At 65.3% G+C, this 54,570-nt stretch carries 57 protein-coding genes (1 of these 57 only partly in view); 31 read left to right on the top strand and 26 right to left on the bottom strand.

From position 1 onward, the window contains the following. Positions 1-365, top strand: partial view of a GNAT family N-acetyltransferase gene (locus GR167_RS15270; protein ID WP_160974586.1) — the 3' portion only. It extends 349 nt beyond the left edge of the window; only the last 365 of its 714 coding nucleotides appear in the window; its start codon lies off the left edge, out of view; the stop codon is at positions 363-365. Here GR167_RS15270 and GR167_RS15265 read toward each other — a convergent pair. After that, positions 348-1,076, bottom strand: a complete 729-nt coding sequence (locus GR167_RS15265) for a response regulator (protein WP_160974585.1) — start codon at positions 1,074-1,076, stop codon at positions 348-350. The two genes, GR167_RS15270 and GR167_RS15265, sit on opposite strands and share 18 nt — an antisense overlap. 155 nt (positions 1,077-1,231) lie before the next feature. Here GR167_RS15265 and mce point away from each other — a divergent pair, with 155 nt between their 5' ends. Together mce and GR167_RS15255 are read left to right on the top strand one after the other, a co-directional pair. After that, complete coding sequence (gene mce / locus GR167_RS15260) at positions 1,232-1,636, top strand: methylmalonyl-CoA epimerase (RefSeq protein ID WP_160974584.1); 405 nt, start codon at positions 1,232-1,234, stop codon at positions 1,634-1,636. Then, positions 1,636-1,914, top strand: a complete 279-nt coding sequence (locus GR167_RS15255) for a DUF1467 family protein (protein WP_160974583.1) — start codon at positions 1,636-1,638, stop codon at positions 1,912-1,914. The genes mce and GR167_RS15255 overlap by 1 nt, the downstream gene beginning before the upstream one ends. On the opposite strand, the gene GR167_RS15250 is transcribed toward GR167_RS15255, so the two are convergent. The 3 genes from GR167_RS15250 to GR167_RS15240 all read right to left on the bottom strand — a co-directional run bounded on the left by GR167_RS15250 (position 1,898) and on the right by GR167_RS15240 (position 4,169). Continuing rightward, positions 1,898-2,602 (bottom strand): EI24 domain-containing protein, encoded by a 705-nt coding sequence (locus GR167_RS15250; protein ID WP_212769997.1) that lies wholly within the window; start codon positions 2,600-2,602, stop codon positions 1,898-1,900. The genes GR167_RS15255 and GR167_RS15250 overlap by 17 nt on opposite strands. Then, complete coding sequence (locus GR167_RS15245; protein WP_160974582.1) at positions 2,587-3,165, bottom strand: nitroreductase family protein; 579 nt, start codon at positions 3,163-3,165, stop codon at positions 2,587-2,589. Before GR167_RS15245 ends, GR167_RS15250 begins: the two co-directional genes overlap by 16 nt. 92 nt (positions 3,166-3,257) lie before the next feature. Continuing rightward, positions 3,258-4,169 carry a PLP-dependent cysteine synthase family protein gene (locus GR167_RS15240; protein ID WP_160974581.1) on the bottom strand — a complete coding sequence of 304 codons (912 nt, stop codon included), beginning with the start codon at positions 4,167-4,169 and terminating at the stop codon, positions 3,258-3,260. Between the two features lie 123 nt (positions 4,170-4,292). Between GR167_RS15240 and GR167_RS15235 the strand changes: the two genes are divergently transcribed. Further along, entirely contained in the window at positions 4,293-4,670 is a 378-nt protein-coding gene (locus GR167_RS15235) for a winged helix-turn-helix transcriptional regulator (RefSeq protein WP_160974580.1), read from the top strand. A gap of 35 nt (positions 4,671-4,705) precedes the next feature. Here the strand turns inward: GR167_RS15235 and GR167_RS15230 are convergent, their stop codons facing one another. Next, the gene (locus GR167_RS15230; protein ID WP_160974579.1) at positions 4,706-5,812 is read right to left on the bottom strand and encodes a histone deacetylase-like amidohydrolase; all 1,107 of its coding nucleotides are present in this window, start codon (positions 5,810-5,812) and stop codon (positions 4,706-4,708) included. Between the two features lie 105 nt (positions 5,813-5,917). Here GR167_RS15230 and GR167_RS15225 point away from each other — a divergent pair, with 105 nt between their 5' ends. Continuing rightward, on the top strand, positions 5,918-6,172 hold the full coding sequence (locus GR167_RS15225) for a DUF167 domain-containing protein (protein ID WP_160974578.1): 255 nt from the start codon (positions 5,918-5,920) through the stop codon (positions 6,170-6,172). A gap of 27 nt (positions 6,173-6,199) precedes the next feature. Here the strand turns inward: GR167_RS15225 and GR167_RS15220 are convergent, their stop codons facing one another. Then, the gene (locus GR167_RS15220; protein ID WP_160974577.1) at positions 6,200-6,442 is read right to left on the bottom strand and encodes a DUF8831 family protein; all 243 of its coding nucleotides are present in this window, start codon (positions 6,440-6,442) and stop codon (positions 6,200-6,202) included. A 109-nt stretch (positions 6,443-6,551) separates the two neighbouring features. Between GR167_RS15220 and GR167_RS15215 the strand changes: the two genes are divergently transcribed. From GR167_RS15215 to GR167_RS15195, 5 genes are all read left to right on the top strand, one after another. After that, on the top strand, positions 6,552-7,289 hold the full coding sequence (locus GR167_RS15215) for a M48 family metallopeptidase (protein ID WP_160974576.1): 738 nt from the start codon (positions 6,552-6,554) through the stop codon (positions 7,287-7,289). Between the two features lies 1 nt (position 7,290). Then, a complete protein-coding gene (locus tag GR167_RS15210; protein ID WP_160974575.1) occupies positions 7,291-7,641 on the top strand; it encodes a YigZ family protein in 351 nt (116 codons plus the stop codon). Positions 7,642-7,743: 102 nt separating this feature from the next. Then, the gene (locus tag GR167_RS15205) at positions 7,744-8,013 is read left to right on the top strand and encodes a DUF6455 family protein (RefSeq protein WP_160974574.1); all 270 of its coding nucleotides are present in this window, start codon (positions 7,744-7,746) and stop codon (positions 8,011-8,013) included. A gap of 1 nt (position 8,014) precedes the next feature. Next, entirely contained in the window at positions 8,015-8,308 is a 294-nt protein-coding gene (locus GR167_RS15200) for a DUF6455 family protein (protein WP_160974573.1), read from the top strand. Between the two features lie 43 nt (positions 8,309-8,351). Further along, complete coding sequence (locus GR167_RS15195; RefSeq protein WP_160974572.1) at positions 8,352-8,702, top strand: diacylglycerol kinase; 351 nt, start codon at positions 8,352-8,354, stop codon at positions 8,700-8,702. 150 nt (positions 8,703-8,852) lie between these two features. On the opposite strand, the gene rimO is transcribed toward GR167_RS15195, so the two are convergent. Then, positions 8,853-10,226: a 30S ribosomal protein S12 methylthiotransferase RimO gene (rimO, locus tag GR167_RS15190; RefSeq protein WP_160974571.1), complete on the bottom strand. Its 1,374-nt coding sequence runs from the start codon at positions 10,224-10,226 to the stop codon at positions 8,853-8,855. A gap of 137 nt (positions 10,227-10,363) precedes the next feature. Here rimO and GR167_RS15185 point away from each other — a divergent pair, with 137 nt between their 5' ends. Then, entirely contained in the window at positions 10,364-12,277 is a 1,914-nt protein-coding gene (locus GR167_RS15185) for an AsmA family protein (RefSeq protein WP_160974570.1), read from the top strand. Here GR167_RS15185 and GR167_RS15180 read toward each other — a convergent pair whose 3' ends face one another. The 4 genes from GR167_RS15180 to GR167_RS15165 all read right to left on the bottom strand — a co-directional run bounded on the left by GR167_RS15180 (position 12,278) and on the right by GR167_RS15165 (position 16,373). Next, positions 12,278-12,757 (bottom strand): transglycosylase SLT domain-containing protein, encoded by a 480-nt coding sequence (locus GR167_RS15180; RefSeq protein ID WP_160974569.1) that lies wholly within the window; start codon positions 12,755-12,757, stop codon positions 12,278-12,280. Between the two features lie 366 nt (positions 12,758-13,123). After that, positions 13,124-14,050 (bottom strand): ornithine carbamoyltransferase, encoded by a 927-nt coding sequence (gene argF / locus GR167_RS15175; protein ID WP_160974568.1) that lies wholly within the window; start codon positions 14,048-14,050, stop codon positions 13,124-13,126. Positions 14,051-14,151: 101 nt separating this feature from the next. Then, positions 14,152-15,321 carry an aspartate aminotransferase family protein gene (locus tag GR167_RS15170; RefSeq protein WP_160974567.1) on the bottom strand — a complete coding sequence of 390 codons (1,170 nt, stop codon included), beginning with the start codon at positions 15,319-15,321 and terminating at the stop codon, positions 14,152-14,154. A 266-nt stretch (positions 15,322-15,587) separates the two neighbouring features. Then, positions 15,588-16,373 (bottom strand): ABC transporter permease, encoded by a 786-nt coding sequence (locus GR167_RS15165; RefSeq protein WP_160974728.1) that lies wholly within the window; start codon positions 16,371-16,373, stop codon positions 15,588-15,590. A gap of 148 nt (positions 16,374-16,521) precedes the next feature. Between GR167_RS15165 and GR167_RS15160 the strand changes: the two genes are divergently transcribed. Then, a complete protein-coding gene (locus GR167_RS15160; RefSeq protein ID WP_160974566.1) occupies positions 16,522-17,103 on the top strand; it encodes a GcrA family cell cycle regulator in 582 nt (193 codons plus the stop codon). 78 nt (positions 17,104-17,181) lie between these two features. Here GR167_RS15160 and GR167_RS15155 read toward each other — a convergent pair whose 3' ends face one another. The 3 genes from GR167_RS15155 to hrpB all read right to left on the bottom strand — a co-directional run bounded on the left by GR167_RS15155 (position 17,182) and on the right by hrpB (position 21,769). Next, positions 17,182-18,663 carry an inorganic phosphate transporter gene (locus tag GR167_RS15155; protein ID WP_160974565.1) on the bottom strand — a complete coding sequence of 494 codons (1,482 nt, stop codon included), beginning with the start codon at positions 18,661-18,663 and terminating at the stop codon, positions 17,182-17,184. A gap of 87 nt (positions 18,664-18,750) precedes the next feature. Beyond that, positions 18,751-19,209: an NUDIX hydrolase gene (locus tag GR167_RS15150; protein ID WP_160974564.1), complete on the bottom strand. Its 459-nt coding sequence runs from the start codon at positions 19,207-19,209 to the stop codon at positions 18,751-18,753. 112 nt (positions 19,210-19,321) lie between these two features. Next, on the bottom strand, positions 19,322-21,769 hold the full coding sequence (gene hrpB, locus GR167_RS15145; RefSeq protein WP_160974563.1) for an ATP-dependent helicase HrpB: 2,448 nt from the start codon (positions 21,767-21,769) through the stop codon (positions 19,322-19,324). A gap of 191 nt (positions 21,770-21,960) precedes the next feature. Between hrpB and meaB the strand changes: the two genes are divergently transcribed. The 5 genes from meaB to GR167_RS15120 all read left to right on the top strand — a co-directional run bounded on the left by meaB (position 21,961) and on the right by GR167_RS15120 (position 26,394). After that, on the top strand, positions 21,961-22,947 hold the full coding sequence (gene meaB / locus GR167_RS15140; RefSeq protein ID WP_160974562.1) for a methylmalonyl Co-A mutase-associated GTPase MeaB: 987 nt from the start codon (positions 21,961-21,963) through the stop codon (positions 22,945-22,947). A 175-nt stretch (positions 22,948-23,122) separates the two neighbouring features. After that, positions 23,123-25,006 carry an ABC transporter ATP-binding protein gene (locus GR167_RS15135; RefSeq protein WP_160974561.1) on the top strand — a complete coding sequence of 628 codons (1,884 nt, stop codon included), beginning with the start codon at positions 23,123-23,125 and terminating at the stop codon, positions 25,004-25,006. Positions 25,007-25,100: 94 nt separating this feature from the next. Beyond that, on the top strand, positions 25,101-25,388 hold the full coding sequence (gene rpmB, locus GR167_RS15130) for a 50S ribosomal protein L28 (protein WP_160974560.1): 288 nt from the start codon (positions 25,101-25,103) through the stop codon (positions 25,386-25,388). A gap of 105 nt (positions 25,389-25,493) precedes the next feature. Next, the gene (locus GR167_RS15125; protein WP_160974559.1) at positions 25,494-25,844 is read left to right on the top strand and encodes a hypothetical protein; all 351 of its coding nucleotides are present in this window, start codon (positions 25,494-25,496) and stop codon (positions 25,842-25,844) included. Between the two features lie 49 nt (positions 25,845-25,893). Continuing rightward, positions 25,894-26,394, top strand: a complete 501-nt coding sequence (locus GR167_RS15120; protein WP_160974558.1) for a copper chaperone PCu(A)C — start codon at positions 25,894-25,896, stop codon at positions 26,392-26,394. Between the two features lie 67 nt (positions 26,395-26,461). On the opposite strand, the gene GR167_RS15115 is transcribed toward GR167_RS15120, so the two are convergent. Continuing rightward, on the bottom strand, positions 26,462-27,154 hold the full coding sequence (locus GR167_RS15115) for an NAD-dependent deacylase (protein WP_160974557.1): 693 nt from the start codon (positions 27,152-27,154) through the stop codon (positions 26,462-26,464). Between the two features lie 43 nt (positions 27,155-27,197). On the opposite strand from GR167_RS15115, the gene GR167_RS15110 reads away from it, so the two are divergent. After that, positions 27,198-27,632, top strand: coding sequence for a low molecular weight protein-tyrosine-phosphatase (locus GR167_RS15110; protein WP_160974556.1), 435 nt, complete (start codon positions 27,198-27,200; stop codon positions 27,630-27,632). Positions 27,633-27,686: 54 nt separating this feature from the next. Here the strand turns inward: GR167_RS15110 and GR167_RS15105 are convergent, their stop codons facing one another. Next, positions 27,687-28,550, bottom strand: a complete 864-nt coding sequence (locus GR167_RS15105; protein WP_160974555.1) for a branched-chain amino acid aminotransferase — start codon at positions 28,548-28,550, stop codon at positions 27,687-27,689. Between the two features lie 183 nt (positions 28,551-28,733). Here GR167_RS15105 and GR167_RS15100 point away from each other — a divergent pair, with 183 nt between their 5' ends. Beyond that, positions 28,734-29,309 (top strand): L,D-transpeptidase, encoded by a 576-nt coding sequence (locus tag GR167_RS15100; protein WP_160974554.1) that lies wholly within the window; start codon positions 28,734-28,736, stop codon positions 29,307-29,309. A 123-nt stretch (positions 29,310-29,432) separates the two neighbouring features. On the opposite strand, the gene trpS is transcribed toward GR167_RS15100, so the two are convergent. Further along, complete coding sequence (trpS, locus tag GR167_RS15095) at positions 29,433-30,479, bottom strand: tryptophan--tRNA ligase (protein WP_160974553.1); 1,047 nt, start codon at positions 30,477-30,479, stop codon at positions 29,433-29,435. Positions 30,480-30,553: 74 nt separating this feature from the next. Here trpS and GR167_RS15090 point away from each other — a divergent pair, with 74 nt between their 5' ends. Beyond that, positions 30,554-31,237, top strand: coding sequence for a rhomboid family intramembrane serine protease (locus GR167_RS15090; protein WP_160974552.1), 684 nt, complete (start codon positions 30,554-30,556; stop codon positions 31,235-31,237). Positions 31,238-31,240: 3 nt separating this feature from the next. Here the strand turns inward: GR167_RS15090 and murJ are convergent, their stop codons facing one another. The 3 genes from murJ to GR167_RS15075 are packed head-to-tail and all read right to left on the bottom strand — an operon-like array spanning position 31,241 to position 36,747. After that, positions 31,241-32,797, bottom strand: a complete 1,557-nt coding sequence (gene murJ / locus GR167_RS15085) for a murein biosynthesis integral membrane protein MurJ (protein ID WP_160974551.1) — start codon at positions 32,795-32,797, stop codon at positions 31,241-31,243. After that, a complete protein-coding gene (locus tag GR167_RS15080; protein ID WP_160974550.1) occupies positions 32,794-35,559 on the bottom strand; it encodes a [protein-PII] uridylyltransferase in 2,766 nt (921 codons plus the stop codon). The genes murJ and GR167_RS15080 overlap by 4 nt, the downstream gene beginning before the upstream one ends. Positions 35,560-35,577: 18 nt before the next feature. Then, positions 35,578-36,747, bottom strand: coding sequence for a penicillin-binding protein activator (locus tag GR167_RS15075; RefSeq protein WP_160974549.1), 1,170 nt, complete (start codon positions 36,745-36,747; stop codon positions 35,578-35,580). Between the two features lie 87 nt (positions 36,748-36,834). On the opposite strand from GR167_RS15075, the gene rsmI reads away from it, so the two are divergent. The 4 genes from rsmI to GR167_RS15055 are packed head-to-tail and all read left to right on the top strand — an operon-like array spanning position 36,835 to position 40,027. Beyond that, a complete protein-coding gene (gene rsmI, locus GR167_RS15070) occupies positions 36,835-37,692 on the top strand; it encodes a 16S rRNA (cytidine(1402)-2'-O)-methyltransferase (protein WP_160974727.1) in 858 nt (285 codons plus the stop codon). A 16-nt stretch (positions 37,693-37,708) separates the two neighbouring features. After that, positions 37,709-38,116 (top strand): YraN family protein, encoded by a 408-nt coding sequence (locus GR167_RS15065; RefSeq protein ID WP_160974548.1) that lies wholly within the window; start codon positions 37,709-37,711, stop codon positions 38,114-38,116. 58 nt (positions 38,117-38,174) lie between these two features. Then, complete coding sequence (gene gshB, locus GR167_RS15060; RefSeq protein WP_160974547.1) at positions 38,175-39,110, top strand: glutathione synthase; 936 nt, start codon at positions 38,175-38,177, stop codon at positions 39,108-39,110. After that, entirely contained in the window at positions 39,107-40,027 is a 921-nt protein-coding gene (locus GR167_RS15055) for an alpha/beta hydrolase (RefSeq protein ID WP_160974546.1), read from the top strand. Before gshB ends, GR167_RS15055 begins: the two co-directional genes overlap by 4 nt. Here GR167_RS15055 and GR167_RS15050 read toward each other — a convergent pair. The 4 genes from GR167_RS15050 to cobU all read right to left on the bottom strand — a co-directional run bounded on the left by GR167_RS15050 (position 39,993) and on the right by cobU (position 43,440). After that, positions 39,993-41,507 carry a YifB family Mg chelatase-like AAA ATPase gene (locus tag GR167_RS15050; protein ID WP_160974545.1) on the bottom strand — a complete coding sequence of 505 codons (1,515 nt, stop codon included), beginning with the start codon at positions 41,505-41,507 and terminating at the stop codon, positions 39,993-39,995. The two genes, GR167_RS15055 and GR167_RS15050, sit on opposite strands and share 35 nt — an antisense overlap. A 79-nt stretch (positions 41,508-41,586) precedes the next feature. Next, complete coding sequence (locus GR167_RS15045; protein WP_160974544.1) at positions 41,587-42,267, bottom strand: glutathione S-transferase; 681 nt, start codon at positions 42,265-42,267, stop codon at positions 41,587-41,589. Between the two features lie 82 nt (positions 42,268-42,349). Then, positions 42,350-42,922, bottom strand: a complete 573-nt coding sequence (locus GR167_RS15040) for a histidine phosphatase family protein (protein WP_160974543.1) — start codon at positions 42,920-42,922, stop codon at positions 42,350-42,352. Continuing rightward, positions 42,919-43,440 (bottom strand): bifunctional adenosylcobinamide kinase/adenosylcobinamide-phosphate guanylyltransferase, encoded by a 522-nt coding sequence (cobU, locus tag GR167_RS15035; protein ID WP_160974542.1) that lies wholly within the window; start codon positions 43,438-43,440, stop codon positions 42,919-42,921. Before cobU ends, GR167_RS15040 begins: the two co-directional genes overlap by 4 nt. A 112-nt stretch (positions 43,441-43,552) precedes the next feature. Between cobU and GR167_RS15030 the strand changes: the two genes are divergently transcribed. The 7 genes from GR167_RS15030 (at position 43,553) to GR167_RS15000 (ending at position 51,161) form a co-directional block, all read left to right on the top strand. Continuing rightward, positions 43,553-44,431 (top strand): RNA polymerase factor sigma-32, encoded by an 879-nt coding sequence (locus tag GR167_RS15030; protein ID WP_160974541.1) that lies wholly within the window; start codon positions 43,553-43,555, stop codon positions 44,429-44,431. Next, positions 44,428-45,225 (top strand): ChaN family lipoprotein, encoded by a 798-nt coding sequence (locus GR167_RS15025; RefSeq protein ID WP_160974540.1) that lies wholly within the window; start codon positions 44,428-44,430, stop codon positions 45,223-45,225. Before GR167_RS15030 ends, GR167_RS15025 begins: the two co-directional genes overlap by 4 nt. A 67-nt stretch (positions 45,226-45,292) precedes the next feature. Beyond that, complete coding sequence (coaBC, locus tag GR167_RS15020; protein ID WP_160974539.1) at positions 45,293-46,489, top strand: bifunctional phosphopantothenoylcysteine decarboxylase/phosphopantothenate--cysteine ligase CoaBC; 1,197 nt, start codon at positions 45,293-45,295, stop codon at positions 46,487-46,489. A gap of 1 nt (position 46,490) precedes the next feature. Beyond that, positions 46,491-46,955, top strand: a complete 465-nt coding sequence (dut, locus tag GR167_RS15015) for a dUTP diphosphatase (RefSeq protein WP_160974538.1) — start codon at positions 46,491-46,493, stop codon at positions 46,953-46,955. Further along, the gene (locus tag GR167_RS15010; RefSeq protein WP_160974537.1) at positions 46,955-47,992 is read left to right on the top strand and encodes a HesA/MoeB/ThiF family protein; all 1,038 of its coding nucleotides are present in this window, start codon (positions 46,955-46,957) and stop codon (positions 47,990-47,992) included. Before dut ends, GR167_RS15010 begins: the two co-directional genes overlap by 1 nt. 56 nt (positions 47,993-48,048) lie before the next feature. Then, positions 48,049-50,061, top strand: coding sequence for a M3 family metallopeptidase (locus tag GR167_RS15005; protein ID WP_160974536.1), 2,013 nt, complete (start codon positions 48,049-48,051; stop codon positions 50,059-50,061). After that, the gene (locus tag GR167_RS15000) at positions 50,058-51,161 is read left to right on the top strand and encodes an NAD(P)/FAD-dependent oxidoreductase (protein WP_160974535.1); all 1,104 of its coding nucleotides are present in this window, start codon (positions 50,058-50,060) and stop codon (positions 51,159-51,161) included. The genes GR167_RS15005 and GR167_RS15000 overlap by 4 nt, the downstream gene beginning before the upstream one ends. Positions 51,162-51,262: 101 nt before the next feature. Here the strand turns inward: GR167_RS15000 and GR167_RS14995 are convergent, their stop codons facing one another. Together GR167_RS14995 and GR167_RS14990 are read right to left on the bottom strand one after the other, a co-directional pair. Beyond that, positions 51,263-52,759, bottom strand: a complete 1,497-nt coding sequence (locus GR167_RS14995; protein WP_160974534.1) for a phosphomannomutase/phosphoglucomutase — start codon at positions 52,757-52,759, stop codon at positions 51,263-51,265. Positions 52,760-52,905: 146 nt separating this feature from the next. After that, positions 52,906-54,537 carry a KpsE/RkpR family capsule polysaccharide export protein gene (locus GR167_RS14990; protein ID WP_370741331.1) on the bottom strand — a complete coding sequence of 544 codons (1,632 nt, stop codon included), beginning with the start codon at positions 54,535-54,537 and terminating at the stop codon, positions 52,906-52,908. Positions 54,538-54,570: the final 33 nt, after the last annotated feature.

Below are 54,570 nucleotides of genomic sequence, written 5' to 3'. Positions count from 1 at the left end.
ACCTGTCGCCGTCGCTGCAGAAAACCCGCGCCGCGACCGAGGCGTTTTTCCTGATGATGCAATGGGCGTTCGAAAACGGCTATCGCCGGTTCGAATGGAAATGCGATGCCAACAACATGGGATCGCGCCGCGCCGCACAGCGGTTGGGGCTGAGTTACGAGGGCGTGTTCCGCCAGCACATGATCGTCAAGGGCCGCAACCGCGACACCGCCTGGTTCGCCGCCACCGACAAGGACTGGCCCGCGCTGGCCGAGGCGTTCCGCGTCTGGCTGTCGCCGGGCAATTTCGACGCGGGCGGGCGGCAGGTGGAAAGCCTGAGCGACCTGACCGCGCTGGTCCGGGTCGCGTCAGACCCGGCGCTCTGATCCCGGCGCGGCGTTCAGCCGGTCCTGCACCAGCGCCGCGATCCTTGCCGCCGGGCCGCGGCAGGCGCGGTGCTGCATCCGCGCGATGGTCAGCGCCTCGCCCGCCGATTGCAGCGCCAGATCACCGGCGCTGCGGGCGATGCCGGTGAGGAACTGGGCGATGTAATCCAGCACCTTGCCCTCGGGTGCGCCGTTCAGCAGTTCGGCCACATGGATCAGGTCTTCGCGATAGCTTTGAGCGCCGGGGCGGATCACGTCATCGTTGACGATGCGCGGGCCCATCGGGCGGCAGGCCTCGGGCAGCTGCGACAGGATCAGTTCCTGGAAATTCGCCAGGCTCGCCACCGGTTTCGGCAGGAACCCGTCGGCCCCGGCCTTGATCACCGCATCGCCCGCATCCTCATCCCCGCTGGTGCCCAGGATGATGCCGATGCGCGGGCTGGCCCGGTGCAGCCGCGCGATCAGCCGGGTGCCGTCGCCGTCGGGCAGGCCCAGATCGACGATGATGACCGAGGGGCGGTAGAGGCCCAGATGCCGATCCGCCTCGGCCAGGGTGCCCACCTGGCGCAGACGCGCGCCGCTGCGCAGCGCCATCAGCCGCAAGGCGTCGCTGGCGTAGCGGCTGTCCTCGACCGCCAGAAGCGTCAGGCCCAGCAAGGGCCGCGCCGGGTTGGGAAAGCTGGCCGATTGGAAAAAATCGCGGTCGTCCATTCTGCTGTCCTCCATGCGGAAAGGCGGATCAGAATGACGCTGCGTCGGCTAAGGCTGCGTTAACGGGCGGGTCCCTCTGCGGCCGCCTGACGCTTGCGTCGTGGCGCGGCAGCCCGCATAAGGGCTGCAAGCATTGACCGAGAGGAGACCCCGAAATGATTGGCCGCCTGAACCATGTCGCCATCGCCGTTCCGGACCTGGAAGCGGCGTCGGAACAATACCGCACCGCGCTTGGCGCCAAGGTCGGGGAACCGCAGGACGAACCCGATCACGGCGTCACCGTGGTGTTCATCGAACTGCCCAACACCAAGATCGAACTTCTCTACCCGCTGGGCGACGACAGCCCGATCAAGGGGTTCCTGGAAAAGAACCCGTCGGGCGGCATCCACCACGTCTGCTACGAGGTCGACGACATCATCGCCGCGCGCGATCACCTGAAGGAAACCGGCGCCCGCGTTCTGGGCACCGGCGAACCCAAGATCGGCGCCCATGGCAAGCCGGTGCTGTTCCTGCACCCGAAGGATTTCAACGGCTGCCTGGTCGAGCTGGAGCAGGTCTGATGGGTCCGACTTCTGCAATCGTCCTGTTCGCGGTGATCTGGTTCATGACCTTTTTCATCGTGCTGCCCATTCGCCTGAAAACTCAGGGCGACGTGGGCGAAATCGTGCCCGGCACCCAGGCCGGCGCGCCGCATGAACATAACCTGAAGAAAAAGGCGCTGATCACCACGGCCATCGCCATCGTGCTGTGGTGCGTCATCGCGGGGATCATCCTCAGCGGGCTGATCACCGTGCGCGATATCGACTGGTTCCACCGGATGTCTACGCCCGAGCTGTGAGCTTGTGATAGATATGGGTGAAGGTCGCGGCGCCCAGGATCGGGATCAGCAGGTTCACCAGCGGCACTGACAGCGGCACTGCCATCAGCGCCCCCGCGGCCCAGATCGTGCCCCGGTGGCGCTTGCGCAGCTTCACCGCCTCGGCCCGCCCGACCCGGCGGATCGCGGCGAGGGTGAAATATTCCATCCCCAGAAGATAGCCGTTCAGCCCCCAGAAGATGATCATGATCCCCACCGGCAGCACCGCGTAAAGCAGCAGCGCCAGGATGTTGGCGGCCACGATCACGCCGAGGAAATTGACGGTATCCTTCACCGCCTCGAAGAAACCGACATGATGCGGTTCGGGCAGCTGCGGGTAATGCCGGTCCTCGACCGCCTGCGCGACTTCGTCGAGGAACATCGAGGTGATCGCCGAGGCCACAGGCACCATCAGGAACACCGACAGCACCATCATCACCAAAAAGCTCGACCAGCTCAGCAGATCGTCGAGCCAGGTCACTTCGCCGATCAGCGGGATCACCGCCGTGTCGCCGACCATGACCTGCAGGATCCACAGCAGGGCGGCGAAGACCGCCACCAGCAGCGCGAAGGTCAGACCCACGCCCAGCATCAGCACCTTGCGGAACCGGCGGTCGCCGATCTGGCCGAGCGCGGCGAAGAAGGACGAAAAGATTATTCCGATAGCCATTGGGTGATCTTCTCCAGATCGGGGCGGGGGCGTTCGGGCGGCACGGAGGTTTCGGTGCCGATATGGATGAAGCCGGCGATGCGTTCGTCTTCCGACAGGCTCAGCGCCTCGATCATGAAGCCGCGGTCGTGGCTGGGCCAGCCCGACAGCCAGTTGGCGCCCCAGCCGGTGACCAGCGCCGCGTTCAGCATCGCCAGGCAGGCGGCCCCGGCGGAATAGGTCAGTTCCAGCGCCGGGACCTTATCGTTGGGCTTGATGATTTCGATCACCGCCACGGCCAGGTTGCCGTTGGCGAACTGGTTCACGCCTTTGGCGATCCGGTCCTCTTCCAGGCCCAGGGCCTCGCCCCGGGTCTGCGCGATGCCCGCCAGCCGGGTCAGCGCGGGTTTTTCCAGCACGATGAAGCGCCAGGGTTCCAGCTTGCCGTGATCGGGCGTGCGCGCGGCAGCGGTCAGGATCGGCGTCAGTTCCTCGCGCGTCGGCACCGGCGCGGTCAGCGTCTTGGCCGGGCGAGACCGGCGGGTCAGCAGGAATTCGAGAACTTCGGGATTGTGGTCTGGCATGGCTTCGCTTCGCGTTTGGGGTCCGTGCCTTATGTCGGCGCTGCGCGAGGATGGGTCAAGCCATGCGGGGAAACAATTTGGCGCTGTGGGCTTTATCGGTGAAGGCCGCCGCTGAGATAGCGCAGCCCGCTGTCGACGATCACCGTGACGATCCGCTTGCCCGGTCCCAGCTGCCGCGCGCGCTCTAGCGCCGCCCAGACATTGGCGCCCGATGTGACGCCGCCCAGGATGCCTTCCTGCCGGGCCAGCGCGCGGGCGGCGGCAAAGGCATCTTCGTCCTTCACCGCGATCACATCGTCGATCAGATCGCGCCGCAGGATGGTCGGCACGAAGGACAGCCCGATGCCTTCCAGCTTGTGCGTGCCGCCGGTATCGCCGCCCGAGATATTGCGCACGTGATAGGGTTCGACACCGATCACCCTTGTGGTCGGATCATGCGCCTTCAGCATCTCGGCATTGCCCGAAATGCAGCCGCCGCCGCCCACCGCCATGACGAATTCGTCGACCGGCCCGTCGATCTGGGTCAGGATTTCGCAGCCCATGCCATGATAGCCGCGCTTGTTGTCCATGTTGTTGACCTGATCGGGCCAGAAGGTGCCGGGATCGCCCGCCAGTTCCTTTGCTCGCGCGATCATCCGGTCGATCACCCCGGCGGTCAGCACGCCGCCCTCGGCATGGATAATTTCCACCTCGGCGCCATAGGCGCGCATGGTTTGCAACTTTTCCTCGGAAAACCCGTTCGACGACACGAAATGCGCCGGGTAGCCGCGCATCGCGCAGACCATCGCCAGCGACGAACCGGTGCTGCCGCCGGTATATTCCACCACCCGGCCGCCCGGTTTCAGATCGCCGCGCCTCTCGGCGGCTTCGATCATCGACAGCGCCATCCGGTCCTTCATGCTGCCGGTGGGATTGGCGCCTTCCCATTTGACATAGACATCGGCGCAATCCGGGCCGGTCAGGTGGCGCAGCTTGATCAGGGGGGTGTTGCCGATGGCGGTCATGGCGGGGCCTTTCGGGTGGGTGGCGGATAGTGACTTGCATATTTAAAGTCACTATTCCGGTCAAGCTTCCATTTTTAAAGTCACTCGTATAGATTGGTGCAAACCGCCCGCGACGGAGCCCTCATGTCACAGCCGCAACACGATTTTCGATCCGCCTGCTCGATCGCCCGCACGCTGGAACTGCTGGGCGACAAATGGACCTTGCTGGTGGTGCGCGACCTGATGTGGCACGGCAAGCATACGTTCCAGCAGCTGCAGGGCAGCGCCGAACGCATGCCCGCCAACCTGCTGTCGCAGCGGCTGAAACGGCTGATGGATTGGGGGCTGGTGCGGCGCGAGGCCTATCAGGACCGGCCGGTGCGTTACCAATACCACCTGACCGAGGAAGGCCGCAGCCTGGAACCGGTGCTGCTGCAGATCATGGCCTGGGGCCATGATCATCTGGGCGGCGGGCTCTACGATCCGCAGCAGGGCAGGACCGTCGCCGACGCACGGGATTAGCGGGCCGGATCACATCTGGTTCCCGGCCCGGGGACTTACAGCCCGAATTCCGCCGCCATGTCGCCGATCAACCCGCTGATGAACGCATCGAAACGCGCGTTGGGTTGCCGCGTCTTGACGGTTTCGGCCATCGGGTCAACCGCGCGGATGGCGCTGCCCGACAGCTGTTCCAGCGTGGCGTGGCCGCAGAACGGGACATAGACCTCGGAATAGCCGCCCTCGTGCACCATCACCAGCTTGCCGCCGCACAGATCGTCGGCGGCCTGCATCACCTGCCGGGTCATGTCGCGGTAGGTTTCGGGGGTGCACAGCATCCGCCCCAGTTCGTCGTAGATGCTGGCGTCGAAACCGCAGGCGACGATGATCACGTCGGGTTTGAAGCGCGCCAGCGCGGGCAGCACGATCCGTTCCATCGTTTCCAGGTAACCGACATGGCCGACGCCCGGCGGCAGCGGGATGTTCATGTTGAACCCTTCGCCCTTGCCGGTGCCGCGCTGATCGATATCGCCGGTATCGAGCGGGTAATTGTGTTCCTGGTGGATGGAAATCGTCAGCACGTCGTCACGGTCGAGGAACACCGCCTCGGTGCCGTTGCCGTGATGCACGTCCCAGTCGACCACCGCAAAACGCTGCGCCAGCCCGGCGGCCTTGGCCGCCTCGATCGCGATACCGATATTGTTCAGCAGGCAGAACCCGTTCGGCCAGTCCGGCAGGCAGTGATGCCCCGGCGGGCGCGACAGCGCATAGGCCCGGTCCAGATCGCCGCGCAACACGTCGAACAGCGCCGCCTTGGCCAGCCCCGCCGACAGCGCGGCGGTTTCGAACCCGCCGCGCAGGAACGGGGTGCGCAAGCCCAGCTCGCCGCCGCCCTGATCGGACACCTCTTTGAATTCGCGCAGGAAGCTTTCGGGATGCACCCGCGCCAGGTCTTCCCACTCGGCGGCGGGGGCGTGGCGCATCGAAAGATCATTCGACAGGCCGGTCACGTCCATCAGGTTTTTCAGCCGCCGCTTGGTTTCGGGATTTTCGGCCAGCCCGCCGGCCGCCAGCGGCTGCACATGCCCGCCCAGCGGAAAGGTCACAGCGTAATCGCCGCCGGCATGCCAGAAACAGCGTTCATCCCAATAAAAGCCAGTGCGCATCGTCATCCCCTGTTTGTTCGTTGCGGTCACTATCGGGGCCGAGAACGGGGATGTCCATGCCGTCCAAACCCGCTATGGTCGCCCCGGAACGGAAGGAAAGACGCAATGGCGAAGGACGATCTCAGCCACCTGGCGGTGGAGGGCAGCGAAATCGCGGTGCGGGTGACGCCGAAAGCGTCGCGCAACAAGATCGTGACCGAAGAGGGGCAGATTCGCGTCTATGTCACCACCGTCCCCGAGGACGGCAAGGCCACGGCAGCGGTTCAGAAGCTGCTGGCCAAGGCGATGGGGATCGCCAAGTCGCGGCTGGTTCTGGTGCGCGGGCAGACGTCGCGCGACAAGGTGTTCCGGGTCGAATAGGCCGGGGCCGGTGCTTGCCGGAAGGAATTATTCCTTGTCGGTCGGGCGCAGCTTGTACACCCCTTCCGGCAGGTCCAGCGCCGCGGCCAGTTCTTCCAGCTGCGACAGCGAGAAGGTGATCTTCTGCACCGTGTCGAGCCGGGCGTCATATTGTTCGAGCGTCACGCAATCCTCAAAGGCGTTGATGGTGACGTCCTCCTGCAGGGGCGTATTGCCCTCGTCGATCAGGGTGACGACCGTGGCGTCGAAATCGTGTTCGATGGTAAACATGGGCAAAGGATACGCGATCGCGTGGCCCAGGCAAGCGCGATCTGGCCGCGCCGGGCTGGTCAACCGTCCGCGGCATGCTAAAACGGTCGGGCAGACAGAAGGAAACCCGATGCGTCTATTCCTCATCCTTGCCGTTGCCTTCGGGCTTGCGGGCTGCATGGAGGTCCCGGCAGGGGCGGAACGGCCGGCACCGGAGGCCGCGGCGGAAAAGGCGCCGGTGAAACCGTCGGCGCAGGCGGCGCGGATGTTCGTCGAGGTGGCGCAGGCGGTCGAACCGGTGGCCGAGGCGCAATGCCGCGAACTGGCGCCCGGCATCAATTGCGACTTCAAGATCGTGGTCGACAACAAGGATGGCGGCGAGGCCAATGCGCATCAGTTCCTGACCCGCGGCGGCCGTCCCATTCTGATGTTCAACTTCGGCCTGATCAACATGGTGCGCAATTCCGACGAACTGGCCTTCGTCATGTGCCACGAAGCGGCGCATCACATCGCCGGGCATCTGGCGATGCAGGAAATCAATGCCCGCCAGGGGGCGGCGGTATTGGCCGAATTGGCCTCGGCCAATGGCGCCAGCACGAAGGAGATCCGCGAGGCGCGCGAACTCGGCGCGACCCTGGGCGCGTTGCAATATTCCAAGGAATTCGAGCTCGAGGCGGATGAGCTGGGCACGATCATCACGCTGCGGGCGGGATATAATCCGATGATCGGGGCGCGGTTTTTCAACCGCCTTCCCAATCCTGGCGACAAGATGCTGGGCACCCATCCGCCGAATTCCGCCCGGGTCGAGGCGGTCAGACGCACGGCGAAGAATTACCTCGCCTCCGAGTTCGTGGCGGATTTTCAGTAACATGCTGCAGTTGGAAAACGTCGTCAGCGACCGCGGGTCGCGCTATGCCGTGTCGGGCGGGCCGGTCAAAGGCCCCGACGATATCGCCGCCTTCCTGAAAGAGCTCAAGCGGCATAAGAAATACGCCAAGGCCACCCATAACAGCTGGGCGGTGTTGCAATCGGACGGCACGCAGCGCAAGGGCGATGATGGCGAAAGCGGCGCCGGCAACGTGATCCTGCGGATGCTGGAACGCGACGGCGTCACCGATCATATCGTCGTGGTCACCCGCTGGTATGGCGGCAAGCATCTGGGCGGCGACCGGTTTCGCCATGTGCAGACCTGCGTGAAGGCCTATCTCGACGCGCTGTGACCGGCGCCGCCTGCCTCGGCGCTGCCCATGTATTGATCCGTATCAAGGACGCTCCCGCCGATTCTGACTAGTGTTTTAAGCGTCAAAGGGAGGTTTGATACAATGAAACGGCTCGGCGATCGCACGCAACATTACTGGCTGGCCCAACGCATGGCCAAGACCACCGGGACCGATCTGGTGGGCGCCTATGATGCGGGTGATCTGAGCCAGGACCAATGGGCCGAGATTATCGAGGCCTGCCGCGGCTGCGATTGGACCGAGGGCTGCGAACGCTGGCTGGCCAGGACCGAAAGCGCCGGTGACGCGCCCGCCGGGTGCCCCAATTGCGGTGCCTATCTGGAGATCAGGCAATCCGCGGCCAAAGGAGGCTGACATGGGTATAGTGACGCCGCTTGGCGATCCAGTTCTGCATTTCTGGCTGACGCGCTCGGTGGCGCGCAGCATCGGGCTGAGCCTGACCGACGCGATGAGCGAAGGCCGGCTGACGCCGCAGGAATATTCCGAAATGGTGACCCGCTGCCGCCAATGCCCCTTCGTGTCGCAATGCGAGGGCTGGCTGGCCGAAAACGGCGCCGGTGCCGAGGCGATCCCGGACAGGTGCGTCAATGCCACCCGGCTGAACGGTCTCAGGCAGCAACGCCGGGGGCGATCCGCGGATAGCGCTTGATCGATCCGCGCCGCCGGTCCATCATCGCAGGCCGGAGGGGTGAATGCTGTATTTCTTCAAACGCTTGCGGCTCAGGATCATCTGGAGCTGGGCCGGTTGCCGCGACACCTGGCGCAACGAATATTCGTTCCGCAGCTGGGTCTGGGCCAATCTGGTCTCGGCCGCGCTGGCCTTCATCCTGCCGCTGACCGGGGCGGAACGGGCGCTGATCCTGGCGCTTGGCATTCTGGTTATGGCGGCGGAGCTGTTCAACACCGCGATCGAAAACGCGGTGGATGACATTTCGACCGAGGAACGCGACCTGGCGCGGCGCGCCAAGGATGCCGGATCGGCAGGCGTCGCCGTGGCGGCGACCGCCGCCGGGGTGGCATGGCTGGCGGTGCTGATCTGGTGAGGGGCTGAGCTATCAGGGTGATAGCTGGAATATCAAAACGAAGGGCAGCCCCCGCCCATGGGGGCGGTCGGGTGCTGCTCGGCCTGCAGCCGGGCGGGTGATCTGATTTTGGCGTGAGGCTTGAAGTCCAGGTTTCTCAGGGTGTGAAAATCAACCCTTCAACCGGCCCCACAAATCGTATTCCCCGGCCTCGTCCACCTCGACCGTCACGATATCGCCGACCGACAGGTTCTCGAACCCTTCGTCGATGAACAGGTTGCCGTCGATTTCCGGCGCGTCGGCCTTGGTGCGGCAGGTGGCGCCCTCCGCGTCGATCTCGTCGATGATCACGTCCATCACCTGGCCCACCTTGGCTTCCAGCTTGGCCTCGGAAATCTCCTGCGCCTTGGCCATGAAGCGTTCCCAACGCTCCTGCTTGACCTCGTCGGGCACGTGATCCTCAAGCGCGTTCGACCGCGCCCCCTCGACGTTTTCGTATTGGAAGCAGCCGACGCGATCGAGCTGCGCCTCGTCCATCCAGTCCAGCAGGGTCTGGAATTCCTCTTCCGTCTCACCCGGGTAACCCACGATGAAGGTGGACCGCAGGGTGATCTCGGGACAGATCGAACGCCATTCGGCGATCCGGTCCAGCGTGCGTTCCGCCGCCGCCGGGCGCGCCATCCGTTTCAGCGTCGCCGGGTGGGCGTGCTGGAACGGGATGTCGAGATAAGGCAGCACCAGCCCGTCCGCCATCAGCGGGATCAACTCGCGCACGAACGGGTAGGGATAGACGTAATGCAGCCGCACCCAGGCGCCAAGCGATCCCAGGTCACGCGCCAGATCGACGATATGCGACCGGTGCCCGCGTTCCGACCCGTGCTGCCGGTCCAACCCATAGGCCGAGGTGTCCTGCGAAATCACCAGCAGTTCCTTGACGCCGCTTTCCACCAGCTTTTCCGCCTCGCGCACCACCGCGAAGGCCGGGCGGCTGGCCAGCTTGCCGCGCATGTCGGGGATGATGCAGAATTTGCACTTGTGATTGCAGCCCTCGGAAATCTTCAGATAGCTGTAATGGCGCGGGGTCAGCTTGACGCCGCTGGCGGGCAGCAGATCGACGAACGGGTCGGGATCGGGCGGCACCGCGCCATGCACCGCGTCGAGCACTTGTTCGTATTGATGCGGGCCGGTGACGGCCAGAACCTTGGGATGCACGCCGGTGATGTATTCCGGCTCCGCGCCCAGACAGCCGGTGACGATCACCTTGCCGTTTTCGTTCAGCGCCTCGCCGATCGCTTCCAGGCTTTCGGCCTTGGCGGAATCCAGGAACCCGCAGGTGTTCACGATCACCGCGTCGGCACCGGCGTAATCGGCGCTGATGCCATAGCCTTCGGCGCGCAGCCTGGTCAGGATGCGTTCGCTGTCGACCAATGCCTTGGGACAGCCCAGCGACACCATGCCGATGGTCGGCTGGCCGTGGCGGGGCGTGTCGCTGATGCGGGCGCGCGGGGCGAGGTCGGGGCGGAGTTCTGGCGGATTGCTGGTCATGACGCGCATATAGGGGGTCGATGGGGCCCATGCAAAGGGATTTGCGGCAACCGGTCGCGCAGTCGCAGCATTCCCGTTGTTGCCGCCTGCGCGCTGTTCTAACCTGATTCACGAAACATTTTCGCAAGGGGGCTGCGATGCGTTGGGTTTTCCGTTTGATCGGTTTCGTCTTTGTCCTGATCGGCGTGGCGCTGATCGGGGTGATTTTCCTGCCCGGCGATAGGATCGCGCAGGTGGCGGCGGATCAGATCCGGGCGCAGACCGGGCGCGAGGTGGTGCTGAAGGGCGACAGCAAGGCCAGCTTCTACCCCGTCTTGGGGATTTCCACCGGGGCGCTTGAGATCGCCAATGCCGATTGGTCCAAGGCAGGCCCGCTGATCAAGGCGGACAGCCTGAAGGTGGGCGTCGATCCGATGGCGCTGATCGGCGGCGAAGTGAAGATCATCGGGCTGGAAGCGGTCAATCCCGAAATCCTACTGGAAAAAGCCGCCGACGGGCGGGTGAACTGGCAGCTGGGGGTCGAGGGCGTGGCGCCTTCGGGCCAGCCCTCGGGCAGCAGCAACGCGCTGGCGCTGTCGCTCGACCGGGCGCTGATTTCCGGCGGCGTGCTGCGCTATGTCGATCACGGCACGGGGCAGGAAACCCGGGTGAATGATATCGCGCTCGACCTGCGCTGGCCGGAATACCACGGCGCGGCGAGCCTTGAGGCCTCGGCCCGGCCCGAAGGGGCGGGGGCGCTGTCGGTGAGCGGGACGATTGCCGACCTGGCGGCGCTGATCGAGGGCGAGGTGACCGGGGTCACGCTCAAGGCGAGCGCCAAGGGCGGCACGGTCGATTTCGACGGGCGCGCCGGGTTGCCGGCGCAGGCGCAGGGCCGGGTGGCGGCGGATCTGTCCGATACCGGGGCCTTCCTGGCCTCGCTGGGCGTTGCCGGGGTGGAGTTGCCGCAGGGGCTGGGCCGGCGGGCGAAGGCGCAGGCCGATTTGACGCTGACCGCTGAACAACGGCTGAGCCTGCGCGACCTGGCCCTGACGCTGGACCAGAACGGGTTTGCGGGCGAGGTGGATGTCGATCTGGCCGCTGCCGTGCCCAACGTGACGGCGAAACTGTCGGCCGGGGTTCTGGACCTGTCCGGTCTTGGCGGGTCGGGGGGATCGGGCGGCGCGTCGGGCTGGTCGAAAGCGCCGATCGACGCCAGCGCGCTGGGCGCGTTCAACGGGCAGGCCACGCTTGGGCTGGCGGGGCTGCGCGTCGCGGGCCTCAGCTTCGGTGAAACCGGGCTGGGCATCACCGTGGACCGGTCGCGGGCCGAACTGGCGCTGAACCGGATGGCGGGCTATTCCGGCGCGCTGTCGGGGACGCTGGCGGTCAATAACCGCAAGGGGCTGAGCGTCGGCGGCAACCTGAAGGCCAGCGGCGTGGAGATGCAGCAATTGCTGGACGACCTGGCCGGGATCGACCGTTTTACCGGTCAGGCCGATGCCAATGTCAACTTCCTCGGTGCCGGCAGCTCGGTTCATGCGATCATGAATTCGCTGTCGGGCAAGGGTGGCATCGCGATGGGGCGGGGCACGATCAAGGGGATCGATCTGGACAGTCTGATGCGCAAGGGGCTGGCCACCGGCGGCACCACCGTGTTCGATCAGCTTTCGGCCAGTTTCACGATGGACAAGGGCAACCTTTACAACAAGGACCTGGTGCTGAAACTGCCGGTGATTTCGGCCACGGGCGAGGGCCGCGTGGGTCTGGGCGCGCAGGATATCGATTACCTGTTCACCCCCAAGGCGGCCAGCGCCGACAGCGAAGGCGGAGTGGTCATCCCGGTGCGGATCAGGGGGCCGTGGTCGGGGCCGAAAATCTGGCCCGATCTGGAAAAGGCGATCGACCTGAACCTGCAGGACGAAAAGAAGGCGCTGAAGGACAAGGCCGAAACCAAGCTGAAGGAAAAGCTGGGCGTCGAGACCCAGGAGGGCGAAAGCCTTGAGGACGCGGTAAAGAAGAAGCTCGAGGACGAGGCGGTGAAGGGGATCTTCAACCTGCTGAACAAGTGATCAGCTGCGCAGCCCGGTCTCATACAGCAAGCCGCGCCGCTTGGCCTCGTAATAATATCCCTTGGCGTACCACATGACCGCCCGGTCTTCGCTGCCATCCGACACCATCCAGGCGCCGCGCAGGTATTTGACCGCGTATTTCAGGTTGGTTTCGGCGTCCAGCAGGTCGCTGGGGGTGCCGCGGAACCCCATGCCGCGCGCGGTCTGCGGCAGGATCTGCATCAGCCCGTAATAGGGGCCGTTGCGGGCGCCGGGGCGATACATGCTTTCGCGCTGGACCACCTTGTGCACCAGGCTACGCGGCACCTCGTAATGATCGGCGTATTTATTGATCAGGCCGCGCAATTCGGGGGTCTCATTAGGATAGAGCCGCGGGGCGGAGTTCTGCGTCGAGCGGGTTTCGCGCGGATGGCCGCCGCAGGCGGTCAGCGCGGTGGCGGAAAGAAGCAACAAAGCGGCGCGGCGCGAATAGATCGTCATGGCGGATTCTCCTGCGGTCAGACGGGAGGGTACAGCGCGGCGGGATGGCAGGACAGGGGCGCGTGTCGGGCAAGGCGGCTTTCCGCCGGTGAGGCTGCGCTGGAGTTGTGGCTCCCAGCCCGAAACAGCGGCGCTTGCGCTGCCCTCTATTGCACTTGAGAATGCTTGCCGATGACTAGGCCCGGCCCGGAACGAGGCCGAAGGCCGCCGGGCCAGCGCCAGTCCGCCCGGACGGGCTGGCGCTTTGGTGAGGTTGGCTCTGACGCCGATGGGGCAAGCGGTTGTGGCAGGCATAAACTGCCATGCTCAAGCGGTGCGCAGCGCCATCCCGCGGACTGGCGCTGGCCCGGCTTCGCGTTTCGTCCCTCAGACCCCGAGGCACCAGCGCATGACGGCCTTTTGCGCGTGCAGCCGGTTTTCCGCCTCGTCGAAGATCACCGAATGTGGCCCGTCCATCACCGCGCTGGTCGCTTCGTCGTCGCGATGCGCGGGCAGGCAGTGCATGAACAAGGCGTCGGGCTTGGCGTGGCTCATCAGCTCTTCGTTGACCTGATAGGGCCGCAGCTGGTTGTGGCGACGTTCGCGGGCCGATTGCGGATCGTGCATGCTGACCCAGGTATCGGTCACCACCAGATCGGCGCCTTTTACGGCGGCGACGGGATCGCGCACGATATCGACCTTCGATCCCTTGGCGCGGGCTTCCTCGACGAACACCATTTCGGGATCGAGCGGCGGCGGGCCCGAGAAGGTCAGGTCGAAGCCGAACTGGCCTGCGGCATGGGCGAAGGAGGCGAAGACGTTGTTGCCGTCGCCGCACCACACCACCTTCTTGCCCGCGATCGGCCCGCGATGTTCCTCGAAGGTCTGGATATCGGCCATGATCTGGCACGGATGGGTGCGGTCGGTCAGACCGTTGATCACCGGCACGGAGGCGTATTCGGCCATTTCCTGCAGGGTCTGTTCCTCGAAGGTGCGGATCATGATCAGGTCGACATAGCGCGACAGCACCCGCGCGGTATCGGCGATGGTTTCACCGTGCCCCAGCTGCATGTCGGCGCCCGACAGCACCATGGTCTGGCCGCCCATCTGGCGCACGCCCACGTCGAAGCTGACCCGGGTCCGGGTCGAGGGTTTTTCGAAGATCAAGGCGACCATCCGGCCATCGAGCGGCTGTTCATCGTCGGGGGCGCCTTTCGGGCGGCCGTTGCGGGCGGTTTTCATCGCCTTGGCGCTGTCGATCATCGACCGCAGGTCTTCGGGGCTGGTGGTGTTGATATCGAGAAAATGGGTCATCGTTTTGTCTTTCGTCGGAGTGGGGGAGGGGGCGCTGCCCCCGCCGTTGAAAATCGGAGATTTTCAACGACTCCCCCGGGATATTTTTGAACAGAAGAAGATCAGGCCAAGCTTTGCGCCGCCTTGTCGAGACGGGCGAGCGCCTCGTCGATTTCTTCGTCGCTAAGGTTGAGCGGCGGCAGCAGGCGGATCACGTTATCGGCGGCCGGAACGGTGATCACCAGGTTGTCGTAACCGGCATTGACCACGTCCATGTTGGTGACCTTGCATTTCAGCCCCAGCATCAGCCCAGATCCGCGCACGCATTCGAAGACGGACGGATGCGCGGCGACCAGCCCTTCGAGCTTCTGCCGGAACAACCCGGCGCGGGCGCGCACGGAATCGAGGAAATCGGCGTCGGAGACGATATCCATCACCGCGGCCCCCACGGCGCAGGCCAGCGGGTTGCCGCCATAGGTCGACCCGTGGGTGCCCGCGGTCATGCCGCTGGCGGCGTCCTCGGTGGCCAGCACGGCGCCGAGCGGGAAGCCGCCGCCGATGCCCTTGGCGACCATCATGATGTCCGGCGTGATGCCGGCCCATTCATGGGCGAACAGCTTGCCGGTCCGGCCCATGCCGCATTGCACCTCGTCGAGGATCAGCAGGATGTCGTTGGCGTCGCAGAGTGCGCGGATCGCCTTCAGGTCGGCATCGGGCAGCGGGCGGATGCCGCCTTCGCCCTGCACCGGTTCGATCAGGATCGCGCCCACCGTGTCGGTGATCGCGGCCTCGAGCGCGTCGCGGTCGTTCCAGGGCAGGTGGACGAAGCCGGGCAGGATCGGGCCGAAGCCCTTGATCATCTTTTCCGATCCGGCGGCGGCGATCCCGGCCGAGGAACGGCCGTGGAACGAGCCCTCGAAGGTGATGATGTCGGTCTTGTCCGGCTGGCCTTTGTCGTACCAGTATTTGCGCGCCATCTTGACCGCCAATTCGCAGGCCTCGGTGCCCGAATTGGTGAAGAAGACGGTGTCGGCGAAGGTGGCGTCGACCAGCTTGTCGGCCAGGGCCTGCTGCTGCGGGATGTTGTAGAGGTTCGACACGTGCCACAGCTTGCCCGCCTGTTCGGTCAGCGCCTGCACCAGCGCGGGATGGGCGTGCCCCAGGGCGTTCACCGCGATCCCGGCGCCGAGGTCGAGAAAACGTCGGCCATCCGCCTCGATCAGCCAGGAGCCTTCGCCCTTCACGAAGGAAAGCGGCGCGCGGGAATAGGTCGGCAGGACAGACGGGATCATGGTATCATCCTTGTTCCATAGGAGGCCCCGAGGTTGCATCACGGGGACCGGGTGTCAACAATTTTGGGGTGGGTCGCCGCGATTGCGGCGGTTCAAAAGCGTGCGGGACGTCAGGCGCGGCTGCGTCGGCGTCGAATCTCGGCGATATGGGCACGTTTGAACATGTTTGTGGCAATAGCCGCTTGCGCCGCGCGAGGAAAGTGAAAAACGCGCGGGGCGGGTATGGTTGTGTCGAAAACGCCACTAGGGGGCGTCGGGCGCGGAGATCAGTTCTTCAGCCGGTATCCGGTGCGGAACATGTTCCAGGCCAGGGCGCTGACCGCCAGGGTGGTGCAGATGGACACCGACAGCGCCAGCCAGGGCGAGCTGTCCGACACGCCCAGCACGCCGAAACGCACCCCGTCGATCAGGTAGAAGACCGGGTTGAAATGGGTCAGTTCGCGGATCACCGGCGGCAGGGCGCTGACCGAATAGAAGGTGCCCGACAGGAAGGCCAAGGGCGTGACGATGAAATTGGTGATCGCCGCCATCTGATCGAACTTGTTGGCATAGATGCCCGCCGCCATGCCGATGGCCCCCATCAGCGCCGATCCCAGCACCACGAAGGTCAGTGCCCAGGCCGGGTGCTGCGGCACGATGCCGAGGAACAGGACCAACCCGATGCTGATCGCGATGGCCACCAGCACGCCGCGCGCCACGCCCCCCGACAGGTAGCCGAGCACCAGTTCCAGCGGCGACAGCGGCGGCATCAGCGTGTCGACGATATTGCCCTGCACCTTGGAAATCACCAGCGACGACGAGGTGTTGGCGAAGGCGTTCTGGATCACCGTCATGGTCAGGATGCCCGGCGCGATGAAGGTGGCGAAGGGCACGCCCATCACCTCGCCCCGGGCCTTGCCGATGGCGATCGAGAAGATCATCAGGAACAGAGCCGCCGTCATCAGCGGCGCCAGCAACGTCTGGGTCCAGACCGCCAGGAAGCGCTGAATTTCGCGGCCCGACAGCGTGTAGAGACCCAGCCAGTTGACGCGCCCGAAACGCCGTGTGCCCATTTCCATGCCCGAATTCCCCCCGGCGGTGCCGTGTCAGATCTGATTCGATGCCTTGTAACTCAGGCGTTGATGATTAGAATAGGGGCTGATCTCGAATTTTGAGGGCGGTCCGCGTTTGGGGGGCCGCTTTTTAGCTAAGGAAACCGGCATGTCCTGGACCGACGAACGCGTCGAACTGTTGAAGAAAATGTGGGGCGAAGGGCAATCGGCCAGCCAGATCGCCAAGGAGCTGGGCGGGGTGACCCGCAACGCGGTGATCGGCAAGGTGCATCGTCTGGGCCTGTCGAACCGGTCCAGCGGCGCTGCGGCGCCGGATGCGGCCAAGACCGAGGCCAAGGCGAAACCCGCCGCCAAGCCCAAGGCCGAAGCCAAGGCGAAACCCGCCAAGCCCGCGGTCGAACCCGCCGCCGCCCCGGCCGCTGCCGCGCGCCCGGCGCCGACGCCCGCGCGCAAGGCGATCATTCCCGCCGGTCAGCCGCTGCCGCCGCAGCCCTCGGCCAATGAAATCAGCCCCGAGGCCTTGGCCAAGGTGAACGAGGTCGAGAAGAAGGCGAAGAAGCTGACCCTGCTGGAACTGACCGAGCGCACCTGCAAATGGCCGGTGGGCGATCCCGCGACCGACGATTTCTGGTTCTGCGGCCTGCCGGTGCAGCCGGGCAAACCCTATTGCGAAGCGCATGTCGGCGTGGCGTTCCAGCCGATGTCGTCGCGCCGCGACCGCCGCCGCTGAGCGCCGGTCCTTTCGGACAAACGAAAACCCCGCAGTTTCCTGCGGGGTTTTTCTTTGTCTTGCGATGTCCTGCCCGGGTCAGCTGGTGACCGATTGCAGCAGGAAATAGATCAGCCCCGACATCAGCGCGGCGGCGGGCACGGTGATGACCCAGGCGGCGACGATGGTCATGAAATGCGATCTGCGCACCAGCTTGCGGCGGCGGCGTTCCTCGGGCGCCAGAATCTTGCCCGAGCGCGCCTTGGCGTTGTTTTCCCGGTAGCGCCGCTCGGTGTGCCATTCGCGGAAGAAGCCGACGCCGAACACGCCGCCGACGGCGATATGGGTGGAACTGACCGGCAGGCCCAGCCAGCTGGCCACGATCACGGTGATCGCGGCGGCCAGCGACACGCAATAGGCGCGCATCGGGTTCAGCTTGGTGATCTGGCTGCCGACCATGCGGATCAGCTTGGGGCCGAACAGGAACAGGCCGAAGGAAATCCCGAAGGCGCCGATGATCATGACCCAAGTGGGAATGGCGACCTTGGAGGCGATATCGCCGACCTGGGTGACATGGACGATCGCGGCCAGCGGGCCGACCGCGTTGGCGACGTCATTGGCGCCATGGGCGAAGGACAGCAGCGCCGCCGACAGAACCAGCGGCAGGCCGAACAGCACCTTCAGCGACTTGTTGCGGTTTTCCAGCCCTTCCGACTGGCGGCGGATCAGCGGTTTCGACACCAGGTACAGCACCACGCCAACCACCAGACCGATGAGGACCGAGGTGGTCAGGTCGATCTTGATGACGTGTTTCAGACCCTTCAGCGCCAGGTAGGCGGCAAAGGCCGCCGCCATGATGCCGATCAGCACCGGGACCCAGCGGCGGGCGGCGGCGATCTTGTCGTCCTGATAGATGATGCGGGATTTGATGAAGGCCAGGAACAGCGCCGCGATCAGGCCGCCCAGGACCGGCGAAATCACCCAGCTGGCGGCGATCTTGCCCATGGTCATCCAGTTGACCGAACTCAGCCCCGCCGCCGCGATCCCTGCGCCCATGACGCCGCCGACCACCGAATGGGTGGTCGAAACCGGGGCGCCGACCCAGGTCGCCAGGTTGACCCACAGCGCCGAGGACACCAAGGCGGCCATCATCGCCAGCACGAAGATGTGGGGTTCTGACATGCCGGCGGGATCGATGATGCCCTTGGCGATGGTCGACACCACGTCGCCCCCCGCCAGCAGCGCACCGGCGCTTTCGCACAGCGCCGCGATGACGATCGCGCCGCCCATGGTCAGGGCGTTTGCGCCGACCGCCGGGCCCATGTTGTTGGCGACGTCATTGGCGCCGATATTCAGCGCCATGTAGGCGCCGAAGATCGCGGCGGCCACCACCGTCAGGGTGCCCGCGCCCGCGCCGAAGAACATCGCCGCGAGCAACCCCGCCAGGACGATGAAGGCCAGCGCGATCCCCGGCGCGACCAGCGGGCGCGACACGTATTGCGCCGCGTATTCCAGTTGCGAAATCCGCCCCAGATCCTTGTCGAGCGTTTTCCATTGTTTGCCAGTATTCGGGTCGGTCATCGTCTTCTCCAGCGACTGTCGGGGGAGGCCCTAGTCGCGGGACGGCCGTCAATCAAGGAAAATTGTCACAAAACCGACGCAAAACCGTTACAAAGACTGCAGCAGCCTTTTCAGATCCCGTTCCCAGACCCGCCTGGCGGCCTCGGCCGGGGTGACCCATTCGCGGGTCCGCTCATGGGCTTCGGGGAAGTCATCGGCAAGCTTGCCGACCTCGACCAGATACACCTCGGCCTCGACCTGGGTGATATGGCCGTCATCGTGTAGCTTGTCGTAGTGATAGGTCCCGATCGGGTCTTTCGACACTTTGCCGGCTTTGACCCCGGCCTCTTCCCAGGCTTCCTGCAGCGCGGCCTCGGCATTGGTTTTCTTGCGCATCGGCCAGCCCTTGGGGATGATCCAGCGGCCGGTCCCGCGAGAGGTGACCAGCAGCACCTGCTTCTCGCCATCGATGTCGCGCACGCAAAGGGCCGCCACCTGCTCGGCAGGCGGGCGCAGGGCCAGGCGGCTGGCCAAGCTGGGCCAGACCTTGTTGATGCGTTTACTCATCTAAAAAATACTGCTCAAATGGATCGCGCCGATCCGTGATGCCTGTTCTAGCGGCCTTGTATAACGGTTTTTTGACGCAATCGCAAAAAGAATGCAGCGCGCCGCCGTGCGCTCAGCGGCGCGGTTTGGCGCGCAGGGTCGGGTCGGCCTGGGTCGGGTCCTCGGGCCAGGGGTGTTTGGGGTAGCGCCCGCGCATGTCCTTGCGCACATCGGCGTAGGACGAGGCCCAGAAGCCGGGAATATCCGTGGTGGTCTGCACCGGCCGCCCGGCGGGCGACAGCAGGGTCACGCGCAGCGGCGTGCGCCCGACCCTCGGGTGGGTCGTCTGGCCGAACATTTCCTGCAGGCGCAGGCTGATTTCCGGGGTCTCGCCGGAATAATCGATCGGGATCTGCCGCCCCAAGGGGGTGGTGAAATGCGCCGGTGCCGCCCGGTCGAGCGCCTGCATCTGGTCCCAGTCCAGCATCGCCCGCAGGGGATTGAGGATATCGAACTTCTTCCAGTCCTCGGCGGTCTTCACCCCGCCCAGATGCGGCAGCAGCCAGTCCTCCAAGCTTTCCATCAGCGCGGCGTCGGACATGTCGGGCAGGCCGTTCTGGTCGTCGCGCACCAGCATGACGCGGGCGATGAAGCGTTTCGCGGCGGGCGAGGGCACCAGCCCCAGGTCGCGCACCCCGTCCAGCATGGCGCGCGCGATGGCCTCGGGCGGCGCGTCCTTCCAGATCCGGTCGTCCAGCACCAGTGCGCCGAAGCGTTCCTGCCGGCGCGCGATCACCCTTCGGTCGCGTTTCGACCAGTCGCAATTATCGACCCATCCGATCTGATCGGCGAACAGGCCGCGCAGTTCCGCCTCGTTGATCTGGATCGCTTGCCTGACCTTGGCTTCACGCGGGTTGCCGTCGGTGTCGGTCACCACGATCAGCCGGGTCGCGGCCATGGGATCGTGATCGTCCATCACCGCCCCCTTGCCGCCCGACAGCACATAACGCGCGGCATCGCCCTTGCGGCGCAGCCCGACCCGGTCGGGATAGGCAAGTGCTGCCATTTCGGCGTCGCTCATCCCGCCCGTGCGGGCGGGCTTCGCCTGCCGCGCCAGCCGCTTGGCCTCGGCCTTGATCCGCTCCACCGCGCCGCGATTGGCTTGGTGCGGATGGCGGTCGGCATAGCCGCGCAGGTCGCGCAGGGCCGATAGGCGCAGCGACAGGTCCACCGGGGCCGACCGCGCCAGCGGATCGCGGTCGGCCAGCAGCGCCGCCAACAGCGCCGCATCAGGCCCGGCGACGGCCAGCATATGCGCCAGCCGGGGATGCAGCGGTAGTGCGGCCAAAGCGCGGCCGTGATCGGTGATCAGGTTGCCCTTGTCGAGCGCGCCCAGCATCCGCAGCAACGCCTGCGCCTCGGCATAGGCGCCGGGATTGGGCGGGGTCAGCAGCGCCAGGTCATTCGGCTGCGCCCCCCACAACGCCAGTTCCAGCGCCAGGCCCGACAGGTCGGCGGTCTCGATCTCGGCCGGGGCGAAGGGTTGCAATCCGCCTTCTTCGCCCTTGGTCCAGAGCCGGTAACAGCGCCCCTCGGCCACCCGGCCGGCGCGGCCGGTCCGTTGGGTGGCTTCGGCCTTCGTCACCTTTTCCGTCACCAGCCGCGCCATGCCCGATCCTGGATCGAAGCGCGCACGGCGTGCGCGGCCGGCATCGACCACCACGCGCACGTCCTGAATGGTCAGCGAGGTTTCGGCGATCGAGGTGGCCAGCACCACCTTGCGCCCGGTCTTGGCCGGTTCGATGGCGGCGCGCTGTTTGGCAAACTCCATCGCGCCGAACAGCGGATGCACGGTGCAATCGGGCGGCAGGCGGTCCTTCAGCAGCGCCTCGGTGCGGCGGATTTCACCTTCGCCGGGCAGGAAGACCAAGACGCCGCCGTCCGTTTCCGAGACAGCCTGTTCCACAAGGCTGGCGAGGGCCGGTTCCAGCCGGGTTTTCGGCGGCAGCGGGCGGTCGAGCCAGCGGATGTCGACCGGATAGGCGCGGCCTTCGGAGGTGATGACGGGCACGTTGCCCATGAGCCGTGCCACCGGTTCGGCGTCGAGCGTCGCCGACATCGCCACAAGGATCAGGTCGTCGCGCAGCGCCTCGGCGATTTCCAGGCACAGCGCGAGGCCCAGGTCCGCGTTCAGCGAGCGTTCGTGGAATTCGTCGAAGATCACCGCGCCGATGCCGGACAGTTCCGGGTCGGACTGGATCATCCGGGTCAGGATGCCTTCGGTGACGACCTCGATCTTGGTGGATTTGGAGACCTTCGCCTCGCCCCGCACGCGGTAGCCGACGGTCTGCCCTGCCGCTTCGTCCAGCGTCTGCGCCATCCGTTCGGCGGCGGCGCGGGCGGCCAAGCGGCGCGGTTCCAGCATCAATATGCGGCCCTGCGTCAGCCCGGCGTCAAGCATCGCAAGCGGCACCACCGTGGTTTTCCCCGCGCCGGGCGGCGCCTGCAGCACCGCGCGCGAATGTGTACGCAGCGCGCTCAGCAGGTCGGGCAGGGCGGAATGGATCGGCAGGGTGGTCATGTCCCGCTTATCCGCCAAGCGGCAAGCGGGGTAAAGGGAGTGGCGCGCGCAGCGATGCTTTCCGCGATGGCCTAGCCGGGCCTGCGGGGAAACGGAGCGGGCGGGACCGGCATCCCGGTTCGTTCGCAGGCTGCGTCTGGACAAGGGGGGCTTAGGCAGGGCAAGAATGCCCCGGATCAATGGGGGTCTTCATGGATATCGCAAAGCTCAGTGACAAGATCGTGACCGGCGACCGCCGCGCCCTGGCCCGCGCCATCACCCTAGTGGAAAGCAGCCGCGCCGATCACCGCGAACAGGCCGCCGAGCTGATCGAGACGCTGAGCCGCAAAACCGATGCCAAGGCGATCCGCATCGGGTTGTCGGGCACGCCCGGCGTGGGCAAATCGACCTTCATCGAAAGCTTCGGCAAGATGCTGACGGCCAAGGGGCTGAAGGTGGCGGTGCTGGCGGTCGATCCCAGCTCGGCGCGATCCGGCGGGTCGATCCTGGGCGACAAGACGCGGATGGAACTGCTGAGCCGCGATCCCAACGCCTTCATCCGGCCCTCGCCCAGCGGGTCGCATCTGGGCGGCGTGGCGCGACGGTCGCGCGAAGCGGTGGCTTTGTGCGAAGCGGCCGGGTTCGACGTGATCCTGATCGAAACCGTGGGGGTGGGGCAATCCGAAACCGTGGTGGCGGAAATGTCGGACCTGTTCGTGCTGCTGCTGGCGCCGGCGGGAGGCGACGAATTGCAAGGCGTCAAGCGCGGCATCATGGAAATCGCCGACATCATCCTGGTCAACAAGGCCGATGGCGATCTGAAGCCAGTGGCGATCCGCACCTGCGCCGATTACGCCGGTGCGCTCCGGCTACTACGCAAGCGGGCCTATGATCCGCAGGATTTCCCCAAGGCGATGACGGTGTCGGCGTTGCAGCAGGACGGGCTGGAAAAGGCCTGGGGCGAAATGATGGCTCTGAACGACTGGCGCCGCGAGAACGGGCATTTCGACAGCCGCCGTGCGGCGCAGGCGCAGTTCTGGTTCGAGGAAGAGGTCAAGCAGGCGCTGCTGGCGCAATTGCAGACCGGCACCGCGCGCGACGCGCTGGCGCGGATCGGCGCGGATGTCGCCGAGGGGCGGGCGACCCCGACCAAGGCGGCGGCACAATTGTTACGAGAACTTCATGGAACTCCTGCGTGACAAACGCGATCTTCTGCGTTAACACGGCTTCATCCACTGACGGAGGGCTTAAGATGTATCACGGGATTTCACTCACCTTTTCGTAAGGTAACCGATCCCGTGTGGCCGGTTGCCGATAAACCGACCCGCGTCTCAGCCCAGAATTTTCCAGAAATTTGCACCTTTGGTGACCGTCATGTTCCGATTCTTCGAAAACCTCATCGACCCCTTTGCGCCGTTTGACGAAACGACGCCGCCGAAAACGCTTTGGGCCTACCTGAAAACCCAATACGGGCCGTTCCGCAAATGGATGGCGGTGATGGCGCTGTCCGGCATCGTCGTGGCGCTGATCGAAACCGGGCTGATCTTCTATTCCGGCCGGATCATCGACCTGCTGTCGGCGAACACGTCTGACACGCTGTTCGCCAATCACGGCCGCGAATTGCTGCTGGCGGGGATCTTCATCGTCACGCTGCGGCCGCTGTTCATCATGCTGCAGCACCTGTTTTTGGAACAGATGCTGGCGGGCAATATGCAAGAACAGGTGCGCTGGCGGGCGCACAAGCATCTGCTGGGCCAGTCGGCGTCGTTTTTCCAGAACGATTTCGCCGGGCGGCTGACCAACCGGGTGATGCAGCTGGGCGCGGCGGTGGAAGACGCCACCTATATGGTGTTCGAAGGCATCTGGTACGCGCTGACCTATGTGATCAGCGCCGCGCTGATCCTGTCGAGCGTCGATCCCCTGCTGGCGCTGCCGCTGTTGGCTTGGGTGGCGCTGTACGTGCTTTATGTCCGCTATATAGCGGTGCGTGTTGCGGTGGCGTCTGAAAAATGGTCCGGGGCGCGGTCGATGGTCACCGCGCGGGTGGTCGATGCCTATACCAATATCGAAACGGTGAAGCTGTTCGCCGATGCGGGCACCGAGGAAAGCTATGTCCTGTCGGCGATGAAGCGGCTGCGGCTGCGCTTCCAGCGTTTCCTGCGGCTGATGACGGAACTGAGCTTCGGGCTCAACGTGGTCAACGGGGTGCTGATCCTGGGCATGATGACCCCGGCGATCTGGCTGTGGTCGCGCGGCACGGTGACGGTGGGCGAAGTGGCGGCGGCCTCGGCCCTGACGATCCGGCTCAACGGCATGTCGGGCTGGATCATGTGGGTGACGGTGCGGCTGTTCGAACATGCCGGCGTCATCCGCGAAGGGCTGCAATCGGTATCGGTGCCGCATGAGGTGACCGACGCGCCGGGTGCGCCGAAGCTGCAGGTCACCGATGCACGGATCGAGTTCAAGGACATCAGCCACCATTACGGCAAGGGCAAGGGCGGGCTGGATCATATCAGCCTGACCGTCGAGCCGGGGCAGAAGGTGGGGCTGGTGGGCCGGTCCGGCGCGGGCAAGTCGAGCCTGGTCAACCTGCTGTTGCGGTTTCACGATCCCGAAAGCGGCCGGGTCCTGATCGACGGGCAGGATATCCGTGACGTCACCCAGGTGTCGCTACGCCGGGAAATCGGCATGGTCAGCCAGGACAATTCTCTGCTGCACCGGTCGATTCGGGGCAATATCCTCTATGGCCGCTCGGATGCGACCGAGGACCAGATGATCGAGGCCGCCAAGCAGGCCGAGGCGCATGAGTTCATCCAGACGCTGGCCGATCCCAAGGGGCGCACCGGCTATAACGCTCATGTCGGCGAACGCGGGGTGAAGCTGTCTGGCGGCCAGCGCCAGCGCATCACCATCGCCCGGGTGATCCTGAAGGACGCGCCGATCCTGGTGCTGGACGAAGCCACCAGCGCGCTCGACAGCGAGGTCGAGGCGGCGATCCAGCAGACATTGTTCGGGCTGATGCAGGGCAAGACGGTGATCGCCATCGCGCACCGGCTGTCGACCATCGCGCAGATGGACCGGATCGTGGTAATGGACAAGGGCCGGGTGATCGAGGATGGCAGCCATGCCGACCTGCTGGCGCGGGGCGGCGTCTATGCCGGGTTGTGGGACCGCCAGTCGGGTGGTTTCCTGGGCGATGACGAAGAGACGGGCAAAGAACCGGCCTTGGGCCTTGACGTGCCTGCCGATTCCGCCTAATGACCCCGAACGGAATTCAGGACGCCGCCATGCGTGGCGTCCGTTTATGTTGTAGGGGTCAGATGCGCCCCGCTGATGAGACGAGGATAAACCCATGTCGCGTGTCTGCGAACTGACCGGAAAAGGCCCGATGTCTGGCAACAATGTCAGCCACGCCAAAAACAGAACCAAGCGTCGCTTCCTGCCCAACCTGAACGACGTCACCCTGCAGTCGGAAACCCTGGGCCGTGGCTTCAAGCTGCGGATCTCGGCCGCCGCTCTGCGTTCGGTGGATCACCGTGGCGGGCTGGACGCGTTCCTGGCGAAAGCCAAGGACGTCGAACTGTCGGCCAACGCTCTGAAGATCAAGAAAGACATCGCCAAGGCGCAAGCTTCGGCCTGATCTTCCCCTGATTTCAGGAATTTGTGCAGCCCTGCCGGTGTCCGGCGGGGCTGTTTCCTTTTGTCGCTTCCCCTTTGAGCGCTGCGGATTTATACACGGTTTCGCATGAAATTCGCGCTGCGTTCATATCTCGCCATTGTCCTGGCGCTGATGCTGACCCTGACGGGGCAGTCGATGGCCGTTGCGCGCGGCATGCCCAATGCCGAAGGTGAAATCGTTCTGTGTACCGGCACCGGTCCCATTTCGGTGCTGGTGGACAAGGACGGTCAGCCCGTCGGCCCGCCGCATATCTGCCCCGATTTCGCCCTGTCGATCTTCGCGTTTCACGAGGAACCGCCGGTCCTTTTCATGCGTCCCTCGGGGCGGGTGGTCACCTTGCGAATCGATACCGGGCGCGCGGGCGCCGCTGGCGGCACCGTTCCGGGGATTGCCCGCGGACCGCCGATTCTTTTCTGACACTCCAAAAACCAATCCAAATCACACAGTCAGAAAAGAGGACCGACAAATGTCGTTCAAAACCACCGTATTCGCCGCCGTCGCGGCCGCCGCTTTCGCCCTTCCCGCCTTCGCCGAAGGCATCATGGTCGAAGACCCCTATGCCCGCGCATCCTCGATGATGTCGAACTCGGGCGCCGCCTTCATGATGATCCACAACCACACCGGCCAGGACGACCACCTGGTCTCGGCCAGCTCGGACGTGGCCCAGCGTGTCGAACTGCACACCCATATGGAAGACGCCAACGGCGTGATGAAGATGGTGCATGTCGAGGAAGGTTTCGACCTGCCCAAGGACGGCATGATCGCCATGCAGCGCGGCGGCAAGCACGTGATGTTCCTGGGCCTGAACCACGCTCTGGTGCAGGGTGAAATGGTCAACGTGACCCTGACTTTTGAGAAGGCCGGCGACGTCACCGTCGAAGTGCCGGTCGACCTGGAGCGCAAGCCGGCTCATGGCATGATGAACATGGATCACAGCAAGATGAAAATGGGCCAGCCGTCGAACTGAGCCTTGCCGGTCTGCGGACCGGTTTCGCAAAATCCAGCAGCCGGGCCTTGGCCCGGCTGTTTTCGTTTCAGCCCAGCAGCAGGTTTTCGACCCATTGCGGCACCACCTCGGTCGCCTTGCCGAAATGGAATTCCGAGAAATCGGAGATTACCGAGGAGGGGGCAAGGTTCAGTTCCACCGTATGGGCGCCGTGGCGGTCGGCGTCCTGCACGAAGGCGGCGGCTGGGTACACTTCGCCCGAGGTGCCGATGGCGGCGAACAGATCGGCTTCGCGCAGGTGGTTCCAGATGGCGCTCATGTGATAGGGCATTTCGCCGAACCAGACGATATCGGGCCGGGTGGCCGGGGTGCCGCAGGACGGGCAGGGATCGCCGGGCTGCATCGCCTCGGGCGCGTCCCAGCGGTGTTCGCAGGCGGCGCACAGCGCGCCGGACAATTGCCCGTGCATGTGGATCACGGCCTTCGACCCGGCCGCTTCGTGCAGCCCGTCGACATTCTGCGTCACGATCACCACCTCGGCGGGGTGCTCCGCTTCCAGCCGCGCCAGCGCCTCATGCGCGGCATTGGGGTGCGCGCGGGCGGCCTGCGCCCGGCGCGCGTTGTAAAAGGCATGCACCAGCCCCGGGTCGCGCGCGAAGCCTTCGGGCGTCGCCACGTCCTCGATCCGGTGCTGCGCCCACAGCCCGCCTTCGTCGCGGAAGGTGCCCAGCCCGCTTTCGGCGGAAATGCCCGCCCCGGTGAGAATAACGATCTTTTTCATCACGCCTCCTTGCCCTAGACACTGTGCCGTGAAGGAGCATGCCATGACCAGCCGTATCTTGTTCGTCTGCCTTGGAAACATCTGCCGCTCGCCCGCCGCCGAGGGGGTGATGCGGGCGCTGGCGCCCGATCTGGCGCTCGACAGCGCCGGGACATCGGATTGGCACCGGGGTGAACCGCCCTATGGCCCGATGCAGGAGGCCGCCAGCGCGCGGCAGGTGGACCTGTCGGACCTGCGGGCGCGGCAATTCTCGGCGGCTGATTTCGGCCGGTTCGACCTGATCCTGGCGATGGACCGCGATAACCTGGCCGATATCGAACGGCTGCGCCCGGCGGGCAGCGACACGCCGGTGCGCTTGTTCGCGGAATATGCCGATGCGGGGGTCAGCGACGTGCCCGATCCCTATTACACCCGCGATTTCGACGGGGTGCTGGACCTGATCGAGGCGGCGGCGCGGGGGCTGCTGGACGAGCTCTAGCGCGCCGTCCGCTCAAGCCGGGCTAAGGCCCGGCTTGAGCGTTGTTCGCGGGTCTCAGGCGGCCGAATGCGCCCAGTCCCAGTAGAGTTCGCGCGCGCGCTTGGCCACCGGGCCGAGGTCGTAGCGTTTGTCGTCGAAGGCCGAAACCGGGGTCACCTTGTTCATGTTGCCCGACAGGAACACTTCGTCCGCGGCTTCGAAATCCTCGAAGGTCAGCACGGTTTCATGCACGGTATACCCGTCCGCGCGCAGGTTCTTGATATGGCGCGCGCGGGTGATGCCGGACAGGAAGGTGCCGTTGGCGATCGGGGTGAACACTTCGCCGTCGCGTACCATGAACACGTTGGCGGTGGCGCTTTCGGCGACATTGCCCATCGCGTCGGCGACCAGCGCGTTGCCGAAGCCCTTCGATTTCGCCTCGGCGATCATCCGGGCGTTGTTGGGATAGAGGCAACCGGCCTTGGCGTTGCAGACCGCGTTTTCCAGCACCGGACGGCGGAACCGGGTGCGGGTCAGCGTGGTGGCGGCGTCGGCGGGCGCCATCGGTACCGCTTCGAGCGAAATGGCGAACCCGGTTTCTCCGGCTTCCGGCATGATGCCGGTGCTGTCGCCGTGGATCGCCCAATACATCGGGCGGATATAGACGGCATCGCCCTTGTCGAAGCCGCGCAGGCCTTCATGCACCATCTCGACCATGTCCTCGGTGCTGACGGTCGGTTCGATCATCAGCGCCGCGGCGGAACGGTTCACCCGGGCGCAATGGGCGTCGAGATCGGGGGTCAGCCCGTCGACGAAACGCGCCCCGTCGAACACGGTGCTGCCCAGCCATGCGCCATGGTCGGCGGCGTTCATCACCGGGTAGTCGCCCTGGTGCCAGGTGCCTTTGAAATAGGTGCGGATCGAGTTGCTCAGTGCCATGGTATTCTCCTTCGTGGCGCAGCCTAGGGGGCAGGTCCGGGAAGGTCCATACCGTAGAACGACGGGACCGCAACCGCGCGACAAACGGCAGCAGGGTGATCGCGCAGTCACACCGCATTGTGATTTGCGAATGTGTGAATTTTAAGCCTATCTGACGCCGAAACGAGCGAGCAGGGGACAGTCATGAAAACGACGATCACACGGCGGTCGGTTCTGGCGACGGGACTGGCCGGTCTTGCCAGCCCGGTCTGGGCCACCGAAGCGATAGAAACGGCCGACCCGGCCGTCGAAATGGTGCGCCACAACGTATCGAGCTTCAAGCGCGTCGACTGGCGCGATCATTTCGACGATCTGGGCGTCGGCGTGATCGTTGCCGACACGGATTCGCGGGCGGTGCATTTCTGGAACGCCGATGAATCGATCTACCGGATCTATCCCAGCTCGGTCCCGCTGAGCGAAGACCTGACCCGGCTGGGCTATACCGAGGTGGTGCGCAAGGTGGCCGGGCCGACCTGGACGCCGACGCCGTCGATGCGCGAACGCGACCCGTCGCTGCCCAAGATGATCCCGGCCGGGCCGAAGAACCCGCTGGGCACCCATGCGCTGTATCTCAGCTGGCAGTATTACCGCATCCACGGCACCCATGACACGCGCAAGATCGGGCGCAAGTCCTCGGATGGCTGTATCGGGCTTTACAACGAAATGATCGCCGAGCTGTACGGCATGGTGAAGGTCGGCACCCGGGTGCGGCTGATCTGAGCCTTTTCCGGCCGTGGGGGAAGGGGGCTGTCTGCCCCCTCTGCGTTGAAAACCCTGCGGATTTTCAACGCATTCACCCCCGAGGATATTTTCGAACAGAAGAAGCCCCGGGGGTGGGAAGGATCACGAGCGGATCATGCCTGCGATGTCGTAGGTTTTCTGCAGGATCGGCGTGGCGATGTTGCGGGCGCGGTCGGAACCGCGGCGCAGGATGTTGTCGATCTCGCCCTGGTCCTGCATCAGCCGCGACATTTCCGTCGAGATCGGCGCCAGCTTGGCCACCGCCAGATCGGCGAGCGACGGCTTGAACGTGCCGAATTGCTGACCGGCATGTTCGGCGATCACCTGTTCCGGGGTCAGATCGGCCAGTGCGGCGTAGATATTGACCAGGTTGCGCGCCTCGGGGCGGTCTTCCAGCCCTTCGATGCTGTCGGGCAGCGGTTCGGGGTCGGTCTTGGCCTTGCGGATCTTCTTGGCGATGGCGTCGGCATCGTCGGTCAGGTTGATCCGGCTCATGTCCGACGGATCGGATTTCGACATCTTCTTGGTGCCGTCGCGGAACGACATCACGCGGGTCGCCGCGCCCTCGATCACCGGTTCGGTGATGGGGAAGAAATCGACGCCGTAATCATGGTTGAACTTGATCGCGATGTCGCGGGTCAGTTCGAGGTGCTGTTTCTGATCCTCGCCCACCGGCACATGGGTGGCGTGATAGACCAGGATGTCGGCCGCCATCAGCGCCGGGTAGGCGAACAGGCCCAGCGACGCGTTCTGCGCGTTCTTGCCCGCCTTGTCCTTGAACTGGGTCATCCGCTGCATCCAGCCCATCCGGGCGACGCAGTTGAAGATCCAGGCCATCTGGGTGTGTTCGGGCACCTGGCTTTGGTTGAACAGGATCGATTTTTCCGGGTCGACGCCGGCGGCGATGAAGCCCGCGCAGAGTTCGCGGGTGGCGCGGGCCAGGTCGGCGGGGTCTTGCCAGACGGTGATGGCGTGCAGGTCGACCATGCAATAGATCGACTCGATTCCCTTGTTCTGGGCGTCGGCGAAGCGCTTGAGCGCGCCGAGATAGTTGCCCAGGTGCAGGTTGCCTGTGGGCTGGATGCCCGAGAAGACGCGCGGGGTGAAACCGGCGTTCGGGTTGGATTGCGTTTGGACCGCATCCGACATGGCGAGATCTCCGTCTGGATTTATCAGTGCGGCTGGCTTACCCATGCCCAAATGCCCCGTCAAGGAGAGGCCCGATGAGCAGCAACAATATCAGCCCCGTGAACCCCCTGCCGCCCGTTGTGGTGGCGCTGTTCCTGATGATCGTCGGGATCGAGGCGGTGTTCAGCCTGGGCGCGCGCGGCATCCTGGGCGGCGCCGATGCGGTGGGCTGGCGGCTGGAAGCGGTGCAGCGCTATGCGTTTTCCGCCGAGATCTTCGACTGGATGCGCTCGAACGGGCGCTGGCCGGCCGAACATGTGATCCGCTTCCTGTCCTATGCCTTCATCCATGTCAGTTTCATGCAGGCGGTGTTTGCCGGGGTGATGGTGCTGGCGCTTGGCAAGATGGTGGGCGAGGTGTTCAGCCAGTTTGCCGTTCTGGCGGTGTTCGTGCTGTCGGCGGTGATCGGGGCGCTGGCCTATGGTCTGCTGGTGGACTCGCGGGTGCCGCTGATCGGGGCGTTTCCGGGCGCTTACGGGTTGATCGGGGCCTTCACCTATCTGTTGTGGCTGCGGCTGGGGCAGCTGGGGGAACAGCAGGCGCGGGCGTTTTCGCTGATCGGCTTCCTGATGGGAATCCAGTTGGTCTTCGGGCTGTTGTTCGGCAGCCAGCCGGACTGGATCGCCGATATCGGCGGCTTCGTGACGGGCTTTGCGATGTCGGTCTTTGTCAGCCCGGGTGGCTGGCGGCGCATGCGTGACCGGATGCGCCACCGCTGAGGATCACGCACTGCCGCCCCGGCGCATGGCGCGTTTGAATTCGCCCAGCCGGAAGGCGCCGATCAGGTGGCCGATGGCGAAATAGCTGACCATGCCGAGGGCGACCAGGGCGGCCAGCGCGGCGTAGCGGACGCCGCCCATGCCGAGATAGGGATCGAGCACCGTCATCCCCGCCCACAGCACCGCACCCATCGCCAGCGAGGCGGTGATGATGCGCAGGATGCGGGCATGGAACCGCGTGTCGAACCGCGCCACGTCGCCAAAGCGGCGCGCGCCGATCGACAGCAGCACCACCATCGCCCAGCCCGCCACCGTGGTGGCGATGGCCGAGGCCAGCCAGCCGATGGCGAAGGCTAGTCCGACCGCCACGCCCGCGTTGATCACCATGGCGACCACGGCGAAATAGAACGGGGTGCGGGTGTCTTCGCGCGCGAAATAGAGCGGCTGCAGGAATTTCTGCATCACGAAGGCGGGCAGGCCCAGCCCGTAGATCGCCACCGCCTGGGCGATGGCGGCGCTGTCATTGGCGGTGGCCTTGCCGCGTTCGAACAGCACCGACACCAGCGGCAGCGGGATCACGATCAGCGCCACGGCGGCGGGGATGGTCAGAGCCAGCGAAATCTCGGCGGCGCGGCTCAGCGCGTCGCGCGATCCGGCTTCGTCGTTTTCCTTCAGCCGCCGCGACAGGTCGGGCAGCAGCACGATGCCGATGGCGATGCCCACGACGCCCAGCGGCAGCTGGTACAGCCGGTCGGCGGTATAGAGCCAGCCCACCGCGCGGTCGAAGTAGCTTGCCACCTGCTGACCGACCAGCAGGTTGACCTGCACCACGCCGCCCGCCAGTGCGGCGGGTACCGCGACCCGCACCAGCCGGCGCATGTCGGGCGACCAGCGCGGCCGCATCGGGATCAGGATGAACCCGGCCCGCTTGGCAGCGATCCAGACCAGCACCATCTGCGCCACCCCGGCCACCGGGATGGTCCAGGCCAGCGCCCAGGAAATATCCCACCCGGCCACGACCGCCAGCGTCATCGCGCCGATCATCAGCATGTTCAGCAGCACGGGTGCTGCGGCAGCGGCGGCAAACCGGCCATGGGCGTTCAGCACCCCCGACAGCAGCGCGGCCAGCGATATGAACAGGATGTAGGGGAAGGCGATTCGCCCGAACGCCACCGCCAGGCCGAACTGGTCCTGCCCGGCAAAGCCCGAGGCCAGCGCGAAGATCAGCCAGGGCATGGTCAGCTGTGCCAGCAGCGTCAGCAGGATCAGGATTGAGGCCAGCCCGGCAAAGGCCTGGCTGGCGAAGACATCGGCATCCTGTTCGCCTTCGCCCGCAAGCCGCTTGGAATATTGCGGGATGAAGGCCATGTTGAACGCCCCTTCGGCAAAGAAGCGGCGGAACATGTTGGGCAGGCGGAAGGCCACGACATAGGCTTCGTAAGCCGGGCCGGTGCCGAGGTAATTCAGGATCATCGCGTCGCGGACAAACCCCAGAACCCGGCTGGCCATGGTCCACATGCCCACGGTCAGGAAACCGGCGACGAGCCGGATCGGCTTCACGATATGGCCCTTTCGGCGCCTTTTTCGATGGCGGCGCGCAGTTTCTTCTCAAGCGTCTTGCAGCGCGGTTCGGAATGGAATTTCAGCCCGAACATGTCCTTGACGTAGAAACTGTCCACCACCTGTTCGCCATAGGTCGCGATCACTGCGCTGGCGATATAGACGTTGTTGGCCGCCAGGGTCCTTGTCAGGTCGAACAGCAGGCCGGGCCGGTCGCGGGTATCGACCTCGATGATGGTGTAGATATCCGATCCCTCGTTGTCGAAGGTGATCGAGGTCGGCACCTTGAAGGCGCGTTCGCGTTTCTTGATCTTGTCGCGGGCAAGCATCGCCTCGGATGTCTTGATTTCGCCCAACAGCGTCTTGTGGATCATCTGGGTCAGGCGCGGCAGGCGCGATTCCTCATACGGGTGCCCGTCGGCATCCTGAATCCAGAACACCGCGGTGGCGTAGCCGTCCTTCGACGTATAGGTGCGCGCGTCGACAACGTTGGCGCCGACCAGCGCCAGCGCACCGGCGAGGCGCGAAAAGATGCCCGGATGGTCGACCAGCGCGAAACAGGCGCGGGTGGCGTCGCGGTCTTCGTCCGGGTGCAGGTCGATGCGGACCTCCGTATCGGGGATGTCGCGCAGCAGGTTGGCGAAGACGACGTGGGTGTTGGTATCCAGCCCCTGCCAGTAGGGCGGGTAATGGCGCCCGGTTTCGGCCCGCAGCGCCGCCGGGTCCCAGCCATCCAGCGCCTCGCGCAACAGCTTGCGCGCCTCGGTGCCGCGGGTCTTGCGGTTGAGTTCCTCAAGCCCGTGTTCCAGCGCCACCGTGGTGTCGCGGTGCAGCTGGCGCAGCAGCACGGCCTTCCAGTTGTTCCAGGTGTTGGGGCCGACGCCGCGAATGTCGCAGACGGTCAGCACCGTCAGCAGGTCGAGCCGCTTGCGTGTCTCCACCGCCTTGGCGAAATCGCGCAGGGTGCGGGGGTCGGAAATGTCGCGTTTCTGCGCCGTGTCCGACATCAGCAGGTGATAGCGCACCAGCCATTCCACCGTTTCGCATTCCGCCTTGTTCAGCCCCAGCCGGGGCGCGACCTTGCGCGAGATCCGGGCGCCCAGCACCGAATGGTCCTCGTCCCGGCCCTTGCCGATATCGTGCAGCAGCAGCGCGACGTAGAGAACCTTGCGGTTCACCCCTTCCTTCAGGATGCGGCTGGCCAGCGGCAGCGATTCCACCAGGTCGCCATGTTCGATTTCCGACAGGGTGCGGATGCATTGGATCGTGTGTTCGTCCACCGTGTAGGAGTGGTACATGTTGAACTGCATCATCGCCACGATCGGTTCGAACTCGGGGATGAATGCGGCCAGGACGCCCAGTTCGTTCATCCGCCGCAGCCCGCGTTCCGGGTTGCCGTGTTTCAGCATCAGGTCGAGGAAGATGCGCCGCGCTTCCTTGTCATTGCGCATGTCGTCATCGATCAGGTCCAGGTTGGCCTTGACCAGCCGCATCGCGTCGGGATGGATCAGCATGCCGGTACGCAACCCTTCCTCGAACACCCGCAGAAGGTTCAGCTTGTCGGCCAGGAACGCCTCTTCGTCCTCGACCGCCAGACGGCCGTGGACCACCCTGTAGCCCGCCTTGACCCGCGGCGTGCGGCGGAAAATCCGTTCCAGCAGCGGTTCGCTTTTGACATGCATCGATTCCAGCTTGGTCAGGAAGATGCGGGTCAGGTCGCCGGTTTCGGTGGCGTGGCGGAAATAATCCTGCATGAAATGTTCGACCGCGCGGCGTCCGCCCTTGTCCTCGTATCCCATGCGATCGGCGACTTCGACCTGCAGGTCGAAGGTCAGCTGGTCCGAGGCGCGGTTGGTCAGCAGGTGCAGATGGCAGCGTACCGCCCAGAGGAAATCCTCGGCGGACATGAAGGTTTCGAATTCCTCCTGGGTGAAGACATCGAGCTTCACCAGGTCCTCGACCTTCTGCACGCCGTGCAGGTATTTCGCGATCCAGAACAGCGATTGCAGGTCGCGCAGCCCGCCCTTGCCTTCCTTCACGTTGGGTTCGACCACATAGCGCTGGCCGCCCTGGCGTTCATGGCGCTGATCGCGTTCGGCCAGCTTGGCCTCGATGAATTCCGGCGCGGTGTTGCGGAACAGGTCCGAGGACAGCCGCTCGGCCAGTTCCTTGGCCAATTTTTCGTCGCCCGCCAGGAACCGGTGTTCCAAAAGCGCGGTGCGGATGGTGAAATCCTCGCGCCCCAGCTTCAGGCAGTCGCGCACCGTGCGCGAGGCATGGCCGACCTTCAGCCGCAGGTCCCACAGCAGATAGAGCATGCTTTCGATCACCTTCTCGGCCCAGGAGGTGATCTTGGTGGGGGTCAGGAACAGAAGGTCGACATCCGAATAGGGCGCCATTTCGCCGCGCCCGTAGCCGCCGACCGCGACCAGGCTCAGCCGGTCTTCTTCGCCGCCTTCGGGATGCGGGTGCATGTACCGGGTCGCCACCTCCAGCGCGGTGATGACGATGCAATCGGTCAGCCAGGTATAGGCGCGGGTGGTGGGGCGGGCGGCGAAGGGATCGGCGGCGAAGGCCTCGGCGATCTTTGCCATGCCGGCCTTGCGCGCCTCCATCAGCACTGGCACCACGGCGGCGCGCAGCGTGGCCTCATCGCCGTCGGCGGCCGCGGCCGCCTCGATGCGCTGGCGGACGGATTGGATATCGAAGATGGAATCGGCCGGACAGATCAGGCTGTCCGGCGCAGTGGGAAAGTTGGGCATTTACGCTCTTCTGTTCGTTTAGAAACCGGCTCCGGCAAAGCTGCGCGGTGCCGGGTCGATCACCACCACCTGCTTGTTCTGGATCTGGGCCACGGCAAGGCCGCGTTCATTGGTGCCGTCGGCCAGCAGGCGGAAGATGCCGCTGACGCCCTGGAACCCGGCTGTTTGGGTCAGGGCCCCGGCGGTCAGCGCATCGCTTTGCCCGGCCTGGACCAGCGCGCCGATGGCGGCGATCCCGTCATAGGACAGCCCGCCGATCGCATGCGGCGCCGCGCCGAAGGCGGCGGTGTAGCGGCTGGAGAACCGCTGCGTCATGGTCGGATCGGGCAGCGCGAACCAGCCGCCCTGGACGCCCGGCAGTTCCAGCGTCTGCGGCGGGATGTCCCAACGGGTCAGGCCGATATATTGCGTGGTTTCCGGATCGACGCCGGATTCGTCCAAAAGCTGGGTCAGCAGCGGCAGCGCGCCTTCGGTCAGCGCGGTCAGGAATACCGAATCCGCGCCCTCGCGCACCGCGTCGCGGATCGCCGGGATCGCGTCGATCACGCCCTTTTGCGATCGCTCATAGGGCACCGCGTTGACCAGGGTGGCGCCGCTGCTCAGCGCGGCGTTTTCCACCGCGTGGCGGCCCAGCTGACCGGCGACGCCGTTGTCATGGGCGACGACGATGCGGCCCTTGCCCTGCATCGCGGCAAAGGACACCAGACGATCGGCGGTGTTCTGGAAGGTCGGGCCGAGGATGAACAGGTTGCCGCCCGCGATGGTGGTGTTGTTGGAGAACGACAGCACGTTGACCCCGCGCGAGGCGACCGCGACCGCCGCCGCGTTGGCGGATTCGCCGTAGACCGGGCCAAGGATGATCTTGGCGCCGTCATTCACCGCCTTGACCGCCATGTCCCGGGCCTGCGCCGGATCGCCCGCGGTGGCATAGACGCGCAGGTCGATATTGATCCCCTCAAGGTCCGAAATCGCCAGCCGCGCGGCGTTTTCCAGGCTCTGCGCCAGCAGGTCGTCACCGGTGTTCTGGCTGCCGCTGGGCACCAGCAGGGCCACCGGCACCGGGCCCGACGTGTTGATCGAGGGGCCGCCGTCGAACGGAACTGGCTGACAGGCGGCCAGCGCCGCGACCGACACGAAAACGGCAAGCTTGGCGATGGCCTTGCGGGCGGATTTGAAAACGGCGAACATAAATGAAATAACTCCTTGGTGACCGGCGGTAACACCGCCTTGGGTCTTTGCGGGGAATAATAAACACAGCGAGGACCGGGTCCAGTGGTGAATCTGCAACAGAAAAAACTCGCGCCGGGGCTCTATCTGCTGGCGACGCCGATCGGCACCGCCCGCGATATCACGCTGCGCGCGCTCGATATCCTGGCCTCGGCCGATGTGCTGGTGGCCGAGGACACCCGCAGCCTGCGCAAGCTGATGGAAATCCACGGAATCCCTCTGGGCGACCGGCCGGTGCTGTCCTATCACGACCATAACGGCGCGCAGATGCGTCCGCGGCTTCTGGCGCTGCTGGCGGAGGGCAAGTCGATGGCCTATGCCTCGGAGGCCGGAACGCCGATGGTCGCCGATCCCGGGTTCGACCTGGCCCGCGCTGCGCGCGAGGCCGACCACCCGGTGACCAGCGCGCCGGGCGCCTCGGCGGTGATCACCGCGCTGACCCTGGCCGGGCTGCCCACCGACCGGTTCTTCTTCGCTGGGTTCCTGCCCAATGCGAAGGGCCAGCGGCGCAGCGCGCTGGAGGAACTCAAGGAGGTGCCCGGCACGCTGGCCTTCTACGAATCGCCGAAACGGATCGCCGCGATGCTGGCCGATGCGGCCGAGGTTCTGGGCCCCGATCGCGAGGCGGCGGTGTGCCGCGAACTGACCAAGAAATTCGAGGAGGTGCTGCGCGGCACGCTGGGCGAATTGGCCGAAACCTGCAGCGAGAGGACCCTGAAAGGCGAAATCGTGGTGCTGGTGGACCGTCGGCGTTTACCGAATATTGGCGAATCCGACATAGAAGCAATGCTGCAAACGTTGCTGCAGGACCTCAGCGTGCGCGATGCGTCGGACCGGCTGGCGGCCGAAACAGGATTGCCGCGGCGCAAGATCTATCAAATGGCCCTGAAGCTGGATCGCGGCTGACCGGAAAGGGTTTCAGATGACGGCACAATTCAGATCGGACCATTTTTCGCCGGTTGCGGAAAAGGCGCTGCGCGGGCAGGTGGCGTATCTTTCCGGCCGGGCGGCCGAAGATCGGGTGGCCGATGATTACCTGTCGCGCGGCTATGCTCTGGCGCATTCGCGCTGGCGCGGGCGCAGCGGCGAGGTGGATCTGATCTTTTCCGATGGCGACGGATTCGTCTTTGTCGAGGTGAAGAAAAGCCGGTCCTTCGCCCGGGCCGCCGAACGGCTGTCCCCGGCGCAGATGCACCGGATTTACGCGGCGGCCGAGGAGTACCTGGCCCATCGCGGCCTGTCGCTGATGACCGATCTGCGCTTCGATGTCGCCCTGGTCGATGGATCGGGCGCGATCGAGGTCCTGGAAAACGCTTTCGGGCATTTCTGATTTGCCTCTTGCCGATGGTTGCGCCATGTAAGTGGCGACCACTGAGCGAGGGAAGAGCATGAAAATCGCCTTTCAGATGGACCCGATCGGGCCGATCGACATCAATGCCGACAGCACGTTCCGCATTGCCGAGGAAGCGCAGGCGCGCGGCCACGAGCTGTTTTATTACACGCCCGATTGCCTGTCCTATCAGGAAGGCCGGGTGGTTGCGCGCGGCTGGCCTTTGACGGTGCGCCGGGTCGAGGGGGATCATTACGCGCTGGGCGAAGAACAGGAGGTCGACCTTTCGGAATTCGACGTGGTGTGGCTGCGCCAGGACCCGCCGTTCGACATGTTCTACATCACCACCACCCATCTGCTGCAGCGGGTGCATCCGGGCACCTTGGTGGTCAACGATCCGTTCTGGGTGCGCAATTACCCCGAGAAACTGCTGGTGCTGGATTTCCCCGACCTGACCCCGCCGACCACCATCGCGCGTGACCTCTACACCATCAAGGCGTTCAAGGAAAAACACGGCGACATCATCCTCAAGCCGCTTTACGGCAATGGCGGCGCCGGGGTGTTCCGGCTGACCGAGGGCGACAGCAACCTGTCATCGCTTTACGAGCTGTTCACCGGCTTCAGCCGCGAACCGCTGATCGTGCAAAAATTCCTGCCCGCCGTGTCCAAGGGCGACAAGCGGGTGATCCTGGTCGATGGCGAACCGGTGGGCGCAATCAACCGGGTGCCGCAGCTGGGCGAAACGCGCTCGAACATGCATGTGGGCGGGCGGCCGGAAAAGATCGGCCTGACCGACCGCGACCTGGAAATCTGCGCCCGGATCGGGCCGCTTCTGCGCGAAAAGGGGCAGGTTTTCGTCGGCATCGACGTGATTGGCGACTGGCTGACCGAAATCAACGTGACCTCGCCCACCGGCATCCAGGAACTGGAACGGTTCGACGGCACCAACACGGCGCAGAAGATCTGGGAAGCGATCGAGGCCAAGCGCGGGTGAGCCTGAAGCTGACCCTGATGGGGGGCGCAATGCGGCCCTTGGCGCGACGCGCGATGCGGCGTGCACAGGACCCGGTTAAAATACGACGGCAATTCAACCGTGCGGCGCGGTTATGGTTCCGGGAAGTGCCGCATGCGCAGTACCGCGAGAGCGCCTATCGTTCGGAACGAGATCAGCCTGCGCTTTGGGTTTCATCGGGGCCGGCTACCTCCGACCGGGTTCTGCTGTACCTGCATGGCGGCGGCTATCTGGCGGGGTCGCCGGAAACGCATAAACGTCTTGTGGCCCGGCTGTGCCGGATGACTGGGATGCGGGCGCTGCTGCCGAGTTACAGGCTGGCCCCGGAGCACCGTCTTCCTGCCGCGTTGTACGATTCCGAAGCCGCCTTCGATCATCTGATCGCGCTTGGCTACCGCCCCGGTGATATCGTGATTGGCGGTGACAGCGCAGGCGGTGGGTTGGCGTTGTCGTTGCTGGCCCGGCTGTGCCAGACCGGGCGGCGCCCGGCGGCCTGTTTTGCCTGGTCACCCTTCTGCGACAAGTGTTTTTCAGGCGCGTCTGTGCTTGAAAACAGTCAGCGGGATCACTTTTTCCCGGGCGACAGGGTCCATGATCTGACCAGTTTCGTGCTAGGCGATTTGCCGCCGGACGATCCACGTATTTCGCCGCTTTATGCCGAATTCCCCGGGACGCCGCCGGTGCTGTTGCAGGTCTCCGATAGCGAGATTTTACGCGATGACTCGGTGCGAATGGCCGAAAAACTGAGTCTTGCAGGGGGCGCGGTCGAGTTGCAGACTTGGCCGGACGCACCGCATGTCTGGCAAATTTTCGATGGCTGGTTCCCCGAGGCGCGCCAGGCCATCCGTGAAACGGCCCGGTTTCTCAGGCATCTGGAAGACCAGCCAGCCGATAACTGATCGCTTCGGCCATGTGGTGCCTTTGAATGGTGTCTGCCCCGTCCAGATCGGCGATGGTGCGGGCCACCCGCAGCACCCGGTGATAGCCGCGCGCGGACAATCCGAACCGTTCGGCGACCTGGCCCAGAAGTTCCTTGCCCGCCGCGTCCGGGGTGGCGATGCGTTCCAGCACCTCGCCCTCGGCCTCGGCATTGAGGGTCATGCCCTCGATGCCTGCGAACCTTTCGGCCTGCACTTGCCGGGCGGCGGCGACGCGATCGGCCACCTGCGCCGACGTATCGCCCGAGGGCGGCAGGTCGAGATCGGTATAGGCGACCGGGGGCACCTCGATCCGCAGGTCGAACCGATCCAAGAGCGGCCCGCTGATCCGTCCCATGTAATCCTCGCCGCAATTGGGGGCGCGGTTGCAGGCGCGGCCGGGGTCGGTCAGGTGGCCGCATTTGCACGGGTTTGCGGCGGCGACCAGCATGAAGCGGCAGGGATATTGCACATGCGCGTTGGCGCGCGACACCATGACCTGGCCGGTTTCGATCGGTTGACGCAGGGTTTCCAGCACGGTGCGGGGGAATTCGGGAAATTCGTCCATGAACAGCACGCCGTTATGCGCCAGCGATATTTCCCCCGGCTTCGCGCCGCGCCCGCCGCCGACGATGGCCGCCATCGACGCCGTGTGATGCGGTTCGCGGAACGGGCGGACCCGCGAGATTCCGCCTTCGTCCAAAAGCCCGGCCAGCGAATGCACCATCGAGGTTTCCAGCGCCTCGGTCGCGGTCAGCGGCGGCAATATGCCGGGGATGCGCGCGGCGAGCATGGATTTGCCCGATCCGGGCGGGCCGGTCATCAGCAGGTGATGCCGCCCGGCGGCGGCGATTTCCAGCGCCCGCTTGGCCCGTTCCTGCCCCTTCACGTCGCGCAGGCAGCGGCCGGTCTGATCCTGAACCACCTCGCCCGGCTGCGCCGGGGGCAGCGGCGACTGGCCGGTGTAATGGCGCACCACGTCGGCCAGGCCGGGGGCGGCGATCACCTGGCAGGCGCCGACCCAGGCCGCCTCGGCGCCCGACGCCTTGGGGCAGAGCAATATCCGGTCCTCCTCGGCGGCGGACATGGCGGCGGGCAGGGCGCCGATCACCGGGATCAGCGCGCCGTCCAGCGACAGCTCGCCCAGGGCGGTGGTGGTTTCGGCGGCATCAGCGGGGATGATTTCCAACGCCGCCAGAAGGGCGAGCGCGATGGGCAGGTCGAAATGGCTGCCCTCCTTGGGCAGGTCGGCGGGCGACAGGTTGATGGTGATCCGCTTCGACGGCAGCGCGATGGCCAGCGATCCGAGCGCGCTGCGCACCCGGTCGCGGGCTTCCGACACCGCCTTGTCGGGCAGGCCGACGATGGCAAAGGCGGGCAGGCCCGGCGTGACGGCGCATTGCACCTCGACCGGGCGGGCCGAAACCCCTTCGAACGCCACCGTATAGGCCCGCGCAACCATGCAATCCCCCGCCTTGGACCGGAAAAATCAACCGTAGCGGAGCAGCGCTTTAGGATTGGTTAACGCAGATTTACCCTGTTCAGACGGGCCAGGGCCGCTTCGGCAGGTCCATCGCATAGGGTTCCGGGTCGTAGGATTTCTGCAGCCCCGCCGCGCGCCAGCTTTGAAACGCGGGATCGGCCAGCGTGGTTGCGACGTAGTCGCGGGCCAGATCGCCGACCGGCAGGTCATACCCGGCGATCCGCGCCGCGACCGGGGCGAAGAAGCAATCGGCCAGCGAATAGCGCCCGAACAGCCACGGGCCCTCGGCGCCGAATTCTTCGCGCGCCTTGGTCCACAGCAATTCGAGCCGGTCCAGGTCGGCGCGCAGCGCGTCGGAGACGGTAAAGCCTTCGTATTGATGCAGAAGCTGCATCGGGCATTCGGCGCGCAGGGTGGTGAAACCGGCATGCATTTCGGCGCTGATCCAGCGGGCGAAGGCGCGGGCCTCGGGCGCTTCGGGCCACATCTGCAGCTCGGGGTGGCGGCTGTTCAGTTCCTCCGCGATGGCCTGGGTTTCGCCGATCACCGTGCCCTCGGGCGTTTTCAGCACCGGCACCAGACGCGCCGGGGCCAGCCCGGCGAGGTCCTGCTGGAACGTGCCGCTGTACAGCCCGACGAAGCGGGTTTCATAGGGCAGGCCGAATTTTTCCAGCATCAGCCAGCCGCGCAGCGACCAGCTGGAAAAGCTTTGATCGCCGATATAGATTTGATAGGACATCCGGTAATCTCCGATGGATGAGGTTTGTCCCAGGATAACCCTAAAATTACATCACGAAATCAAATATTTGTGCGTCAACGCATCACAGATTTTGATTGATCGTCCGGGCCGTCCAGCCCGCCCCGTCCCAGTGCAATTCGGTCAGCGACAGGTTTTCGATCCGGTGTGAAAACGCCTCATAAGCGCCGATCTTCAGCGCTTGTTGCAACTGGGTCAGGATCACCCCGAAATGGGCGACCGCCACGATATCGCGGCCGGGATTGTCGGCGATTAGCCGCGCAACGGCACGGTCGACCCGGGCGGTGACGTCGTTCCAGCTTTCGCCGCCGGGCGGGCGGATGTCGCCGGGATTGTCCCAATAGGCGCGGATATGGTCCTGATCTTCGACCTCGTCGAAGCGTTTCAGTTCCCAATCGCCGAAATGGATTTCCCGCAGGTCGGGATCATGCGGCAGCCGCGTCCGGCTCCCGGCGATCGCATCGGCGGTGGCAGCGGCGCGGCTCAGGTCCGAGGACACCACCAGGGCGTCCGGCGGCAACGCGGCGTCGAGCCGGGCCAGCTGCGCGGTATCGCTGAGATCGGCGGGCAGGTCGGACCAGCCGACCATGGATTTCGCATGGGTGGGGCCGTGGCGGACCCAGAACAGCCGGGTCATGGCAATTGCCCCTTCAGCGCCAGCGGCAGGCCGGCCATCACCGCGACGACCAGATCGGCCTTTTCGGCGATCCGCCGGTTTACCCGGCCCTGCGCGTCGCGGAACACCCGGGCGAGGGCGTTTTCGGGCACCACGGACATGCCGACCTCGTTGGTGACCACCACCACGGGGGCCTTGCAGGCGCTCAGCGCAACGAGAAAACGCTCCTCTTCCTGCGCCAGATCCGATTCCGCCAGCAGGTGATTGGACAGCCACATCGTGGCGCAATCGAGCAGCACGATCTGGTCGGGGCGGGCGGCGCCCAGCGGCGTGGCGACATCCATCGGCGCGTCGACGGTGTGCCAATTGTTACCGCGCTGCTGTTGGTGGGCGGTGATCTTGGCCTGCATTTCGTCATCCCAGGGCTGCGCCGTTGCGATATAGACCCTGTCGTAACCGGTTTGAATCACGTGACTTTCCGCCCAGGACGATTTCCCGGACCCGGCCCCGCCTATCACCAGGGTCAATTTATGTCGCATTTTTTGCACACCTTATTGTGAATTGGCGCATATTGCTGTGCGTAGCATTCCGGCTTGTAATGAAACAAGACGCGGCGCCCGTTGCGCCGGATTGATTTGTGGGGGAATTGGAATGCCACTCGATGCACCAAATGACGTCTCCCTGTCCCGCCAGGCCATGAAGGCCGAGCTTCTGGATGCGGAAACCGAACGTGAACTTGCCTATGCCTGGCGCGATCACCGGGATGAACAGGCGCTGCACCGCCTGATCAACGCCTATATGCGGCTGGCGATTTCCATGGCGGCCAAGTTCAGGCGCTACGGCGCGCCGATGAACGACCTGATCCAGGAAGCGGGGCTTGGCCTGATGAAGGCCGCCGATAAGTTCGATCCCGATCGCGGCGTGCGCTTTTCGACCTATGCGGTGTGGTGGATCAAGGCCTCGATCCAGGATTACGTGATGCGCAACTGGTCGATGGTGCGCACCGGATCGACCTCGTCGCAGAAAACGCTGTTCTTCAACATGCGCCGGGTTCAGGCGCGGCTGGAACGCGAAGCCCAATCGCGGGGCGAGGAGCTGGACAGCTATCAGCTGCGCCAGGCCATTTCGATGGAAGTCGGCGTGCCCCTGCGCGATGTCGAAATGATGGAAGGCCGCTTGTCCGGGTCCGATTTCTCGCTCAACGCGACGCAAAGCGCCGAGGATGAGGGGCGCGAATGGATCGACACGCTGGAAGACGACGGTGCCGATGCGGCGGAAATCGTCGAGGACCAGCACGATATGCAGACCCTGCGGCAGTGGCTGCTCGACGCGATCGGCAGCCTGAACGAACGCGAACAGTTCATCATCCGCGAACGCAAGCTGAAGGAACCGGCGCGGACGCTGGAATCGCTTGGCGAGGAACTGGGCCTGAGCAAGGAAAGGGTGCGGCAGCTGGAAGCGGCGGCGCTGGCGAAGATGAAGAAACGGCTGGAACAGGAAAGCCGCGAAGTGCAAGACTTCCTGGTATGAAAAAACCGTTTCTGTTTGCGCTGATCCTGGCCACCTTGCCGGGGGCGGTCCTTGCCGATCCTGCCGCCGATCTGGTGCGGGATCGCGACGTGGTTGTCCTTGGCGAGGTGCATGACAATCCCGCCCATCACGACACCCAGGCACGGCTGACCGAAGCAGCCGCGCCCAAGGCGTTGGTGTTCGAGATGCTGAGCCCCGATCAGGCGGGGCTGATCACCGAGGATTTGCGTGCCGATGCGGCGGCGCTGGCCGCCGCGCTGGACTGGGAAAACAGCGGCTGGCCCGATTTCGCGATGTATTACCAGGTCATGCAATCCGCGCCGCAGGCCGCGATCTATGGCGCAGGCGTGCCGCGCGACGCAGCGCGGGCGGCGTTCGAGACCGGGATCGAGGCAAGCTTCGGCGATGACGCGTCGGATTACGGGCTGGATCAACCGCTGCCCGGCGATCAGCACAAAGCGCGGCTGGCGCTGCAGAAGGCGGCGCATTGCGATGCTCTGCCCGACGACCTGCTGCCGAAAATGGTGGCGCTGCAACGGCTGCGCGACGCCACCCTGGCCCGCACCACGCTGCGCGCGCTGGACGAAACCGGCGGGCCGGTGGTGGTGATCACCGGCAACGGCCATGCACGGGCCGATTGGGCGGTGCCCGCCTATCTGAAGGCGCAAAACCCCGACCTGAACATGGTGTCCATCGGCCAGTCCGAGGACGGCAACGACCCCGAAGGCGCGTTCGACGCGGTGATCGACGCGCCGGGGGTGTATCGCCCCGATCCGTGCGAGGCGTTTCGCTAGGCCGCCCTTGTCTCCGCCCCTTGAGCGGCCTACTGTCCCGGGCAACTTGGAACGGGGGGATTGCAGGATGAACGGCAAGCGCATTTTGTTGATCGTCGGCGGCGGAATCGCGGCCTTCAAGGTGCCGGAACTGATCCGCCGCCTGCGCGAACGCGGCGCGGCGGTGACGCCTGTCCTGACCCGTGCGGCGCAGGAATTCGTCACGCCGCTGACCGTGTCGTCGCTGGCGGGCGAAAAGGCCTATACCGACCTGTTCGACCTGACCGACGAGGCCGAGATGGGCCATATCCAGCTGTCGCGCGCGGCCGATCTGGTGCTGGTGGTGCCCGCCACCGCCGATCTGATGGCCAAGATGGCGGGTGGGCATGCCGACGACATGGCCTCGACCCTGCTGATGGCGACCGACACGCCGGTGATGATCGCGCCGGCGATGAATGTGCGGATGTGGGAACACCCCGCGACGCAGCGCAACCTGGCGGCCCTGCAACAGGACGGCATCACCGTTCTGGGCCCGGATCAGGGCGACATGGCCTGCGGCGAATACGGGCCGGGGCGGATGGTCGAACCGATGCAGATCGTCGAGGCGGTCACAGCTGCCCTGACCGGCGGGCCGCTCAGGGGCAAGCGGGTGCTGGTGACCTCGGGGCCGACGCACGAACCGATCGACCCGGTGCGCTACATCGCCAACCGCTCTTCGGGGGCGCAGGGCACCGCCATCGCATCGGCGCTGGCGGCCTTGGGGGCCGATGTGATCTTCATCACCGGCCCGGCCGACGTGCCGCCGCCCACGGGCGTCACCGTGGTGCCGGTGGAAACCGCGCAGCAGATGCTGCAGGCGGTGCAGGATGCGCTGCCCGTCCACGTGGCGGTCTTCGCCGCGGCGGTGGCGGATTGGCGCGTGGCGTCATCCTCGGCATCCAAGATCAAGAAACAGGACGGCAAGCTGCCGGTGCTGGAATTCGCCGAAAACCCCGACATCCTGGCCACGATCAGCCAGATGAAAACCGGCCGTCCCGACCTTGTGGTGGGCTTCGCCGCCGAAACCGACGATGTCATCGCCAATGCCACGGCGAAACGCGCCCGCAAGCAATGCGACTGGATCGTGGCCAACGACGTGCGCCCCGAAACCGGCATCATGGGCGGGGCGGAAAACGCCGTCATCCTGATCCGCGAAGACGGGGTCGAGGAATGGCCGAGACTGGACAAGGCCGAGGTCGCCAAGCGGCTGGCCAAACGGATCGCAGACAAGGTGGAGGAAGCCTGACATGGTGCAGATCGCGGTGATCTGGGATCAGGGCGCGGACCGCGCCATTCCCTTGCCCAGCTATGAAACCCCCGGCGCGGCGGGCGCCGATATCCGCGCCAACTTCGCCCCCGATTTCCGCGAAGAGGGCATGACCCTCGCGCCGGGATTCCGGGCGCTGATCCAGACCGGGCTGCGCTTCGAGATCCCCAACGGGTACGAGGTGCAGATCCGCCCCCGTTCCGGCCTGGCGCTGAAACACGGGATCACCATCCCCAACAGCCCCGGCACCATCGACAGCGATTATCGCGGGCCGGTGGGGGTGATCCTGCACAACGCCAGCAACCAGCCCTTCCACGTCGCCCATGGCGACCGCATCGCGCAGATGATCGTGGCGCCGGTGGTACAGGCGCAATTCGCCGTGGTCGACGGGCTGAGCGCCACCGCCCGCGGCGATGGCGGCTTCGGATCGACCGGGCGCAGCTGATGCTGTTGATCTTCGTATTGGCAGCGGCGCTTTGGGGCGTTGGGGTGGCGTTGAAAACCCCTTACAAGCTGCGCTTGACCATGATCGGGCTGTTGTGGCTGGCGGTTGTTGTGCTGCATCTGGTGCTGCCCGACGGTCACGGGCTGCGCCAGTCCACCGGCGGATCGGCCGCGCCTTGGCTTCTGCTTGGCGGGTTTGCCGCGCTGGTGCTGGTCTATCGCCAGGGGCTGGTCTGGGCGCGCAACCGGGCGCAGCCGGAACCCGAACCGGCAAAGCCCGCGGGCACGTTCAACGAATCCGAACTGAACCGCTATGCCCGCCACATCGTGCTGCGCGAAATCGGCGGGGCAGGGCAGAAGAAGCTGAAGAATGCTAAGGTGCTGGTGATCGGGGCCGGCGGGCTGGGATCGCCCGCGCTGCTGTATCTGGCGGCGGCGGGGGTCGGCACCATCGGCGTGATCGACGATGACGAGGTCGACAATTCCAACCTGCAGCGGCAGGTGATCCACCGCGACGCCGATATCGGCATGGCCAAGGTGTTTTCCGCCAAGGCCGCGATGGAGGCGCAGAACCCCTTCGTCATCGTGCGCCCCTACAAGCGGCGGCTCGAGGCCGACATGGCCGAAGACCTGTTCGCCGATTACGATCTGATCCTCGACGGCACCGACAATTTCACCACCCGTTACCTCGCCAATGCGGCGGCGGTGAAACTGGGCAAGCCGCTGATTTCCGGCGCCTTGTCGCAATGGGAAGGCCAGCTGAGCGCCTTCGACCCGGCCACCTCGGGCCCCTGCTATCAATGCATCTTCCCCGAAGCCCCTGCGCCCGGACTCGCGCCTTCCTGCGCCGAGGCGGGCGTGATCGGGCCGTTGCCCGGCGTGATCGGCGCGATGATGGCGGTGGAGGCGATCAAGCTGATCACCGGTGCGGGCGCGGCGCTCAGGGGCGAAATGATGATCTATGACGCGCTTTGGGGCGAGAGCCGCAAGATCACGCTGAAGAAACGCGCCGACTGCCCGGTCTGCGGGGCGCATTAGGGGGCTGGAAGTCCCAAAACAACGGGCCTACCTTGCCTTGCAAAGGAGACCCGTTCATGACCAACCCGCTTCTGTCCCAGTGGAACACGCCGTTTGAAATCGCCCCCTTCGACCGCATCCGCGACGAAGATTTCGCCCCCGCCTTCGAAACCGCTCTGGCCCGGCACAACGCCGAAATCGACGCCATCGCGGGCAAAGCGGAGGCGCCGAGCTTCGCCAACACCATCGAGGCGCTGGAAGCGGCGGGCGAGGCGATGGACAAGGTGCTGTCGGTCTTCTTCACCGTGGCGGGCGCCGACAGCAATCCCGAGCGCGAAAAGCTGCAGCGGGACTTTTCCCCGAAACTGGCGGCGCATTTTGCGGCGATTTCATCGAACAAACCGCTGTTTCAGCGGGTCGCCGATCTGTGGGCACGCAAGGACGACCTGGGGCTGAGCGAGGAACAGCAACGGGTCTTGATGCTGACCCATCGCGGCTTCGTCCGTTCCGGTGCCGCGCTGGAAGGCGACGCCGACAAGCGGATGGCCGAAATCAAGGGGCGGCTGGCCACCTTGGGCACCCAGTTCACCCAGAACCTGCTGGCAGATGAACGCGAATGGTTCATGCAAGTGGGCGAGGACGACCTAGAAGGCCTGCCCGATTTTGTCGTGGGCGCAATGCGCGCGGCGGGCGAGGAAAAGGGCATCGACGGTCCTATCGTCACCACCTCGCGGTCGATCATCACGCCGTTCCTGCAATTCTCGCCGCGCCGGAATTTGCGCGAAAAAGCCTACAAGGCCTTCGTGGCGCGCGGGGCCAATGGCGGCGATCACGACAACCGCGACATCGCCGCCGAAATCCTGAAGCTGCGCGAAGAACGCGCGCACCTTCTGGGTTACGACAATTTCGCCGCCTACAAGCTGGAAACCGAAATGGCGAAGACACCTGAAAAGGTGGAGGAGCTTTTGCTGGCGGTCTGGGCCCCGGCCAAGGCGCGGGCCGAGGAAGACGCCAAGGTGCTGGAAGCGATGATGCACGAGGACGGCGTCAACGGTGATCTGGAAGCCTGGGACTGGCATTACTACGCCGCCAAGCGCCGCAAGGCGGAACACGATCTGGACGAGGCGGCGCTGAAACCCTACCTGCAGCTCGACCGGATGATCGAGGCCTCCTTTGCCTGCGCCAACCGGCTGTTCGGGCTGGAATTCAAACCGCTCGACGCGGCGCTGTACCACCCCGATTGCCGCGCCTGGGAAGTGACCCGGAACGGCAAGCACGTGGCGGTCTTCATCGGCGATTATTTCGCGCGCGGATCGAAACGGTCGGGCGCGTGGTGTTCGGCGATGCGGGCGCAGGCGAAGTTTCCGAAGGACCAGGCGCCGGTCGTCATTAACGTCTGCAACTTCGCCAAGGCCGACCCGGCGCTTCTGTCCTATGACGACGCGCGCACGCTGTTCCACGAATTCGGCCACGCGCTGCACCAGATGCTGTCCAACGTGACGTACGAAAGCATCTCGGGCACCTCGGTGGCGCGCGATTTCGTCGAACTGCCGAGCCAGCTTTACGAGCACTGGCTGGAAGTCCCCGCGGTGCTGGAAGAATTCGCCACCCATGCCGAAACCGGTGAACCGATGCCCAAGGCGATGCTGGACAAGGTTCTGGGGGCAGCGAATTTCGATCAGGGCTTCCAGACGGTGGAATATGTGGCCTCGGCACTGGTGGACCTGGAATTCCACAAGGGCGCGGCGCCCGCCGATCCGATGGCGATGCAGGCCGAGGTTCTGGACCGGCTGGGCATGCCGAAACAGATCGCCATGCGCCACGCCACGCCGCAATTCGCCCATGTGTTTTCCGGCGACGGCTACAGTTCGGGCTATTACAGCTACATGTGGTCCGAGGTGATGGATGCCGACGCGTTCGAGGCCTTCGAGGAGGCGGGCGATCCGTTCGATCCGGCAAAGGCCAAGGCGCTGGAGGCCAACATCCTGTCCACCGGCGGCTCGCAGGAGGCCGAGGACCTCTACAAGGCGTTCCGCGGCCGGATGCCGGGGGTCGAGGCGCTGCTGAAAGGGCGCGGGTTGGCGGCATGACCCATGCGGATGTGATCGTCATCGGCGGCGGTATCGCCGGGGTCAGCGCCGCCGCGATGTTGGCCGAACACATGTCGGTTCTGCTGCTCGAGGCGGAACCGCGCACCGGCTATCATTCGACCGGACGCTCGGCGGCGATCTTCATCCGCAATTACGGCAACGCGACGCTGAGGGCGCTGAACGCGGCCTCGGCGCCCGTCCTGGAAAACCCCGACGGGGTGGCGGACAGCTCGCTGCTATCGCCGCGCGGCGAGCTGATGCTGGCGGAGGAGGACGAGGTGGATACGCTCGACGCCTATGTCGCCGACGCGGTGGGGATGGACATGCTGACGCCGGAACAGGCGGTCGAGCTGGTGCCGATCCTGCGCCCGGAACGGATCGCATCGGCCGCCATCGAATGGGACGCGCAGGATATCGACGTCGACCGCATGCTGTCGGGCTATCAGCGGCTGCTGAGCACGCGCGGCGGCCGGATCGTCACCGGCGCGCCGGTCACGGCGCTGCTGCGCTTGGGCGGGGTCTGGCAGGTCAGCGCGGGCGGGGCGGAGTATGCAGCACCCATCGTGGTGAACGCCGCCGGGGCCTGGGCCGGGCAGATCGGGCAGATGGCCGGGGCGTTGCCCATCGCGATACAGCCGATGCGCCGCTCGGCGGCGATCCTGCCTGCGCCGGGAGGTCATGACCTGCGCCGCTGGCCGCTGTTCGGTAGCATCACGGAACGCTGGTACGCCAAGCCCGAGGCGGGCAAGCTGATGGTCAGCCCGGCCGACGAGGACCCGGTCGAGCCGCATGACGCCTGGCCCGACGACATGGTGCTGGCCGAGGGGCTGCACCGGTTCGAACAGGCGGTGACCATGCCGGTGACCCGGGTCGAACACAGCTGGGCCGGGCTGCGCAGCTTCGCGCCCGACCGCACCCCGCTGGCCGGGTTCGATCCGCAGGCGGAGGGATTTTTCTGGCTTGCCGGGCAGGGCGGCTATGGCGTGCAGACCGCACCGGCGCTGTCGCGGTTGACGGCGGCGCTGATTGTGGGGCTCAGCCCGGAGGTCGCGCCGGAGGTTATCGCGATGCTTGATCCGGCGCGGTTCGCGACCGGGTAGGGGGGAGGGGGCGCTGCCCCCTCTGCGCGCGTGGCGCGCATTCACCCCCGGGATATTTTTGAACAGAAGAAGCGGCAGGGTTTGGCCTGCCGCCCGGGGGATCAGATTTTCTGATCGTAATCGCCGACCAGCGGTTCGGTGCGGATCACCGCGTCGATATCGGCGAAGATGGCACGCATCTCGTCTTCGCTTTCGCTGGATTCGCAGACCACCACCAGGTTGGGGGTGTTGGACGAGGCGCGCACCAGCCCCCAGGAGCCGTTTTCCAGGATGACGCGCGCGCCGTTCACGGTGACGACTTCCTTGATCGGCTTGCCGGCGATGGAGTCGCCCGCCTCGGCCTTGGCGACGAGTTTCGCCACCAGCCGGTCCAGTACCGCGTATTTTTCGGTATCGGCGCAATGGGGCGACATGGTCGGCGTCGACCAGGTTTTCGGCAGCGCCTTGCGCAGGTCGGACATTTTCATGTCCGGGTTGCGGTCCATCAGCTTGCAGATTTCCACCGCCACCCGCATGCCGTCGTCATAGCCGCGCCCGATATCCCCAGCGAGGAAATAGTGGCCGGATTTTTCAAACCCCGCCAGCGCACCCAGGGCATGGACCCGGCGTTTCATGTGGCTGTGGCCGGTTTTCCAGTAATCGGCCTTGATGTCGTATTTCTTCAGCTCGGGATCGGAGGCGAAAAGCCCGGTCGATTTCACGTCCGCCACGAAGGTCGATCCGGGGTAGAGCTTGGCCAGGTCGCGGGCCATGATCACGCCGACCTTGTCGGCGAAGATTTCCTCGCCCTCGTCGTCCACCACGCCGCAGCGGTCGCCGTCGCCGTCGAAGCCGAGCGCGAAATCGGCGCCGCTGGCTTTCACGCTGTCCGACATGTCGTGCAGCATTTCCATCGCTTCGGGGTTGGGGTTGTAATTGGGGAAGGTGTAATCGAGCCGGTTGTGGCTTTCGACCACCTCGACCCCGAGCCGTTCGAACAGTTTCGGCGCGAAGGCCGAGGCGGTGCCGTTGCCGGTGGCGCAGACGACCTTGAGCTTGCGGGTCATTTTGAAATCGCCCACCAGGTCGTCCATATAGGCATCGAACACGCCGTCGACGGTTTCGTACGATCCGCCCGGCGCCGCTTCCCCGCGGCCTTCCAGCACGATGTCGCGCAGTTCGGCCATTTCATCCGGCCCGTGGGTCAGCGGCCGCTGGAACCCCATCTTGACGCCGGTCCAGCCGTTCGGGTTGTGCGACGCGGTGACCATCGCCACGGCGGGCGCGTCGAGGTGGAACTGGCTGAAATAGGCCATCGGCGTGATGCAGGGGCCGATATCCTTGACCCGGATGCCGGCCTGCATCAGCCCGATCACCAGCGCCTGTTTGATCGCCAGCGAATAGTCGCGGTAATCGTTGCCCACGGCGATCACCGGGTCGAGCCCGTGCTTGCGTATCTGGGTGCCGATCCCGAGCCCCAGAGCGGTCATTCCCGGCAGGTTGATTTCGTCGGGATATTTCCACCGCGCATCATATTCGCGGAACCCGGTCGGCTTGATCATCGGGTCGCGGAGGAATTCCCAGGTATTGGGGGTGACGTCGGGAATGGGTTTGGTCACTTCAAGGCTCGCTTCGGAATTACAATTTTACCCAACTTGTATGCCCAGCATATGGCGGGAATACAACAAAGGGGTGGTGATTTTTGCGGCAGTTGGTGGCGGACCGCCCGCCGATTGGGCAGGCGGTCCGCAGGATCAGGGCCGGATCAGGACGAAACCTGTTCGCGCAGGATCGAGGCGGTGAGCGACACCATCAGATAGACCCCCGACAGAACCAGGAAGGCCAGGATCGTGTTTTCGAACGCGCGCGGATAGGTGGCGTCGTCCGGCGCCACCGGCCGCACCGAGGTGGTCAGGTAGCGCACCTGTCGGTTGGCCTCCAGCGCGGTCTGCTTTTCGTTCTGCAGCGCCGATTGCAGGAACATGTCGGCGGTGGCCAGGTCGGCCTGCGCCATCTGGATCTGTGCCGCCTTGGCCGCCAGCGAAGTGTCGCCGACCGAGGCCTCGTTCAGCCGCGCGCGCTGCTTGTCCAGTTCGGCCCGCAGCAGCCGGGTTTCGGTTTCCAGCGCCTCGACCTTCGACCGGTTGGGACGGGCGTTGTTCAGCTGGGTCTGCAATTGCAGTTCCTTGTCCTGCAGCTGCATTTCCACGTTGTTGATCAGCGCCCTGATGCTGGCCATTTCGCCTTCGGGGTCCAGCAGGGTGCCTTCCTGCAGCAGGACCAGCTGTTCCTGCGCCTGGCGACGTTCGGCCTTGGCGGTATCCAGGCTGGCGCGGGCTTCGCGCATCTGGTCTTCGCGCTTGCGCCGGGACAGTTCGTCGACCCGTTCCTCGGCATAGGAAATCAGGTGTTCGGAAAAGGCGGCGCTGACCTGCGGGTCGGGGGCGATCACTTCCATGCGGATCACGCCTTCGGTCGGGTCATAGCCGATCTTCACGTTGCGCTTGTAGATCTTGTAGGCGGCTTCGTCCGAGGCATCGGCGGGCAGCCGCTTGATCGGGTCGATATGGTCTTCGCTGAAATGCGCCTTGAAGCCCAGATCCTGGTCCAGCCGCTTCATCGCATCGCGCGACATCAGGTAGCTTTGCACCGCGATCGCATCCTGGTTGGTGGCGAATTGGGTGCCCGACAACAGCCCGCCCAGGGCCGAGCCGCCGGTCGCATCCGCTTCGAGGATCAGGAATTCCGACTTGGTGGCGTAAAGCGGCGTGGCGACGAAGTAATAATACCAGCCGACCAGCAGCGTCGGCAGGAAGATGAAGAATGCCAGCCGGGTCAGCAGCAGCGTCAGCTTGCGCCGCCGCCGCCGGGCGATGTCCTTCTGGATTTCCATGATTTCCGAGCTGCGGCGTTCGGCCGGGCTGACCTCGGTCGAGGGCAGGGTCTGGCCTTTCGGCGGCACGGTTTGCGGCAGCTGGGTCTTGGTCTTTGCCGGGGGCTTGGCCTGTTGTTCGGCCGGGTCTTCCTGCGGCACCACCAGTTCCAGCATGGTCGAGCGCTTGAACGGGTCGATCCCGTTGGCGCGCAGCAGCCGGATGGCGTCGAAATCAGATGTCGGGGCCAGGCCGCGTTTCTGTGCCACGCGCCGGGCCATGCGCAATTGCTGCCCGGTCAGGCCTTCCTTGCGGATGGCGTCGATTTCCTGATCGACGCTGACCTCGTTGGCCGAGGACACCATTCCTTCGACGGGGAGGCCTTCGGCCGGGGCGGCGGTGCGTTTCGGGCGGGCGGGGGCGGTTGCCTGAGGCTGTGCCTGGGTTTGCGCCTGTGCCTGCGGGCGGCGTGGCGCGGGGGGCGGGGCGGCGGCGGCCTGCGAGCGGGACCGGACCTCGGACAGGTAGCTGCGGGTCGGCTGGCCGGGGGCGGCGGG

Origin of the sequence: Thalassovita mangrovi (assembly GCF_009857745.1) — a bacterium.
In the GTDB taxonomy this organism is placed as follows: Bacteria; Pseudomonadota; Alphaproteobacteria; order Rhodobacterales; family Rhodobacteraceae; genus Thalassobius; species Thalassobius mangrovi.
The sequence above is the reverse complement of the archived record's forward strand: the minus strand, read 5'-3'. Positions and strand labels throughout refer to the sequence as shown.

Bases quoted from the DNA above. Each gene is read 5' to 3' on its own strand.
- hrpB (WP_160974563.1), bottom strand. From the start codon at position 21,769: ATGACCACCCTGCCGATCCATTCCGCCCTGCCCGACCTGCTGAGCGCG.
- GR167_RS15110 (WP_160974556.1), top strand. From the start codon at position 27,198: ATGACCAGCCGTATCTTGTTCGTCTGCCTTGGAAACATCTGCCGCTCG.
- argF (WP_160974568.1), bottom strand. From the start codon at position 14,050: ATGACCCATTTTCTCGATATCAACACCACCAGCCCCGAAGACCTGCGG.
- GR167_RS15255 (WP_160974583.1), top strand. From the start codon at position 1,636: ATGGGTCCGACTTCTGCAATCGTCCTGTTCGCGGTGATCTGGTTCATG.
- rimO (WP_160974571.1), bottom strand. From the start codon at position 10,226: ATGACCAGCAATCCGCCAGAACTCCGCCCCGACCTCGCCCCGCGCGCC.
- GR167_RS15165 (WP_160974728.1), bottom strand. From the start codon at position 16,373: ATGGGCACACGGCGTTTCGGGCGCGTCAACTGGCTGGGTCTCTACACG.
- GR167_RS15180 (WP_160974569.1), bottom strand. From the start codon at position 12,757: ATGACGATCTATTCGCGCCGCGCCGCTTTGTTGCTTCTTTCCGCCACC.
- GR167_RS15160 (WP_160974566.1), top strand. From the start codon at position 16,522: ATGTCCTGGACCGACGAACGCGTCGAACTGTTGAAGAAAATGTGGGGC.
- GR167_RS15225 (WP_160974578.1), top strand. From the start codon at position 5,918: ATGGCGAAGGACGATCTCAGCCACCTGGCGGTGGAGGGCAGCGAAATC.
- coaBC (WP_160974539.1), top strand. From the start codon at position 45,293: ATGAACGGCAAGCGCATTTTGTTGATCGTCGGCGGCGGAATCGCGGCC.
- GR167_RS15080 (WP_160974550.1), bottom strand. From the start codon at position 35,559: ATGCCCAACTTTCCCACTGCGCCGGACAGCCTGATCTGTCCGGCCGAT.
- GR167_RS15170 (WP_160974567.1), bottom strand. From the start codon at position 15,321: ATGATCCCGTCTGTCCTGCCGACCTATTCCCGCGCGCCGCTTTCCTTC.
- GR167_RS15215 (WP_160974576.1), top strand. From the start codon at position 6,552: ATGCGTCTATTCCTCATCCTTGCCGTTGCCTTCGGGCTTGCGGGCTGC.
- mce (WP_160974584.1), top strand. From the start codon at position 1,232: ATGATTGGCCGCCTGAACCATGTCGCCATCGCCGTTCCGGACCTGGAA.
- GR167_RS15265 (WP_160974585.1), bottom strand. From the start codon at position 1,076: ATGGACGACCGCGATTTTTTCCAATCGGCCAGCTTTCCCAACCCGGCG.
- GR167_RS15155 (WP_160974565.1), bottom strand. From the start codon at position 18,663: ATGACCGACCCGAATACTGGCAAACAATGGAAAACGCTCGACAAGGAT.
- cobU (WP_160974542.1), bottom strand. From the start codon at position 43,440: ATGCGACATAAATTGACCCTGGTGATAGGCGGGGCCGGGTCCGGGAAA.
- GR167_RS15195 (WP_160974572.1), top strand. From the start codon at position 8,352: ATGCTGTATTTCTTCAAACGCTTGCGGCTCAGGATCATCTGGAGCTGG.
- GR167_RS15210 (WP_160974575.1), top strand. From the start codon at position 7,291: ATGCTGCAGTTGGAAAACGTCGTCAGCGACCGCGGGTCGCGCTATGCC.
- GR167_RS15005 (WP_160974536.1), top strand. From the start codon at position 48,049: ATGACCAACCCGCTTCTGTCCCAGTGGAACACGCCGTTTGAAATCGCC.
- rpmB (WP_160974560.1), top strand. From the start codon at position 25,101: ATGTCGCGTGTCTGCGAACTGACCGGAAAAGGCCCGATGTCTGGCAAC.
- GR167_RS15150 (WP_160974564.1), bottom strand. From the start codon at position 19,209: ATGAGTAAACGCATCAACAAGGTCTGGCCCAGCTTGGCCAGCCGCCTG.
- GR167_RS15000 (WP_160974535.1), top strand. From the start codon at position 50,058: ATGACCCATGCGGATGTGATCGTCATCGGCGGCGGTATCGCCGGGGTC.
- meaB (WP_160974562.1), top strand. From the start codon at position 21,961: ATGGATATCGCAAAGCTCAGTGACAAGATCGTGACCGGCGACCGCCGC.
- GR167_RS15030 (WP_160974541.1), top strand. From the start codon at position 43,553: ATGCCACTCGATGCACCAAATGACGTCTCCCTGTCCCGCCAGGCCATG.
- GR167_RS15205 (WP_160974574.1), top strand. From the start codon at position 7,744: ATGAAACGGCTCGGCGATCGCACGCAACATTACTGGCTGGCCCAACGC.
- GR167_RS15115 (WP_160974557.1), bottom strand. From the start codon at position 27,154: ATGAAAAAGATCGTTATTCTCACCGGGGCGGGCATTTCCGCCGAAAGC.
- GR167_RS15235 (WP_160974580.1), top strand. From the start codon at position 4,293: ATGTCACAGCCGCAACACGATTTTCGATCCGCCTGCTCGATCGCCCGC.
- GR167_RS15230 (WP_160974579.1), bottom strand. From the start codon at position 5,812: ATGCGCACTGGCTTTTATTGGGATGAACGCTGTTTCTGGCATGCCGGC.
- trpS (WP_160974553.1), bottom strand. From the start codon at position 30,479: ATGTCGGATGCGGTCCAAACGCAATCCAACCCGAACGCCGGTTTCACC.
- GR167_RS15200 (WP_160974573.1), top strand. From the start codon at position 8,015: ATGGGTATAGTGACGCCGCTTGGCGATCCAGTTCTGCATTTCTGGCTG.
- GR167_RS15135 (WP_160974561.1), top strand. From the start codon at position 23,123: ATGTTCCGATTCTTCGAAAACCTCATCGACCCCTTTGCGCCGTTTGAC.
- GR167_RS15090 (WP_160974552.1), top strand. From the start codon at position 30,554: ATGAGCAGCAACAATATCAGCCCCGTGAACCCCCTGCCGCCCGTTGTG.
- GR167_RS15120 (WP_160974558.1), top strand. From the start codon at position 25,894: ATGTCGTTCAAAACCACCGTATTCGCCGCCGTCGCGGCCGCCGCTTTC.
- GR167_RS15010 (WP_160974537.1), top strand. From the start codon at position 46,955: ATGCTGTTGATCTTCGTATTGGCAGCGGCGCTTTGGGGCGTTGGGGTG.
- GR167_RS15245 (WP_160974582.1), bottom strand. From the start codon at position 3,165: ATGCCAGACCACAATCCCGAAGTTCTCGAATTCCTGCTGACCCGCCGG.
- GR167_RS15220 (WP_160974577.1), bottom strand. From the start codon at position 6,442: ATGTTTACCATCGAACACGATTTCGACGCCACGGTCGTCACCCTGATC.
- GR167_RS15105 (WP_160974555.1), bottom strand. From the start codon at position 28,550: ATGGCACTGAGCAACTCGATCCGCACCTATTTCAAAGGCACCTGGCAC.
- GR167_RS15045 (WP_160974544.1), bottom strand. From the start codon at position 42,267: ATGTCCTATCAAATCTATATCGGCGATCAAAGCTTTTCCAGCTGGTCG.
- GR167_RS15050 (WP_160974545.1), bottom strand. From the start codon at position 41,507: ATGGTTGCGCGGGCCTATACGGTGGCGTTCGAAGGGGTTTCGGCCCGC.
- GR167_RS15040 (WP_160974543.1), bottom strand. From the start codon at position 42,922: ATGACCCGGCTGTTCTGGGTCCGCCACGGCCCCACCCATGCGAAATCC.
- gshB (WP_160974547.1), top strand. From the start codon at position 38,175: ATGAAAATCGCCTTTCAGATGGACCCGATCGGGCCGATCGACATCAAT.
- GR167_RS15025 (WP_160974540.1), top strand. From the start codon at position 44,428: ATGAAAAAACCGTTTCTGTTTGCGCTGATCCTGGCCACCTTGCCGGGG.
- dut (WP_160974538.1), top strand. From the start codon at position 46,491: ATGGTGCAGATCGCGGTGATCTGGGATCAGGGCGCGGACCGCGCCATT.
- GR167_RS15240 (WP_160974581.1), bottom strand. From the start codon at position 4,169: ATGACCGCCATCGGCAACACCCCCCTGATCAAGCTGCGCCACCTGACC.
- GR167_RS15185 (WP_160974570.1), top strand. From the start codon at position 10,364: ATGCGTTGGGTTTTCCGTTTGATCGGTTTCGTCTTTGTCCTGATCGGC.
- GR167_RS15125 (WP_160974559.1), top strand. From the start codon at position 25,494: ATGAAATTCGCGCTGCGTTCATATCTCGCCATTGTCCTGGCGCTGATG.
- GR167_RS15250 (WP_212769997.1), bottom strand. From the start codon at position 2,602: ATGGCTATCGGAATAATCTTTTCGTCCTTCTTCGCCGCGCTCGGCCAG.
- GR167_RS15075 (WP_160974549.1), bottom strand. From the start codon at position 36,747: ATGTTCGCCGTTTTCAAATCCGCCCGCAAGGCCATCGCCAAGCTTGCC.
- GR167_RS15065 (WP_160974548.1), top strand. From the start codon at position 37,709: ATGACGGCACAATTCAGATCGGACCATTTTTCGCCGGTTGCGGAAAAG.
- GR167_RS15100 (WP_160974554.1), top strand. From the start codon at position 28,734: ATGAAAACGACGATCACACGGCGGTCGGTTCTGGCGACGGGACTGGCC.